58 protein-coding genes (1 of these 58 only partly in view) are annotated in these 57,671 nt (G+C 36.5%); 55 read left to right on the top strand and 3 right to left on the bottom strand.

The annotated features are described in order from the left end of the window. The first annotated feature begins 40 nt into the window (after nucleotides 1-40). From HMPREF3029_RS07815 to rplS, 11 genes are all read left to right on the top strand, one after another. Nucleotides 41-277 (top strand): acyl carrier protein, encoded by a 237-nt coding sequence (locus HMPREF3029_RS07815; RefSeq protein ID WP_040929198.1) that lies wholly within the window; start codon nucleotides 41-43, stop codon nucleotides 275-277. A 96-nt stretch (nucleotides 278-373) separates the two neighbouring features. Continuing rightward, nucleotides 374-1,135: a ribonuclease III gene (gene rnc, locus HMPREF3029_RS07820; RefSeq protein WP_083286891.1), complete on the top strand. Its 762-nt coding sequence runs from the start codon at nucleotides 374-376 to the stop codon at nucleotides 1,133-1,135. Between the two features lies 1 nt (nucleotide 1,136). Then, nucleotides 1,137-4,682, top strand: coding sequence for a chromosome segregation protein SMC (smc, locus tag HMPREF3029_RS07825; RefSeq protein WP_070710339.1), 3,546 nt, complete (start codon nucleotides 1,137-1,139; stop codon nucleotides 4,680-4,682). Further along, nucleotides 4,683-5,798: a signal recognition particle-docking protein FtsY gene (gene ftsY, locus HMPREF3029_RS07830; RefSeq protein WP_070710340.1), complete on the top strand. Its 1,116-nt coding sequence runs from the start codon at nucleotides 4,683-4,685 to the stop codon at nucleotides 5,796-5,798. Next, complete coding sequence (locus HMPREF3029_RS07835; RefSeq protein WP_144265443.1) at nucleotides 5,776-6,108, top strand: putative DNA-binding protein; 333 nt, start codon at nucleotides 5,776-5,778, stop codon at nucleotides 6,106-6,108. Before ftsY ends, HMPREF3029_RS07835 begins: the two co-directional genes overlap by 23 nt. 11 nt (nucleotides 6,109-6,119) lie before the next feature. After that, entirely contained in the window at nucleotides 6,120-7,466 is a 1,347-nt protein-coding gene (ffh, locus tag HMPREF3029_RS07840; RefSeq protein ID WP_070457661.1) for a signal recognition particle protein, read from the top strand. Nucleotides 7,467-7,550: 84 nt separating this feature from the next. Beyond that, entirely contained in the window at nucleotides 7,551-7,823 is a 273-nt protein-coding gene (gene rpsP, locus HMPREF3029_RS07845; protein ID WP_040929193.1) for a 30S ribosomal protein S16, read from the top strand. Nucleotides 7,824-7,825: 2 nt separating this feature from the next. Further along, nucleotides 7,826-8,053 (top strand): KH domain-containing protein, encoded by a 228-nt coding sequence (locus HMPREF3029_RS07850; RefSeq protein WP_070710341.1) that lies wholly within the window; start codon nucleotides 7,826-7,828, stop codon nucleotides 8,051-8,053. Between the two features lie 47 nt (nucleotides 8,054-8,100). After that, complete coding sequence (rimM, locus tag HMPREF3029_RS07855; protein WP_040929191.1) at nucleotides 8,101-8,589, top strand: ribosome maturation factor RimM; 489 nt, start codon at nucleotides 8,101-8,103, stop codon at nucleotides 8,587-8,589. Further along, nucleotides 8,586-9,257, top strand: a complete 672-nt coding sequence (gene trmD / locus HMPREF3029_RS07860) for a tRNA (guanosine(37)-N1)-methyltransferase TrmD (protein WP_070710342.1) — start codon at nucleotides 8,586-8,588, stop codon at nucleotides 9,255-9,257. The genes rimM and trmD overlap by 4 nt, the downstream gene beginning before the upstream one ends. 114 nt (nucleotides 9,258-9,371) lie before the next feature. Next, nucleotides 9,372-9,725: a 50S ribosomal protein L19 gene (rplS, locus tag HMPREF3029_RS07865; protein WP_040929189.1), complete on the top strand. Its 354-nt coding sequence runs from the start codon at nucleotides 9,372-9,374 to the stop codon at nucleotides 9,723-9,725. 165 nt (nucleotides 9,726-9,890) lie between these two features. Here the strand turns inward: rplS and HMPREF3029_RS09510 are convergent, their stop codons facing one another. Further along, a complete protein-coding gene (locus HMPREF3029_RS09510) occupies nucleotides 9,891-10,043 on the bottom strand; it encodes a hypothetical protein (protein ID WP_168165522.1) in 153 nt (50 codons plus the stop codon). 231 nt (nucleotides 10,044-10,274) lie between these two features. Between HMPREF3029_RS09510 and HMPREF3029_RS07870 the strand changes: the two genes are divergently transcribed. From HMPREF3029_RS07870 to HMPREF3029_RS07965, 20 genes are all read left to right on the top strand, one after another. Beyond that, nucleotides 10,275-10,739, top strand: a complete 465-nt coding sequence (locus HMPREF3029_RS07870) for a GNAT family N-acetyltransferase (RefSeq protein WP_070457674.1) — start codon at nucleotides 10,275-10,277, stop codon at nucleotides 10,737-10,739. Nucleotides 10,740-10,806: 67 nt separating this feature from the next. Further along, nucleotides 10,807-11,913 carry a glycerol dehydrogenase gene (locus tag HMPREF3029_RS07875; protein ID WP_070710343.1) on the top strand — a complete coding sequence of 369 codons (1,107 nt, stop codon included), beginning with the start codon at nucleotides 10,807-10,809 and terminating at the stop codon, nucleotides 11,911-11,913. Between the two features lie 113 nt (nucleotides 11,914-12,026). Further along, on the top strand, nucleotides 12,027-13,442 hold the full coding sequence (locus tag HMPREF3029_RS07880) for a YfcC family protein (RefSeq protein WP_070710344.1): 1,416 nt from the start codon (nucleotides 12,027-12,029) through the stop codon (nucleotides 13,440-13,442). A gap of 63 nt (nucleotides 13,443-13,505) precedes the next feature. Next, on the top strand, nucleotides 13,506-13,868 hold the full coding sequence (locus HMPREF3029_RS07885; protein ID WP_070710345.1) for a PH domain-containing protein: 363 nt from the start codon (nucleotides 13,506-13,508) through the stop codon (nucleotides 13,866-13,868). A gap of 38 nt (nucleotides 13,869-13,906) precedes the next feature. Further along, nucleotides 13,907-15,067, top strand: a complete 1,161-nt coding sequence (locus HMPREF3029_RS07890) for a M20 family metallopeptidase (RefSeq protein ID WP_070710346.1) — start codon at nucleotides 13,907-13,909, stop codon at nucleotides 15,065-15,067. Nucleotides 15,068-15,095: 28 nt separating this feature from the next. Next, on the top strand, nucleotides 15,096-18,308 hold the full coding sequence (locus tag HMPREF3029_RS07895; protein ID WP_168165523.1) for a DUF3427 domain-containing protein: 3,213 nt from the start codon (nucleotides 15,096-15,098) through the stop codon (nucleotides 18,306-18,308). A 127-nt stretch (nucleotides 18,309-18,435) separates the two neighbouring features. Next, complete coding sequence (locus tag HMPREF3029_RS07900; RefSeq protein ID WP_070710347.1) at nucleotides 18,436-19,284, top strand: DNA adenine methylase; 849 nt, start codon at nucleotides 18,436-18,438, stop codon at nucleotides 19,282-19,284. Between the two features lie 18 nt (nucleotides 19,285-19,302). Further along, nucleotides 19,303-20,625 carry a type II restriction enzyme gene (locus HMPREF3029_RS07905; RefSeq protein ID WP_070710348.1) on the top strand — a complete coding sequence of 441 codons (1,323 nt, stop codon included), beginning with the start codon at nucleotides 19,303-19,305 and terminating at the stop codon, nucleotides 20,623-20,625. A gap of 456 nt (nucleotides 20,626-21,081) precedes the next feature. After that, complete coding sequence (locus HMPREF3029_RS07910; protein WP_070710349.1) at nucleotides 21,082-21,276, top strand: DUF4177 domain-containing protein; 195 nt, start codon at nucleotides 21,082-21,084, stop codon at nucleotides 21,274-21,276. Beyond that, nucleotides 21,276-21,785 carry a DUF2165 family protein gene (locus HMPREF3029_RS07915; RefSeq protein ID WP_070710350.1) on the top strand — a complete coding sequence of 170 codons (510 nt, stop codon included), beginning with the start codon at nucleotides 21,276-21,278 and terminating at the stop codon, nucleotides 21,783-21,785. Before HMPREF3029_RS07910 ends, HMPREF3029_RS07915 begins: the two co-directional genes overlap by 1 nt. A 238-nt stretch (nucleotides 21,786-22,023) precedes the next feature. Further along, nucleotides 22,024-22,773 (top strand): DeoR/GlpR family DNA-binding transcription regulator, encoded by a 750-nt coding sequence (locus HMPREF3029_RS07920; protein WP_070710351.1) that lies wholly within the window; start codon nucleotides 22,024-22,026, stop codon nucleotides 22,771-22,773. A gap of 12 nt (nucleotides 22,774-22,785) precedes the next feature. Continuing rightward, nucleotides 22,786-24,066 (top strand): four-carbon acid sugar kinase family protein, encoded by a 1,281-nt coding sequence (locus HMPREF3029_RS07925; protein WP_070710352.1) that lies wholly within the window; start codon nucleotides 22,786-22,788, stop codon nucleotides 24,064-24,066. An 18-nt stretch (nucleotides 24,067-24,084) separates the two neighbouring features. Beyond that, nucleotides 24,085-25,086 (top strand): 4-hydroxythreonine-4-phosphate dehydrogenase PdxA, encoded by a 1,002-nt coding sequence (pdxA, locus tag HMPREF3029_RS07930; protein WP_070710353.1) that lies wholly within the window; start codon nucleotides 24,085-24,087, stop codon nucleotides 25,084-25,086. A gap of 43 nt (nucleotides 25,087-25,129) precedes the next feature. Next, nucleotides 25,130-26,521, top strand: coding sequence for a GntP family permease (locus HMPREF3029_RS07935; protein WP_068131075.1), 1,392 nt, complete (start codon nucleotides 25,130-25,132; stop codon nucleotides 26,519-26,521). A 793-nt stretch (nucleotides 26,522-27,314) separates the two neighbouring features. Continuing rightward, a complete protein-coding gene (locus tag HMPREF3029_RS07940; RefSeq protein ID WP_070622107.1) occupies nucleotides 27,315-27,557 on the top strand; it encodes a hypothetical protein in 243 nt (80 codons plus the stop codon). 373 nt (nucleotides 27,558-27,930) lie between these two features. Next, a complete protein-coding gene (locus HMPREF3029_RS07945) occupies nucleotides 27,931-29,445 on the top strand; it encodes an ABC transporter substrate-binding protein (RefSeq protein ID WP_210391785.1) in 1,515 nt (504 codons plus the stop codon). 19 nt (nucleotides 29,446-29,464) lie between these two features. Then, complete coding sequence (locus HMPREF3029_RS07950) at nucleotides 29,465-30,412, top strand: ABC transporter permease (protein ID WP_040929161.1); 948 nt, start codon at nucleotides 29,465-29,467, stop codon at nucleotides 30,410-30,412. Beyond that, the gene (locus HMPREF3029_RS07955) at nucleotides 30,409-31,221 is read left to right on the top strand and encodes an ABC transporter permease (protein ID WP_070710355.1); all 813 of its coding nucleotides are present in this window, start codon (nucleotides 30,409-30,411) and stop codon (nucleotides 31,219-31,221) included. The genes HMPREF3029_RS07950 and HMPREF3029_RS07955 overlap by 4 nt, the downstream gene beginning before the upstream one ends. Then, nucleotides 31,214-31,990 (top strand): ATP-binding cassette domain-containing protein, encoded by a 777-nt coding sequence (locus HMPREF3029_RS07960; RefSeq protein ID WP_070622105.1) that lies wholly within the window; start codon nucleotides 31,214-31,216, stop codon nucleotides 31,988-31,990. The genes HMPREF3029_RS07955 and HMPREF3029_RS07960 overlap by 8 nt, the downstream gene beginning before the upstream one ends. Next, nucleotides 31,987-32,733 carry an ABC transporter ATP-binding protein gene (locus tag HMPREF3029_RS07965; RefSeq protein WP_068130551.1) on the top strand — a complete coding sequence of 249 codons (747 nt, stop codon included), beginning with the start codon at nucleotides 31,987-31,989 and terminating at the stop codon, nucleotides 32,731-32,733. Before HMPREF3029_RS07960 ends, HMPREF3029_RS07965 begins: the two co-directional genes overlap by 4 nt. An 87-nt stretch (nucleotides 32,734-32,820) precedes the next feature. Here the strand turns inward: HMPREF3029_RS07965 and HMPREF3029_RS07970 are convergent, their stop codons facing one another. Then, nucleotides 32,821-34,161 carry an MATE family efflux transporter gene (locus HMPREF3029_RS07970; RefSeq protein WP_068130548.1) on the bottom strand — a complete coding sequence of 447 codons (1,341 nt, stop codon included), beginning with the start codon at nucleotides 34,159-34,161 and terminating at the stop codon, nucleotides 32,821-32,823. 123 nt (nucleotides 34,162-34,284) lie between these two features. Here HMPREF3029_RS07970 and HMPREF3029_RS07975 point away from each other — a divergent pair, with 123 nt between their 5' ends. The 5 genes from HMPREF3029_RS07975 (at nucleotide 34,285) to arsC (ending at nucleotide 37,939) form a co-directional block, all read left to right on the top strand. Then, complete coding sequence (locus tag HMPREF3029_RS07975) at nucleotides 34,285-35,088, top strand: MerR family transcriptional regulator (protein ID WP_083315018.1); 804 nt, start codon at nucleotides 34,285-34,287, stop codon at nucleotides 35,086-35,088. Between the two features lie 31 nt (nucleotides 35,089-35,119). Continuing rightward, complete coding sequence (locus HMPREF3029_RS07980) at nucleotides 35,120-35,821, top strand: VOC family protein (protein WP_070710357.1); 702 nt, start codon at nucleotides 35,120-35,122, stop codon at nucleotides 35,819-35,821. A 100-nt stretch (nucleotides 35,822-35,921) separates the two neighbouring features. After that, on the top strand, nucleotides 35,922-36,239 hold the full coding sequence (locus HMPREF3029_RS07985; protein WP_070710358.1) for an ArsR/SmtB family transcription factor: 318 nt from the start codon (nucleotides 35,922-35,924) through the stop codon (nucleotides 36,237-36,239). Further along, entirely contained in the window at nucleotides 36,236-37,525 is a 1,290-nt protein-coding gene (gene arsB, locus HMPREF3029_RS07990) for an arsenite efflux transporter membrane subunit ArsB (protein ID WP_070710359.1), read from the top strand. Before HMPREF3029_RS07985 ends, arsB begins: the two co-directional genes overlap by 4 nt. Before the next feature lie 15 nt (nucleotides 37,526-37,540). Next, a complete protein-coding gene (gene arsC, locus HMPREF3029_RS07995; RefSeq protein WP_070710360.1) occupies nucleotides 37,541-37,939 on the top strand; it encodes an arsenate reductase (thioredoxin) in 399 nt (132 codons plus the stop codon). Nucleotides 37,940-37,970: 31 nt separating this feature from the next. On the opposite strand, the gene HMPREF3029_RS08000 is transcribed toward arsC, so the two are convergent. Continuing rightward, nucleotides 37,971-39,218, bottom strand: coding sequence for a Glu/Leu/Phe/Val family dehydrogenase (locus tag HMPREF3029_RS08000; RefSeq protein ID WP_246830714.1), 1,248 nt, complete (start codon nucleotides 39,216-39,218; stop codon nucleotides 37,971-37,973). Nucleotides 39,219-39,439: 221 nt separating this feature from the next. Between HMPREF3029_RS08000 and ylqF the strand changes: the two genes are divergently transcribed. The 19 genes from ylqF to rseP all read left to right on the top strand — a co-directional run. Next, nucleotides 39,440-40,294 carry a ribosome biogenesis GTPase YlqF gene (ylqF, locus tag HMPREF3029_RS08005; RefSeq protein WP_070710361.1) on the top strand — a complete coding sequence of 285 codons (855 nt, stop codon included), beginning with the start codon at nucleotides 39,440-39,442 and terminating at the stop codon, nucleotides 40,292-40,294. Further along, nucleotides 40,284-41,036, top strand: a complete 753-nt coding sequence (locus tag HMPREF3029_RS08010) for a ribonuclease HII (protein ID WP_070710362.1) — start codon at nucleotides 40,284-40,286, stop codon at nucleotides 41,034-41,036. The genes ylqF and HMPREF3029_RS08010 overlap by 11 nt, the downstream gene beginning before the upstream one ends. Beyond that, nucleotides 41,033-42,208: a DUF418 domain-containing protein gene (locus HMPREF3029_RS08015; RefSeq protein ID WP_070710363.1), complete on the top strand. Its 1,176-nt coding sequence runs from the start codon at nucleotides 41,033-41,035 to the stop codon at nucleotides 42,206-42,208. The genes HMPREF3029_RS08010 and HMPREF3029_RS08015 overlap by 4 nt, the downstream gene beginning before the upstream one ends. Nucleotides 42,209-42,305: 97 nt before the next feature. Beyond that, a complete protein-coding gene (gene sucC / locus HMPREF3029_RS08020) occupies nucleotides 42,306-43,475 on the top strand; it encodes an ADP-forming succinate--CoA ligase subunit beta (protein ID WP_068130519.1) in 1,170 nt (389 codons plus the stop codon). An 18-nt stretch (nucleotides 43,476-43,493) separates the two neighbouring features. Next, the gene (gene sucD, locus HMPREF3029_RS08025; RefSeq protein WP_070457728.1) at nucleotides 43,494-44,399 is read left to right on the top strand and encodes a succinate--CoA ligase subunit alpha; all 906 of its coding nucleotides are present in this window, start codon (nucleotides 43,494-43,496) and stop codon (nucleotides 44,397-44,399) included. Nucleotides 44,400-44,488: 89 nt separating this feature from the next. Continuing rightward, a complete protein-coding gene (gene dprA, locus HMPREF3029_RS08030) occupies nucleotides 44,489-45,283 on the top strand; it encodes a DNA-processing protein DprA (protein ID WP_070710364.1) in 795 nt (264 codons plus the stop codon). Nucleotides 45,284-45,367: 84 nt separating this feature from the next. After that, nucleotides 45,368-47,434: a type I DNA topoisomerase gene (gene topA / locus HMPREF3029_RS08035; RefSeq protein WP_070710365.1), complete on the top strand. Its 2,067-nt coding sequence runs from the start codon at nucleotides 45,368-45,370 to the stop codon at nucleotides 47,432-47,434. A gap of 152 nt (nucleotides 47,435-47,586) precedes the next feature. Further along, nucleotides 47,587-48,468 carry a site-specific tyrosine recombinase/integron integrase gene (gene xerA / locus HMPREF3029_RS08040; protein ID WP_070710366.1) on the top strand — a complete coding sequence of 294 codons (882 nt, stop codon included), beginning with the start codon at nucleotides 47,587-47,589 and terminating at the stop codon, nucleotides 48,466-48,468. Between the two features lie 5 nt (nucleotides 48,469-48,473). Beyond that, nucleotides 48,474-49,019 (top strand): ATP-dependent protease subunit HslV, encoded by a 546-nt coding sequence (hslV, locus tag HMPREF3029_RS08045; protein WP_040929147.1) that lies wholly within the window; start codon nucleotides 48,474-48,476, stop codon nucleotides 49,017-49,019. Between the two features lie 8 nt (nucleotides 49,020-49,027). Next, nucleotides 49,028-50,392: an ATP-dependent protease ATPase subunit HslU gene (gene hslU, locus HMPREF3029_RS08050; RefSeq protein ID WP_070710367.1), complete on the top strand. Its 1,365-nt coding sequence runs from the start codon at nucleotides 49,028-49,030 to the stop codon at nucleotides 50,390-50,392. An 18-nt stretch (nucleotides 50,393-50,410) separates the two neighbouring features. Beyond that, the gene (gene codY, locus HMPREF3029_RS08055) at nucleotides 50,411-51,181 is read left to right on the top strand and encodes a GTP-sensing pleiotropic transcriptional regulator CodY (protein ID WP_070622094.1); all 771 of its coding nucleotides are present in this window, start codon (nucleotides 50,411-50,413) and stop codon (nucleotides 51,179-51,181) included. A gap of 140 nt (nucleotides 51,182-51,321) precedes the next feature. Then, nucleotides 51,322-52,089, top strand: coding sequence for a 30S ribosomal protein S2 (gene rpsB, locus HMPREF3029_RS08060; RefSeq protein ID WP_070710368.1), 768 nt, complete (start codon nucleotides 51,322-51,324; stop codon nucleotides 52,087-52,089). A gap of 82 nt (nucleotides 52,090-52,171) precedes the next feature. Then, entirely contained in the window at nucleotides 52,172-53,053 is an 882-nt protein-coding gene (gene tsf / locus HMPREF3029_RS08065) for a translation elongation factor Ts (RefSeq protein ID WP_068130499.1), read from the top strand. Nucleotides 53,054-53,116: 63 nt separating this feature from the next. Next, nucleotides 53,117-53,839, top strand: coding sequence for a UMP kinase (pyrH, locus tag HMPREF3029_RS08070; RefSeq protein ID WP_144265451.1), 723 nt, complete (start codon nucleotides 53,117-53,119; stop codon nucleotides 53,837-53,839). Nucleotides 53,840-53,852: 13 nt separating this feature from the next. Beyond that, nucleotides 53,853-54,410, top strand: coding sequence for a ribosome recycling factor (gene frr, locus HMPREF3029_RS08075; RefSeq protein ID WP_068130493.1), 558 nt, complete (start codon nucleotides 53,853-53,855; stop codon nucleotides 54,408-54,410). Nucleotides 54,411-54,519: 109 nt separating this feature from the next. Beyond that, entirely contained in the window at nucleotides 54,520-55,269 is a 750-nt protein-coding gene (locus HMPREF3029_RS08080) for an isoprenyl transferase (RefSeq protein WP_070457742.1), read from the top strand. After that, a complete protein-coding gene (locus HMPREF3029_RS08085; RefSeq protein ID WP_068130488.1) occupies nucleotides 55,259-56,044 on the top strand; it encodes a phosphatidate cytidylyltransferase in 786 nt (261 codons plus the stop codon). Before HMPREF3029_RS08080 ends, HMPREF3029_RS08085 begins: the two co-directional genes overlap by 11 nt. A gap of 11 nt (nucleotides 56,045-56,055) precedes the next feature. Further along, the gene (gene dxr / locus HMPREF3029_RS08090; RefSeq protein WP_070710370.1) at nucleotides 56,056-57,183 is read left to right on the top strand and encodes a 1-deoxy-D-xylulose-5-phosphate reductoisomerase; all 1,128 of its coding nucleotides are present in this window, start codon (nucleotides 56,056-56,058) and stop codon (nucleotides 57,181-57,183) included. Then, on the top strand, nucleotides 57,184-57,671 hold the start of the coding sequence (gene rseP / locus HMPREF3029_RS08095) for an RIP metalloprotease RseP (protein WP_070710371.1). It continues 817 nt past the right edge of the window; only the first 488 of its 1,305 coding nucleotides appear in the window; the start codon lies at nucleotides 57,184-57,186; its stop codon lies off the right edge, out of view. It begins immediately after the preceding gene.

Consider the following 57,671-nt stretch of genomic DNA (forward strand, 5'->3'; position numbering starts at 1 on the left):
AACTGAGATACGACCACTATTTTAAGGAGGTGAAGTAGGGATGGATAATTTTGATAAAATTAAAGACATTATTGTCGACAAATTAGGTATCGATGAGGATCAAGTGACGAAAGATGCGACTTTCAAAGATGACCTTGGTGCGGACTCTTTAGACATTGCGGAACTTGTAATGGAATTAGAAGATGAGTTCGATACTGAGATTCCAGATGAGGAAGCTGAGAAAATCGTTACTGTTGGTGATGCTTTAGATTTCATCGAGAAGCTTGAAAACCAATAATTTGATAGACAAAATCCACTTTCTATAAAGTGGATTTTTCTTTTATATCGCTACAACAAACCGCATAAGTTTAGTAAACTATATTAGGGTGAGATTATGGATAAATTACTACAATCAATCGAACAAGATGAAGACTCTAAAAGACACGTCGATTCTTTTTTTAAAAAGTTCGATTCTTTTATGAAGAAACATCAGATTCAATATGAAAATGACAAATTATTTTTACAAGCATTTATGCACAGTTCATTCGTGTATAACATTCATTTAGACCGAATTCATTCGAACGAGCGTCTAGAATTTTTAGGTGACGCGGTATTAGAACTGATGGTCTCAGAATATATATTTGACGCGTTTAAAGATTTCCCTGAGGGAGATTTAACAAAGTTGCGTGCAAATATCGTTTGTGAGCCTTCACTTGTAATATTTGCGAACGACTTAAAAATGGAAGAGTTACTATTACTCGGTCCAGGAGAAAAAAAGACAGGCGGTAAAAAGCGTCCGTCGATTATCTCGGATATGTTCGAGGCATTTTTAGGTGCGTTATATCTCGATCAAGGATACGACGCTGTGTGGAAGTTTTTAAGTGTGAATGTATTCCCGAAAATTGAACGCGATGATTACCTCGGAATTTCAGACTTTAAAACAGCACTTCAAGAGTTTGTTCATAAAGCGTATAAAGAGGAAGTGTATTACCACTTACTCGAAGAGACAGGTCCGTCACACGACAAAAACTTCGTTTCTAACGTGACGTTAAACGATAAAGAAATCGGGCGTGGCAGTGGTCGCTCTAAAAAAGAGTCTGAACAACTCGCAGCAAAAGTTGCGTTTTATCATTTAAAAGAAAAGGCCGAAAGATAATATGGTATTTTTAAAAAGTATAGAAGCTAAAGGATTTAAATCGTTTGCCGATAAAACGACGATCGAATTTAATGACGGCGTCACTGCGGTCGTTGGACCGAACGGTAGTGGTAAAAGTAACATTATCGACGCTGTCAGGTTCGTTCTCGGTGAAACGAGCGCTAAGCAATTTCGCGGGTCTAAAATGGAAGACGTTATATTTAACGGAACGACAGAACGAAGTAAGCAAAACAGTGCAGTCGTTCAACTGAATTTAGACAATAAAGACCGCGTGTTAGATTTTGACTACGACAACGTCACGATTCGTCGTGAGCTATTTAGAAGTGGTGAAAGTAACTACTATATCAATAAAGAACGCGCAAAATTAAAAGACGTGACAGAACTCTTTATGGACTCTGGTCTTGGTAAACACGCATACAACATTATTTCTCAAGGTGAAGTTGATCACGTTTTAAATCAAAAGCCCGAAACGCGCCGTGAAATTATCGAAGAAGTTGCCGGCGTCATGAAATATAAAACACGTAAAAAAGAAGCAGAACGTAAACTCGATGATACGTTACTCAACTTAAGTCGTATTCACGACATTACGAGTGAACTCGAGTCTCGCGTTAAAAAGCTCGAAAAAGAAAGTGCCATCGCGACTGAGTATTTAGCGCTTTTAAACGAGATGAAGCAAAGCGACATTGAAGTTACTGTGTTTGATATTAAAGAGCTGTCTTCAAAACTTCATCAGTTAAAAGAGACGTATTCAAACGATGAACGTACAATTGAAGACGCGAGAAATCACGTCAATTTACTCGACGTTGCGATCAATAACTTACGCGACAAGCGAGAAGTATTAACCGAAAAAGAGCGTAGCATTCACGACGCGTTCGTCAAAGCATCTAGAGAAAAAGAACAAACAATCGGTAAAATCGAGTTATTTAAAGAACGTAAAATGAGTCGTTCTGATCAACATGACAATTTAACTGAAGAAAAAAGCAATAAATTAAAAGAACAAGAATCGTTAGAACGTGATCTCGATGAATTACGTACATCTTTTAATGAAACAAAAGATGAACAGTTGAACGTAAAAGCAGAAATCGATACAATCAATGCTTCGTTACAATCGCTTGTTGACGGTAACGACGTCGATATTGACGCATTAAAAGAACAGTATTATGCGATCATGGTCGAAAAGACTTCTTTAGACAACCAGTTAAAAGACTATGAAAAACAAGAGGCAATCGATTCAAGCAAGCGCGAAGAGTTAGACCGTCGCATGAACGAATTAAAAGAGTCTCTCGACACGTTAAATGAAAAAAATAAAAGTTTAACAGATACACTCTCAACACTTGAATCATCATTAAAGGATAAGCGTGAAGCGTATAAAGAAACGAAATCAAAACGTGACCATGAACAGTCTCATACAAAGTCGTTAACAGAGCAATTCGACACAGCGAATCGTTACATCTCACAACTTACATCTAAACGTGATATGTATGAGTCGATGATGTCAAATTACGACGGATATTACCGCGGCGTAAAGTCTGTATTAAAACGTAAAGACAAACTCACAGGTGTATTAGGTGCCGTCATGGAACTTATCGAAATCGACAGTTCGTATATGACAGCACTTGACGCAGCACTCGGTAGTCAAACGCAAAGTGTCGTGACAAAAACTGAACAGGATGCTAAACGTGCAATCCATTATTTAAAAGATAAAAACCTCGGTTACGCGACGTTTTTACCACTCGACACAATACAAAGGAGATCTTTATCTCAAGAAGTTGTATTTAAACTCGAATCGACATCAGTAGAGCATCATATATTAAAAGATTTAGTCGACACGAAATATGACGCACTGATCGGTCACTTATTTAGTACGACGATTATCGTCGAAAATTATGACGACGGTGCCCGATTATCTAGAGAGTTAAATTTTAAAGCGCGTATCGTAACAAAAGACGGCGAAATCTTTAACCCGGGTGGTGCAGTCAGTGGGGGAAGCCGTCAAAACAACAACTCAGCACTTAAATTACGAAAAGAAAAAGATGCACTCGACGATAAAATCAAAGCGTACACGCTAGAAGTCGACAGGCTTACTAAAGAACTTTCAAAAGAAAAGGACAGTCTAAAAGAATTAGACACTCTTCTAAACACGCTAGAAACTGAAGGCATTCAGTTAAAAGAATCATACGATGAACAGAGTCAGTTACTAGAACAAACGAACCAAGACATTAAATTAACAAATGAACGCATTGCGTTATTAAAAGAAACGTTTGATTCTACAACTGAAACTATGGAAGCATCGACGTTAATAAAAGCGATAGAAGAGAAAACAAAAACACTCGATTCGCTTCAAAAAGATATTCAGTTACTCACGAAAGCTCAAGGGGATACTGAAGCGGCTGAAAAAGAATACGAAAGTAAAAAGCAAACGCTTCTTACAAAACAAGCGGAATTAGAATCGACACTTCGATATAAACGTTCTCAAGTAACGGATTACGAAGAAAGGCTTTTAAAAGTGAAACGTGAAATTGTAGATATCGATTCACGTATTGAAATGTTGACTTCAGATTACGAGTCGATCGATATCGAAGCGTTAGAGACGTTATCTTTAGAACTCGACGAACAGTTAGACGTGTTACAAGACTCTTCATCACAACTTAAAAAAGAGATACACGAAGTGAGTGAAGAAACAAAGCACGACGTGAATTTACGTCAGTCGCATTTAGATACGATAGAGAAACTTTCTGAATCGCTACGTAAAACGCACGGTAAAAAGGAACGCGTCGAATCAATGTTAAGTGTAAAAATCGATTACTTATCTGAAACGTATGAAATGACGTTTGAACGTGCAGAAAAAGAATATACGGACTTAACAGACATCGACATGAAGCGCGAAAGAATTCAGTTAAATAAAAAAAGTATCGACGAACTCGGTAACGTAAACTTAAACGCAATTGATGAGTTTGAAGTCGTGAACGAACGTTATACGTTTTTAAAACACGAAGAAGACGATTTGTTACAAGCACGTGAAACGTTACTCGACGTCATTAAAGAAATGGACTATGAAGTGTCTGAACGCTTTAAAGAGACGTATCACAACGTCAATGAACACTTTAAAAAAGTGTTTAAGACGATGTTCGGCGGTGGGGAAGCAGAACTCCGCTTAACAGAACCGGGTGATTATTTAAATGCTGGATTACTCATATACGCTCAACCTCCAGGTAAAAAGCTAACGAGCATGTCGCTACTTAGTGGGGGAGAGCGCGCGTTAACAGCGATTAGTTTATTATTCAGTATATTAGAAGTGAGAAGTAGTCCGTTTATAATATTAGATGAAGTAGAAGCGGCACTCGATGAGGCGAACGTGTTACGATTCTCAAATTACTTAAGACATTTAACACGTTACAGCCAGTGTATCGTAATCACTCACCGTAAAAAGACGATGGAGCAAAGCGACCGATTATTCGGTGTGACGATGCAAGAAAAAGGTGTCTCTGAGCTAATTAGTGTAGACTTAAAGACATACGAGGAACGAGAAGTTGAGGGGGAATACTAAGTGAGTTTATTTAATCGTTTAAAAAAGAAATTCTCAGGTAAAGCAGATAAAGAAGAGTTTGAACAAACGCCCGTCACTGATGAAATGAAAGATGCAGATTTAGACGGAGACGGTTTAATATCGATTGAAGAATTTGAAGAGTGGGAACAAGAACAAGTCGGTTATAAATTTAAACAAGGACTTGAAAAATCTCGTGAGAAATTCCAAGATCAAATCAACCAGTTAATGGCGACGTACCGTAAAGTAGATGAGGACTTTTTTGAAGCGCTCGAAGAAGTGCTCATTACTGCAGACGTCGGTTTTGAAACGGTGATGGAGTTAACAGATGAATTACGAGATTATGCGAAACTTAAAAATATTACTGAAACAAAAGAACTCCGTGAAGTAATCGTTGAAAAGATGATAGAGATATACGAACGTAACGGTGACTTAGACGAAAGCATGAACATGCAAGACGATTTAACGATTATTTTAGTCGTCGGAGTAAACGGTGTCGGTAAAACGACGTCAATCGGTAAACTTGCACATCGCTATAAGTCTGAAGGTAAAGACGTATTACTCGCAGCCGCAGATACATTCAGAGCTGGGGCTATTAATCAGCTTGAAGTATGGGGTGAAAGAGTCGGTGTAGACGTCATTAAACACCAAGAAGGATCAGACCCAGCAGCTGTAGTGTTCGACGCAGTAAACGCAGCAAAGCGCCGCGGCACGGACGTGTTAATTGTCGACACAGCAGGACGCCTACAAAATAAAGGGAACTTAATGAAAGAACTCGAAAAGATGAAACGCGTCATTCAAAGAGTCGACGAAAATGCTCCGCACGAAGTGCTACTCGTATTAGACGCTACAACTGGTCAAAATGCTATGCTTCAAGCGAAAGCATTTAACGAAGTAACAGAGTTAACAGGGCTTGTCTTAACAAAACTTGATGGTACCGCAAAAGGTGGTATCGTCCTTGCGATTAAAAACGAACTCGGTATTCCAGTAAAATTCGTCGGTCTCGGAGAAAAAATTGATGACCTAGAAATATTTAGTGCAGAAAACTATGTTTACGGACTATTTGCAGATATGATTGACAATGCAGAGGAAGTTGTTGAAGATGAACGAACTGAATAAGACGTTACGTATGAACTATTTATATGATTTTTATAACGGCTTATTAACAGATAAGCAAAAAGATTACGTAAAACTCTATTACTTAATGGACTTACAGTTTTCTGAAATCGCAGATGAGTTAAACGTGACGCGACAAGCGGTTTATGATAATTTAAAACGTACGACAGAAGTGCTCGAAGCATACGAAGAACACCTCGGTATGTACGCGCGTTATTTAAAACGTCAACAATTATACGATGCGTTAAAAACATCGCTCGACGATAAACAACAAGCACTGAGTATAATAGAAGAACTCGAATCACTCGATTAGGAGGAATTATTGTGGCATTTGAAGGATTAGGTTCAAGGCTTCAAAGTATCTTAGATGATATTAAAGGTAAAGGTAAAGTCACAGAACAAGATATAAAAACGATGATGCGTGAAGTACGCTTAGCACTTCTTGAAGCGGACGTTAACTTTAAAGTTGTCCGTCAGTTTATTAAAGATGTGTCCGCGCGTGCTGAAGGCGCAGATGTCATGAAATCATTAACGCCAGGCCAACAAGTCATTAAAATCGTACAAGAAGAACTTACAGCGTTAATGGGTGGAGAAAATGCGAAAATCAATTTAGCCAAAAAGCCACCGACAGTTATTATGATGGTCGGATTACAAGGGGCAGGTAAAACGACGACTGCGGGTAAGCTCGCGTTACTGTTACGTAAACAACATAACAAAAAACCATTACTCGTAGCTGGAGACATCTACCGTCCAGCTGCGATTGACCAGTTAGAAACGATCGGTCGTCAATTAGACATTCCAGTCTATTCAATGGGCGACAAAGAAAAAGTTGAAACAATCGTAGAAAACGCAATGCAGTACGCTAAAGAAGAACATTTAGATACAGTCATCATCGATACAGCCGGTCGTTTACACATCGACGAAGATTTAATGAACGAATTAAAAAACGTTAAAGAAATTTCGAATCCAGACGAAATTATGCTCGTCGTCGACTCGATGACAGGTCAAGACGCAGTAAACGTCGCTGAATCGTTTAACGATTTACTAGACATCACGGGAGTGACACTCACAAAGCTAGACGGGGACACTCGTGGTGGTGCGGCACTTTCAATTCGTAGTGTTACTGAAAAACCGATTAAATTTATCGGGGTATCAGAAAAACTAGACGGTTTAGAACCGTTCCATCCAGAACGTATGGCAAGCAGAATTCTCGGCATGGGAGATATTTTATCGATTATCGACCGCGCACAAGCAAACGTCGACATGGAAGAGCAAGAAAAGCTCGAGCAAAAGTTAAAAGAAAACTCGTTTACGTTAGATGACTTTTTAGATCAAATGGACCAAGTGAAAAACATGGGGCCACTTGATGAGCTGATCAAAATGCTTCCTGGTGCGAACAAAATTAAAGGGTTAGATAAAGTAAAAATGAGCGGTAAAGAAATCGACCACGTTCAAGCGATTATCCGTTCGATGACGATGGAAGAGCGCGAGAATCCAGAGAAATTAAACATCTCAAGAAAGCGTCGTATCGCTAAAGGGTCAGGTCGATCACTTCAAGAAGTGAACCGTTTATTAAAACAATTTAACGAAATGAAAAAGATGATGAAGCAATTTACAAACCAAAAAGGGAAGCGTAAAAATCCATTTGGCGGCATGGGATTACCTTTTTAAAATTGTAAAGGAAAACCTCTTTACAACGTTAAAATCATCTGTTATTATTATATAAGTAATTTTGAACATGAGAGGTGTATATAAATGGCAACAAAAATCAGATTAACTCGTATGGGTTCTAAAAGAAATCCTTTCTACAGAATCGTAGTTGCGGACTCAAGAGTAAAAAGAGATGGTCGTATTATCGAGCAACTTGGTTACTTTGACCCATTAAAAGAAGAAGACAACGTTAAATTAGATGATGAAAAAGCATTAGAGTGGATGTTAACAGGTGCAAAACCTTCAGACACTGTACGTTCTATTTTCAGTAAACGTGGTCTTATGGAAAAATTCCATAACGCGAAACAAGGTAAATAATTATGAATCAGCTACTCCAAACGATTTTACAACCTATCGTTCGTCATCCCGAAAGTCTTACGATTACTGAGACGACTGAAGATAGAAAAGTGGTCTATACTGTTAATGCACATGAAGAAGACATTGGCAGAATCATTGGTAAAGGTGGTCGTGCCATTAAAGCAGTGCGTACGATCATGACAGCAGCAAATGATGACCCGTCAGTAAGAGTGTTTGTTGACGTAGAGTAAAAACACATCCGACACGGGTGTGTTTTTTTATTCGGAAAGGAATCACGATGATTGATATTGGAACATTAGTAAATTTCCACGGTGTCCGTGGTGAAGTTAAAATTTTAAGTAGTAGTGATTTTACGAACGAACGATTTGCGGTCGGTCAAACAGTGACGATTAACGACGAAACATATACGATCACGCGTTATCGTAAACATAAAAACTTTCATATGTTAACGTTCGACGGAGTTACAAATTTAAACGACGTAGAACATTTAAAAGGTCACACAGTGTATCAAGCACTAGATGCGATTGATATTGAACTACCAGAAGGGCAATATCATTATGAAGATATTATCGGCTGTGAAGTAATAAACTTAGACAATAACGAAACTTTAGGAGAAGTGACGTCAATTATCCCAACTGGTAGTAAAGACGTCTTTGTCGTATCTGATAAGTATATGATTCCAAACGTAGACGACTTTATTAAACTCATTGATATCGAGCGTAAACGAATTGAAATAGAACCGATTGAAGGGCTGTTAGATTTATGAACATATTCTACTTAACATTATTTCCTGAAATGTATGAAGGTATTTTAAGTTCATCAATTTTAAAGCGTGCAAATGACAAAGGTATCGTGAGTTATAAAACGATTAACTTTAGAGATTACGCAAACAACAAACATAATCAAGTCGACGACTATCCGTACGGTGGTGGTGCTGGTATGGTCTTAAAACCAGAACCAGTATACGAAGCGTTTGAATCATTACATTTAGAAAACGCACGCGTATTACTCATGTGTCCGTCCGGAAGACCGTTCGATCAACAGTTTGCTGAAGAATTATCTACTGAAGAAAACATCGTTTTTATAAACGGACATTACGAAGGGTATGATGAGCGTATACGAAACCTCGCAACTGATGAAGTTTCAATCGGGGACTACGTATTAACGGGAGGAGAAATTGCGTCGATGGCAATGACAGACGCCATCGTTCGTCTCATCCCTGGAGTCATTCAACAAGAAAGTCACGAAAACGACAGCTTTTCAACAGGTATGCTCGAGCATCCACATTACACGAGACCGAGAGAATATCGAGGTATGAAAGTGCCAGACGTATTACTTAGCGGGGATCATAAAAAAATCGAAGAGTGGCGAGAAGAGGAATCGTTAAAACGCACAAAAGAAAGACGACCAGATTTATTAAATAATAAAAAATAAGTTGAATCAACTAATTAAATATGGTAATATGAATAAGTCTATGAGGACGAAAAATCACAACAATCCGCTGTATAGATGCTATATAAGATGGTTGGTAGGAAGAGGAGAATTTAAATGTCACAACAATTATTACAAGACATTACAAAGTCACAACTTAAAACTGACTTACCAGAGTTTAGAGCTGGGGACTCAGTAAAAGTACACGTACGTATCACTGAAGGTGAACGTGAAAGAATCCAGGTGTTCGAAGGTGTAGTCATTCGTCGCCGTGGTGGTGGAATTTCTGAAACATTCACAGTAAGAAAAATCTCTTACGGTGTTGGAGTAGAAAGAACATTCCCTGTTCACACACCAAAAATCGATAAAATCGAAGTGACTCGTAAAGGTAGCGTACGTCGTGCGAAATTATACTACTTACGTAGCTTACGTGGTAAAGCAGCACGTATCAAAGAAAAACGCGAAAACTAATTTTCGTTATAAAAGCACTGAAGATAATGTCTTCAGTGCTTTTTTATAACAAATAATTATTTATTAATTAAATTTAAAACATATTGTAAATATAAATCACGCTCTATATGTTCAGGCGTCCACGGAATATAAATATCTGGAATGATTGATATTTGACTTAGCGAGTTAATAAACCGCATTTACCGGAATATATACCATTGCAACTGCGATAATCGTATTTACAGGTGTCTTCATGAAAAGTAGAAATACAATGAGTACAGGTAAAAAATATAAGTAATTCTTTTGAATTTTAATATCTCTGATCATATAATTTAACATTTATTTCTCCCCCTTTAAGTGGTAGATGACATCATCGATTTTTACGGGTTGTATCACTATAGTGTCACCAAACACCGCTTCAACTTCTTTTGGTGATTGAGTTAAAGCTTCAAAGTTCACGTCACCTTTTTTAATCGATGTAAAATATGATTCTGTATCTCTTATTTCTAAAATTTTTGGTTTAAAAACATTGAGATACGTCTATAAGTTTAATAAGAAAGGAGTCGACAGATGATAATCAGACGACTTGAAGATAAAGATATTGAATCATTAATGCATTTAGTAAATATCACGATGCGAGAAGTAAACACAGAAACTTATCCCGATGAGTTAATCGAGCAGTGGGTAGATGAACAAAAAGAAGACTATTATAGAAAAGAAGCAAAAGACACACATGTTTACGTTATTGAAAAAGAAGGAAACCTAATAGCAAGTGGCGGTATTTCAAAACCGGTTGACGGTGTATCGACACTTAAACTCGTATACGTTCACCCAGATCACGGTGGTGAAGGGCTCGGTCGTAAAATTATGGAGACCGTGTTAGAAGATGAGTACGTAAAAGAAGCGGATAAAATTGTCGGTAGTGCGTTAATCAACGCAATTCGTTTTTATAAAAAGTTCGGTTTTAGAACGAAAGACGATGAGTATGTGTTTAACGAAGACGGCACGATTGAAATTGAAAAGGATGTTTCATAAAACACTGTACATTAAAAATTAATATATACATCAAGATATTTATAAAATTTGAAAGGAAGTTGTATGAATGGAAAAAGTATTTATTAGTCCAGCGAAATACGTTCAAGGAAAAGATGCCTTACTAAATAGTAAGACGCATTTAGAAGCACTTGGTGAAGCACCGTTACTATTATGTGATGACGTTGTTTATGACATTGTCGGTAAAAAGTTTCACGATTATTTAAATGAAAATGGATTTAACGTAACACGTGAGTTATTTAACGGTGAAGCATCGACGTCAGAAATCGAACGTATTTCTGAACGTGTGACGAAAGAAGAATGTGACTTTGTCATCGCTCTTGGTGGCGGTAAGACGATCGACACAGGTAAAGCAGTTGCAGATGAAGCGGCAGTAAGTGTTGCGGTATTACCAACAATCGCGTCTACAGACGCACCAACATCAGCGTTATCAGTCATTTACTCAGACGAAGGCACGTTTGAAAAGTACATCTTCTATGATAAAAACCCAGATTTAGTATTAGTCGATACAGCAGTCGTAGCAAACGCTCCAGAGCGTTTACTTGCTTCAGGAATTGCAGATGCACTCGCAACATACGTTGAAGCACGTGCAGTCATCGAAGCAAAAGGTAACACGATGGCAGGCGGAGTAACGTCACTTGCAGCAGAAGCAATCGCAGAAAAATGTGTCGACACACTATTTGAAAAATCAGAACTTGCGATTGCAGCAAACCGTGCGAAAGTTGTAACAGAATCATTAGAAGACGTCGTAGAAGCAAACACACTACTCAGTGGATTAGGATTTGAAAGTGGTGGACTTGCAGCTGCACACGCAATCCATAATGGCTTCACAGCACTAGATGGTAAAATTCACGAACTTACTCACGGTGAAAAAGTTGCTTACGGTACGTTAACACAACTTATTTTAGAAAATAGAGATATCGATGAAATCGACAACTATGTGTCACTCTATCAAACACTTGGATTACCAACGACACTCGAAGAATTACATTTAGGTGATGCGTCATATGAAGACTTATTAAAAGTTGGAGAACTCGCAACAGCAGAAGGCGAAACGATTCACGAGATGCGTGTAAAGTATACAAAAGAAGACGTGGCGAATGCTTTACTCGCAGCAGATGAGTATGTAAAATCGTTAAACGAATTATATGAATAAAATCAATATATTCCGCGCATCACGGATGCGCGTTTTTTTATTACAAACTAATGTGAATTTTATAAAAAATTATGTATAATTAACAAACATAACGTACGTAGGAGGCGAAAGTTATGGATAACGAAAGTATAAACAAGAAAAAATGGGAATTCCCAAACGTATTTGCGTTGTTATTTGGACTGATCATACTTGCAACAGCGGTCAGTTATATTATTCCGTCAGGTAGTTTTGAACGTGTAGAAAAGGAAGTAAATGGTAACGTTCAAACGTTAGTTGTTGAAGGTACATATCAAAGTGTAGAAGCAGAAAACGCAACGTTATTTGGAATATTTGAAGCAGTATTTAAAGGAATGGAAAACGCCGCTCCGATTATATTCTTTATATTTATCGTCGGAGGCGCGTTCGGAATTTTATCAAAAACTCAGGCAGTAGAAAACGGATTAGAGCGACTCGTTTATAAGATGGAAGACAAGAAGTTCTTACTCATTCCAATTATCATGGTACTCTTTGCACTCGGTGGTGCGACATTTGGAATGAGTGAAGAGACGATTCCGTTTCTATTTATATTAGTACCGCTCGCAATTCGTCTTGGGTATAACCCGATGATCGGTGCATCGATTGTAATATTAGGGTCAGTTGCCGGGTTTACTACAGCATTTTTAAACCCATTTACAGTTGGTATCGCACAAGGTATCGCAGAGTTACCGTTATTCTCTGGTAAAGGTTACCGTATGATTATGTGGGTTGTGATGGTCAGTGTCACAATCGCATGGGTGATGTATAAAGCGAAAAAAGTCGCAAAGCTAAGACAAGCCGGTAAACTAGACGAAGAAGAAATCGACTTATCGAACTTCCAAGAAGAAACGTACGCATTAAAGGATGTAGAGTTTACGTTACGCCAAAAAATCATTCTCGTCATATTTACACTAACGATTCTATTTTTAGCAATCGGTGTGACAAAATTTGGTTGGTACATTATGGAAATCGCATCACTCTTCCTATTATTTGGAGTCATTGCAGGAATCATTGGTAAAATGAACTACAACGAAATTGCAGATAGTTTTATCGATGGATGTAAAGATTTAGTACCTGGAGCATTAGTCGTAGGATTTGCATACGGGGTACTCGTCATCCTTCAAGAAAGTATGACAATCGATACGATTTTAAACGCTGTTGCGAACTCAATTAACGAATTGCCATCATTATTATCAGCACTTGGAATGTTACTAACTCAAAGTGGACTTAACTTCTTAGTACCGTCAGGAAGCGGTCAAGCAGCATTATCGATGCCAATTATGTCGTCTATATCTGATTTAACAGACGTATCGAGACAAACAGCAGTACTCGCATTCCAACTTGGTGACGGTATATCAAACGCAATTACACCGACAAGTGGTGTATTAATGGCGAGTTTAGCAATCGCAAAAATTGAATGGACAAAATGGGCGAAATTCGTACTGCCGATTATCCTTATTCAGTACTTACTCGCAGCAGTATTTGTCACAATCGCACATTTATTTGTGTTTTAAATACTAAGTTACTCTTTATGTTGTATAATTAATTAAATTTAACAAATGAAAAGAGGATGTATAATGCAAATCCCAGAGTTTACACTGTTTCAAAAATGTGATTTAGCGAAAGAAGTTCAAGAAATTATGCTACCGAATGAAAAGTTTATCGTGGCATATAAAACATTTAGAGATAGTGTTACATTTACATCAAAAAGAATTATTTTTAGAGATTCTCAAGGAATTACTGGTAAAAAAGTAGAGGTATATTCATTACCATATAATTCAATATACATGTGGTCTACAGAAAACGCAGGGAAACTAATGGATTTAAATGCGGAACTCGAGTTATGGACGCGTGTAGGTAAAATTAAAATAAAACTAGATAAGAAAATTAACATCCGTGAAATCGATCAACTGATTGCGCAAGTTGTACTTATCGAATAGTTATTTTACACTGATGGATTGTGTAAAGGAGTCATAGAATGATTGAGTTAAAAGATTACGAAACGATAAAAAAAGATTTAGAACATAATGCGATTGATATGTATAGAAATCCTGAACTTGGGGATGAGGAATATCGTGCGATGCGATTATTAACTGAAGAGTTAAAAAAGCACGATTTTGAAATAGAAACGAATATCGTCAATCGTCCGACTGCTTTTATCGGTACTTATGACAGTAAAAAAGAAGGTCCAACAATCTGTTATTTAGCAGAATACGACGCGTTAAAAGGATTAGGACATGCGTGTGGACATAACTTAATTGGTAACATGAGTGTCGGTGCAGGTATTCTATTAAGTAAACATGTAGATGAAACAGGAGGAAAAGTCGTTGTCGTCGGAACACCAGCAGAAGAAACGAACGGTGCAAAAGTACCGATGGCAGAAGAAGGTATATTTGACGATATGGACGTCGCACTAATGGTACATCCGTCAGACGTCTCATCAGAAAGTGGAGACATGCTCGCAATGGACGCGCTACAATTTGACTTCTACGGAAAAGCAGCACACGCAGCAGGCAATCCTGAAGAGGGCATTAACGCATTAGACGGCGTCCTTCAACTATTTAGTGGCATCAACGGTTTAAGAGAACACGTACAAGATGACGTGAGAATACACGGCATTATTAATAACGGTGGACACGCAGCAAATATCGTCCCAGAACACGCAACTGCTCAATTTTATATTCGTGCAAACGAAAGAGACTATTTAGATGCAGTCGTAGAAAAAATTAGAAACGTTGCAAAAGGTGCAGCATTAATGACAGGTACAGAAGTCGTTATATCAAACTACGAATTAAGCTACAACAACTTAATACCAAACGACACACTGTCAAACTTATTTACAAAACATCATAAGAAATTTACAGATCGACCAATCAATAAAAAAGAAAAATCAACAGGAAGTGCAGACATCGGAGACGTTTCACACCGAATCCCAGCACTCCATCCATATGTCGGCATGAACTGCCCAGGCGTAAAAGCACACACGCCAGAATTCAGAGAACAAACGATTACTGAAGACGGATTTAAAGCGATGGAAGAAGCGGTATTAGCACTCGCGAATACAGGACTCGAGTTGCTAGAGAATAGAGAAGTGCTTGAAGCGGTGAAGGAAGAACAAGCGAAAAGACTTAAGAAATAGTCGTGTGCGTATGCATGCGGCTTTTTTTATGTTGAGAAAAGAATTACTTAATGGTGTAATAGAACTAATAGAGAGTGGTGATATTATGTCATACGAGCGTTCTGATCTCGATTCAATTATCTATGAATCGATGAGTGAATATAAAACGACATCGAAGTTTTTATTAAACAAGAAACTATTGAGTGATAAAGCTTCTCTTCAGTATTTCCATAATAAGCATGAAGCGAAAACACAAGATGAAATCATTCAATTTAAAAATAATCCGAACTATTCGATTAGAGATTTAGTACTTTACATGAATGAAAGAGTATCAGGTGATTTAAACTCATTTCCGTTAGCATTATCTTTATATGGTAATCAAAATTTAGATGAGTATAAACATGAGTTAACAGATGAATTTCAGTTAATGGAAAGTAAACTAATTGTAAATGATCATTCTACAGGAGAGTTTTTACTGAATCACTTAAAGAATGAATTATTAACATGTTCTAGTTTCGATATTATCGTGAGCTTTATTAGAGGCTCAGGCCTTAACTTACTTATAAATACGCTAGATTTATTACAAAAATATAATATAAAAGGTCGTATTATTACGACGACTTATATGAACGTAACTGAATCTAAAGCACTAGAAGTATTAAAAGAGTATCCAAATATTGAGTTAAAAGTTTATGAAAGTCAAGATTTTAAAGATAGCTTTCATACGAAAGGATATATATTCCATAGAGAAAATAACTATGGATCTGTAATTATCGGATCTTCAAACATTTCAGCTGCTGCATTAAAAACAGGTGAGGAATGGAATATACGTACGTATGAACGTGCAAGCGACTCAATATACGATAATATGTCAGCACGTTTTGAACGTCTATGGAATCATGAAAATACAGTTGAAGTTACCAATGCTTATATTAAAAAATATAAGCACTTCCTAGAAACAAAAACTGTTTTAAAACCGCTAAAAACATCTTTTAACAGTAAAGTATTAACAGAAGGTAAATCATCGAAGATTTTACCGAACTCAATGCAAATGACAGCTATAAAAAATATGCTAGAGTCAGTAAATAAAGGTTACAAACGAGGACTAGCGATTGCTGCAACTGGAACAGGTAAGACATTTCTTTCCGCAATGTGTGCAAGAGAACTTGAACCTAAAAACGTATTATTTATAGCACATAGAATTGAATTACTAAATGGTGCTAAAGAAACATTCAAAAAGATTTATAACAATCATTTAGAAGAAGATTTTAAAATATACAAAGGTAGTAAACGAGAAATTGCGAAATTTACTTTTGCATCGATTCAAACGCTATATAACGATTATGAAAAGATAAATACAGATGAATTTGATCTAATCATCATTGACGAATTCCATCACGGCTCGTCACCAACTTATAAAGCAATTATCGACTATTTTAAACCAAACTTTTTACTCGGTTTAACCGCAACGCCAGATCGTACTGATGGTGGGGATATATATGAACTTGCGGAATACAATATTATCGTTGATGTTAGGTTACAGCATGCACTAGAGAGTGAATTACTCGTACCATTCCAGTATTACGGAATTAGTGATACGACAATTGATTTAGCTCAAAAGGATAATATTAAAGAAGATGATTTAGTTAAAATCTTAAATACGAATCGTCGAGTAGATTTTATAGTAAAAAAGATGGAACAATACATTTTAACTGATACGAGAAAATGTTTAGCTTTCTGTCAAAATATTGAACACGCTGAATATATGAATGCAGAGTTTTTAAAAAGAGGTTATCATTCAACGGTACTAACTGGAAAAGATAACGATGAAACGCGTTCAGAAACGATTAAACAACTCGAAGACGACAGTCATCCACTTGAAATAATATGTATCGTTGACCTATTTAATGAAGGTGTCGACATTCCTAAAGTCAATTTAATACTATTCTTAAGACCTACAGAATCCGCAATTATATTTACACAGCAACTCGGCCGTGGATTACGTAAAGCTAAAGACAAAGAGTATTTAACAGTGCTCGATTTTGTAACGAATAATAGAAATAACTATCTCATTCCGATCGCATTAAATGGTAACAAAGAGTTCATAGACAAACAAAAGCTTAAAAATAGCGTGAAAAATAACTTTGTGAACTTATCTAGTTCTATTCATATAGAACTAGACCACATATCAAAAGAGCGTATACTACAAAGTCTTGATAATACGGACTTTATGAGAGCAGAATTCATTAAAAAAGATGCGCGTCAATTTTTAGAAATTATACGTCTCGAAACTAAAAATGATGAGAAAAAACTATCAATCATGGACTTTTATAGTCACGAGCAAGCACCATCACTGTCACGATTATTTAAGGGCGCATATAAAAACTTATCGATACTCAATAAACGTATCGATGCAGAACGAGAAGTTGATAAGGAAATCAACGAATCACCATATTTAACATTTGTCATGGATCAGATAATGAAAAGTATTCCAGTAAAAATGTTATACGACCCGATTATCTTAATAATGACGATATTAAATAAAAATCTAGAAGAAAAACATGTCATTTCGTACATAGAAGATAAGCTAAAAGTTCAACTTAACACCCAAGCAAAAGATAAAATTCACTACGCTTTTAAAAGAATATCTGAAATTAAGTTTAAAAAGAAAGCGTTGTTTAAATACACCGATGGAGTATTACAATCAGACTATAATTTATCTGAACAAGTGAGAAAAGAGTTGAATGAGTTCTTAGAATTCATACAACTGAGCTATAAGCAAAACTATCCAGTGGACAACTTAAATAACAGTAACGAACTACTGCTTTATGAGCAATATTCAAGAAGTGAAACCCTTGCACTAGTAGGATACGATAAAAGTATCTATTCACTACGTGAAGGGGTCCTACAATATCGCGGAGACCACTACTTATTTGTAAACTTAGAGAAGAATGAAAAAACAGTAGAAGAGCATCTACTGTATGATGATTATTTTATATCACAACATCAGTTCCACTGGCAATCACAAAATCAAACCCATGAAGATACACCAACTGGTCAACAGTACATTCATCATAAAAAGAATGGTAAGAAAATACATCTCTTCGTACGACGAGAAAATAGTGAAGACAACTTAACGCTACCATTTTACTACCTTGGTGAAATAGAGTACGAATCCCATGAAGGTGGAAGTCCAATGTCGATTATTTGGAACTTTAAAGAAGCGGTTCCGAAAGACGTTATGGATGATTTAGAAAGTTAATGATGAGAAGTCTCTGAAAAGAGGCTTCTTTTTTGTTTAATGAAATTCACATTCAGAGGTTTAATTGAAATACATTTTCGAATACATTAAAATTAAGAGACTATATTTTACATAAGGAGTTTAATAAATGTATCAAAAAAACTTATTTCTTAAGCCCTTTATTAAATGGGTGGGCGGTAAACGTCAGCTCCTTGATGTCATTACGAGTAATTTACCAGAAGAGTTTAATCATTATTATGAACCGTTTATTGGTGGTGGTGCTGTATTTTTTGAATTACAACACACACCATCATTAATCAATGATTACAATACAGAATTGGTAAATGTTTATGAAACGATAAGAGATAATATCGATGAATTAGTAGAAGAGCTAAAAATTCATGATGCAAAGAACTCTAAAGACTATTATTTAGAAGTTAGAGCTTGGGACAGAACGGATAACTATTTAAATAGAACCAATGTTGAACGTGCTGCAAGATTTATATACATGAATAAAACGGGTTTCAATGGGTTATATCGAGTTAATAAAAAGAATCAATTCAATGTACCATATGGAAAATATGTGAATCCAAATATTGTCAATGAGGGTCTATTAAGAGAAGTATCAGAATTCCTTAATGAAGATGGTATAAGAATCACTGCTGGTGATTTTGAGGAAGCAGTTAAAGATGCGAAAGCTGGAGATTTTATATATTTCGATCCTCCTTATGCACCAATAGATGTAGATTTAAATAACTTTGTTGGTTATACAGATAACGGATTTGGATATGATGAACAATTAAGATTAAGGGATTTATTTGTTGAGTTAGATGAGAGAGGTTGTTATGTGATGCTTTCAAATTCAAGCTCAGAGATAATCCATGAATTATACAAAGATTATAAAGAGACAACATTAATTGTTGGAGCAACACGTGCAGTGAATTCAGTAGCTACAGGACGTGGCAAAGTTGATGAAGTTATAGTAAAAAGCTATTAGAGATAAGTAGGTGATTACGTGACTAAATCCTCAAAAAAAGTTAATAAAACAGATGATGCTTGGAATAAACTTTTTGAAAAATACAATATAAAAGATGAAGTTGAGAAGAATGGTTTCTTCAGAATTACTTCAACTCAAATTAATGAGTTTAGAGAAGCTAGACTCATGACTAAGTTTGACCACTCAGATCAGTTACCTACTTTGTTTTCTGAAAATAACTTTTCAATACTACCAGATACAAGAGGAACTTATATTATTGGTAGATTCAAGGCTTATGAAAAACTTAAAATGATTCCAACAAAGCCAAAGTTTGTTAAATTACCAGAGTATATTGAAACGATAGATATTCACAATATTACGAGTGAAGCGGTTGCTTTAAACGTGGCGCATGCTTCTGGTATGGTCGATGAAGTTATGAACAAAGTTCAAAATAAAGATACAAGTGAGAAAAGTGTTCTAACCCTAACAGGACGAATGAGTTCAGGTAAATTATTCTATAAGATCAACACTCGTAGTAAGTTGAATGATGAAGTTTATAATTTTGAAGTAATAAATAGCCAAGTTGAGATAGACGGAAGTTATGAAGATGATAGTTCCATTGCTTTAATTGAAGCTAAGGCAAAAGTTCCAAAAGATTTTATGATACGTCAACTTTACTATCCATTTAGAGTAATAAACTCAATAACAGATAACAAAAAGATACTTCCAATATTTTTTACATTCGCTGATGACGTGTTTTATTTTAGTGTTTATGAATTTACAGATGCTATGAATTACTCGAGTATCAAATGGAAAGGGCAATACAGCTTCATACTCAATGAGAACTTGAATCTGGATATTAGACGTATTCATAATTTTATAGAAAAAACACCTATGAAATATGAACCTAATGATGTTGTTTACCCACAAGCAGATAATGTGATGCGTTTATTAGATATGATTGACTATTTAGTTGAACCGAAGAGCAAAGAAGAATTAGCAAAAGAATATGAGTTTAATGTAAGGCAAAGTGATTATTATGCCAATGCACTCGTGTTTTTAGGGCTTGCACAAAAGCAAACGGACTTGAAGTTTTCATTATCAAAGCTTGGCCAAAAAATTCAAAAAATGTATAACAGTAATGAAAGAAATAAAATCATTATTGAGTGTATGCTACAATACAACACTCTCCGAAAGGCATTCTTATATTATGAAGAGCATGGACCAAATGGGTTTAATAAATATGTGTCAGGAATTTTATTAAACAATATACATTCAATCCAATCAGAGTCGACGGCAAAACGTCGTGCAGGGACAGTAAAAGGTTGGATAGAATGGATTTATAGTGTGACGAGTAAATAATAATGACTCACAAATTTCAGAGAGTTTAAACCATGAAAATTTTATTTCCTCTCTTGTAAAATTTCGTAATTATCACTCTCATTATTTTCAAAAAAACTAAGCTAAGTTTGAGATAGATGATATGACCATTATTTATTTGCTAAGAAGTATTGCTAAAGATTTTATACTAGAAAAGATGGGGTCAAAGAATCATTTACAACTACTTTTCAAGGATAATATGAATTTATGCCATTAGACATAAATTAATTTATTTAGGTTGATAATTAAGCAGTTTATAACTATATAAATTCTACTTAAAAGACTTTTGTTTTTGTACTCCTCTAAACTTTAGAATAGAGGAGTATTTTTAATTTCTATCATGTTTTAATAGATATTCAATTTTTCTACATAATTATGTTGATTTATAGTAACAAAAGTAATTTAAACTTATAATAAATATAGAAAGGAGGTTCTCCGATGTATATCTATGACATTGTCTCACTATCCGTATCTGAAAAGAGAGAGGGACTCAGTTTAAAAGACAATTACTCAAATATCATTCAACAAAAGGCTCAAGAGGGATGGCGTTTTGTTCAACTTGTCAACTTAACAAACTTATCAAGAGAACAACGAAGAATCGATCTAATTTTTGAGAAAAAGGAGAGAAAGTAATGTCAACTCTAAGTTTAAGATTTTTAAAGATTTTTGTATTATTCATCACTGGTTTATTTGGACTTTTTGTCTTTGCAGGAAATCTCATGGATTATAATTCAAATTACCAATTTGTCCATCATGTTCTATCTATGGATACAACCTTTGAAGGCAATGCACTCATGTGGAGAGCTATTGAAAGTACGACAATTCATACGATTGCATATTGGGGAATTATTATAGCAGAAGGTCTATTTTCTTTACTCGCATTTATTGGAGTATATCGTATGATAAAGGCTGTTAAAAAAGCTGGTAAAGACTTTAATAAAGCTAAAGATTTTGGTTTTTACGCTTATATGCTAGGTTTTGCGATTTGGTTTGTTGGATTTATCGTAGTTGGTAGCGAATGGTTCGCTATGTGGCAATCACAAATCTGGAATGGTAAAGAAACAGCTATGAGTATTTCAACTCTCTGGGCAGCTTTTGTAATTTTACTAGCTCTTAAGGATGAAGATTTAATAGATGGTTAATGAATATTTTATTAATAGTTCAAGTGAAAATTTTGCTCTACGCCTCTAAAGTTGATTTATGAAATTCAACTTTAGGGGTGTTTTTGTTTGAAAAAAGAGAATAACCTTGTGATATTTTTTATTCTGCTCAATGTTTATTGTTAAAAATTATCATAATAAAACATAAAGTTGTTATATATTATCAAAAACAGTTTACATTTTGTGAAATAATCAATACAATAAAAATTAGGTGATGCGATTGTCTAAGGAATCTAGAAAGTCTAAAATTATAGAGTTTTTAAGTGAACATGAAACTTTGACAATTACGTCTATTGCAAAGTTTCTTGAGGTATCTGAAATGACAGTAAGAAGATACTTGAAAGAGTTAGAGGATGACGAAATTGTTCTTGGTACTAATAATGGTTATATGCTCATGGATAATATAACAACAGAGTTACCTTTTTTTAAAAAACAGTTAGTCAAAGTAGACGAGAAAAAAGAGATAGCTATTAAGGCGCTTAGTTTTATTAAGCCGAATGATCATATATTTTTAGATGCTGGGACTACAACTTTTGAATTAGCTAAATTACTAAAGGATGTTAATTTTCCTTTAACAATTGCGACTAATGATATTAAATCTTCATCTATTTTAGTGGATAGTCATCACACTGTAATTTTAACCGGAGGCATTATTCAGAACAATGTTGGTTCTATGTACGGGGTACATACAATTAGGTATTTAGAAGAATCAAAGTTCGATGTCTCTTTTGTTGCAACAGAAGCGGTTTTTGACGGTTCAATTTATGCGCCGACAAGAGAAAAGGCTTTTATCAAAAAACTAATGATTGAGAGTGGGTATACTTCGTACTTATTAGTGGATGATAGTAAGTTTGACCGTTATTCTTATTCTAAAATTGCAAACTTAGACAAGTTTGATGGTATTGTCGTAAACAGTGAGTTAGATGATGTTACTAAGAACTGTATAGAGCAATTTACAAAAGTGATTTGAGGAGTTATCTAAGTGAAAATTGGAATTATAGCAGACGATTTAACAGGAGCGAATGCCACGGGTGTACGTATGAGTAAAAGTGGATTTCGTCCAGCAACTTACTTTTATAACAAGGATATTATAAGTAATGAAAATATCGATACTGTAATTATTGATACTGATAGTAGATATTTAAGCAAGGATATCTTAAAGACACGTATAAATCAATCGCTTGAGAGCCTGTTTAAGTGTGACATTGATTTTATTTGTAAGCGGATTGATTCGACGATGCGTGGTAATGTTGGCAACGAAATTGACTTACTACTTGATTATGTTGATGAAGATAATGTAGCCGTTGTTGTACCTTCATTTCCTGATTCAGGTCGAGTTACTATTGGTGGATACTTAGTTGTTAATAATATTCCATTACATAAAACGGATGTGGCCAATGATCCAATTATGCCAATTAACTCGTCTTGTATTTCAGAGATAATAGAAAGCCAGTCTAAATACGAAGTTGGTTTAATGACTATTAATGAATTATCAGGCAATTGTGATGAGTTTATCGAAAAGTTTAAAAGTATAACACAAACTGGTAAGAGAATTGTTGTGATTGATGCAGCGACCAATCAAGATATTGAATTTATTGCAGAGTCATTATCGAAGGTGAATTTACCTATTATACCTGTCGACTCAGGACCTTTTACAGCAGCATATTCAAAATTTAAAGTAAATCAAAAAGTAGATAACAGCAAAATTATTGTAACAGTCGGTAGTGCAACAAAAGTAACAGAGAAGCAGTTAACTTATCTAATAGATCGTATGGATATTAAGCCTGTTGTTCCAGACATATATAAGCTTGCCTCTTTTGATGATAATTTTGAAAATGAAATTAACCGTTGTGTAAGACAAGCAAAGCTAAAATTAAAAACAAGTGAAACAGTCATTATTACAACTAATGAAGAGAATCTTGTCATTATTGATATACAAAAGCTAGCGAAAGAAAATAATGTACAACCAGAAGAAGTTACTAAACGAATTACTGATGGTTTGGCAATAATTACTAAAAAAGTAATTGATGAGACTGATTATAGTATTAAAGGATGCTTTACAAGTGGTGGGGATGTGACAGCATCACTAACTACTATTATGAATGCCAACGGTATTACTTTGATAGATGAGGTTGCTCCATTAACAGCATATGGAACGCTCATTGATGGTGAATATGATGGTCTTCCAATCATTACTAAAGGCGGTATGATTGGTGATATTAGAACAATATATGAAGCAATAAAATATTTAAAAGCGACTTAAAATTAGGAGGAAATTTTTATGAATAAAAAAGCAATTATAGCAGTACCAATGGGAGATCCAGCTGGAATTGGTCCAGAAATCACAGTGAAATCATTTTTAAATAAAGAAGTATTAAATAGTGCAAACATTGTTGTAGTTGGTGACAAAGATGTCATAGAACGAGCATTAGAAATTACCGCAACAGACTTAAATGTTAACGTTATTGAATCGGTAAAAGATGCGAAATTTGCAACTGATACGATTGATTTAATTGACATGAACAATGTAGATATGGATACATTTAAATTTGGTGAAATTCAAGCACAGTGTGGTCAAGCAGCATTTGATTATATTGAAAAAGCAATTGACCTTGCGATGAAACACGAAGTAGATGCTCTCGCAACGACACCTATTAACAAAGAATCGTTATACGCAGCAAAAGTACCGTTTATCGGTCATACAGAAATGCTAGAAGAACTTACGAATTCACACGATCCGTTAACAATGTTCCAAGTGTTAAACTTAAGAATTTTCTTCTTAACACGTCACTTATCTCTAAAAGATGCAATTGATCAAATGACTAAAGAGCGTGTGCGTGATTATATTGAACGTTCTTATGATGCGTTAATTAAGTTAGGCGTAGAGTCACCAAAACTTGCCGTTGCTGGTTTAAATCCACATAGTGGGGAGAACGGATTATTTGGTATGGAAGAGGTAGAAGAAATCACTCCTGGTATTAAGTCAGCACAAGAAGACGGGTTTGATGTAACTGGTCCAGTTCCTGCAGATTCCGTATTTTTCCAAGCATTAAATGGTAAATATGACGCAGTAATTTCTTTATATCATGACCAAGGTCATATCGCTGCTAAAATGACGGACTTTCATAAGACAATTTCAATTACAAACGGATTACCATTCCTAAGAAGTTCTGTTGACCACGGTACAGCATTTGACATTGCTGGTAAAAATATCGCTTCAAGTGAATCGATGGAAGAAGCAATTAAATTAGCAGGAGAATATGCGCTTAGCTTTAGAAATTAATAGGCGCATATTCTAGCGCCTTTCATAAATAGGGGGAACTATTATGGAAGTATCTTCAGCACAAATGATCTTAGGTCTAATTGTGGCAATTGTTTTGTTAATTTTTCTCGTATTAAAAACGAGAGTTCACGTGTTTTTAGCATTAACAATTTCCGCAATTATTGCTGGTTTAATTGGTGGTATGGAACCGACTGACGTCGTCACAGCCGTCTCACAAGGATTTGGTTCGACACTAGGCTCGATAGGTATTATTATCGGTTTTGGTATCATGATTGGTAAAGTGATGGAGATTTCTGGTGCTGCCGAAAGATTAGCCTATCAAGTCGTTAAATTTGTCGGAAAGAAAAAAGAAGAATGGGCGATTGCATTAGCAGGATACATCATTTCAATTCCAATATTTGTAGACTCAGCATTCGTTATTTTACATCCTTTAGTTAAAGCGTTGTCTCGCCAAACAGGTAAATCTGTAATTACACTTGGTGTAGCACTCGGTATCGGTTTAGCTGCAACACACCATGCTGTACCACCAACACCTGGACCACTCGGGGTAGCAGGTATTTTTGGTGCAGATATCGGACTAATGGTATTACTTGGTTTAGTTATCTCAATACCAGTCGTAATTTCAGGTGTATTATACGCACAGTGGTTAGGAAAGAAGATTTATCAGTTGCCTGAAGCGGATGGTGAGGGGTATTATCGTCCGACAACTGAAGAAGTGTTTGAAGATTTTAAAAACCAGGCGAGTGAACGTGAAAAGGAATTACCAGGTTTTACGTTATCGCTGATGCCAATTTTAATTCCGTTATTACTGATCTTTTTAAACACAGGTATTAATGCACTCGTTGAAATCGATGTTATACATATAAATGAAACAGTGCATTCTTATATAACGTTTTTAGGTAGCCCAATTATTGCAGTAGCGATTGGATTACTATTTGCATTATTTACATTAGCAAAACGTTTTACTGTAGAAGAAACACTCGAAGAACTTGAAGTTGGTTTAAATAATGCTGGAATTATTTTACTTGTCACAGGAGCAGGTGGCGCATTTGGTGCAGTGTTAAGGGAGAGTGGTGCAGGTACAGTTATTGCAGAAGAAGTAGTAACTTGGAGTGTTCCAGCAGTACTTATTCCCTTCTTAATTGCCACATTTGTTCGACTTATCCAAGGATCAGGTACAGTTGCTATGATTACTGCAGCTTCAATTTCTGCACCAATACTTGGTAATTTAGATATTAATCCAGTACTTGCAGCTCAAGCAGCGGCATTTGGTGCGATGATTTTCTCTTATTTTAATGATTCTTTATTCTGGGTTGTTAATAGAATGATGGGAATCAAAAAAGTTAAAGAACAGGTACTTGTTTGGTCAGTTCCAACAACAATTGGTTGGGCTGTATCAGGAATTACATTAGTTATTTTAAGTTTATTCATATAATTATTTATAATATGAAAGCTCTCTTCATAGTATTATGAAGAGAGCTTTTTTTCTTTCATATATATATCATTTAATAATAAAAATATTTTAAAACTTTATAAAACATTTACATATTTTGCAAAATAATTATAATAAAAACTAGATGATACCGTTACCTTAAAACAGATTGCTAAGAGATATATTTAACAATTTAGTTTATATAGAGCGCTTACTGGGAAAGAGAACGGTATAAGAATATCTGTTCTATTTTGACCTAGATTGTTATTTCTGTTGAACTCTGTAAGTGACAATACTTATATAGGAGGCACAGCTAATTGAGAAATAAACATTCTATTCTTCTTACTTCTATATTGAAGGATTTCGGGATACATATGGGAAAAGAAGTTTTGTAAACAGATATAAAATCTTTTCATACTAAATATTGGAGTAATTCTAATGAAAAATACTTAATCTATTATTCGTAATGGGACTATCGTTCGTGCTAGTTGCGTGTGGTGATAGTTAGGATGACAATGAGAAAGATACAACGAAAGAAGAAAATGAAACAGAAGAAGTAAATAAAGAAGAATCATCAGAAAGAGATGATAAGACTGATGAAAAAGTAGTAGAAGTCGGAGAGGCTGTCGATGTAGAAAGGTTTGAGTGGGATGTTCCGTATCAGGTAACCGTAAATTCTGTTGATCTTGTTAGTGAATATAATGGTGAAGATATTACAGAATATGTTAGTAATGCTGATGAGAACATTAAATTTCTTGTAGCGAATACTATAATAAAGAATACTAGTGATGAACCTATGATTACAGGAGAGTACGTGATTCCTAGACTTGGTATTGATACAGGAGGCAGTGGTGAAAGTTTCATTTTTGAGTTGTCAGAAGAAGAGCTCTCAAAAGAAATTGCACCTGGTGAAGAAGTAGAATTGGATTTTGTATTTATACAAGATCTACTAACTGTTCGTGATCCAGAAGGGAATGTATATTTACATTTCGAAGGAATGAGAGATGATCAAAAAACATACAGAATACCTACAAAATAATCTATAATGTATCCATGTTTAACGGATGATTGATATCCGTTAAACATGGGTTTTCTTTTTATTTTTAGAAAATTTTTATTAGTAGTATTCTACTATGATGGACACGTCTTATCCTCAGTCAAATCCAACTGCTCTTCGTTCAGCACTCTTATTAGAAACATAACTGCTAATTTTAAAAATAAAACCAAAGTGACTTTTTAAAAATTTAAGTATGGAAGTAAAAATTATGATATATTCATGTGTGTTGATATATAGATAGAAGGTTTCATGTATCAAAAGTTAAAGATGCGCATCTTTTTTTCAATTGATAAAACAACCAAAATCATGGAAAATATAATCAATAGAATAAACTATTTATACTAAGGAGACCAAAATGAAAATAAAATTTGGTGTATTATTTGTAGCACTTATGCTTACGCTTTTGTTATCGGCTTGTGGAAAAAGTTCTGAGGAAGTCGAGGAAATATTAAAAGAAGATAAAGTTGAAGAAACGAAAGATGGACTTAAAATCGCAATATCTGTGGATCCAGATGGGTTAGATCCGCATCGAACAACTGCTAGTTCGACGTTTGTCATCACAAACAATATTTATGACACGTTAGTCAAAGTGACAGAAGACGGAGAAATCGTGCCAAGTTTGGCTGCATCTTATGAGCAGTCTGATGACGGAAAGACACTCACATTTCACTTGCGAGATGACGTTAAGTTCCATGATGGCGAAAAGTTCACAGCAAAAGACGTGGCTTATTCATTTGAACGCATCAGAGATGATTTAGGGCCAAGAAAAGATAACTATGAATACATAACAGAAGTCAGTGTAATTGACGATTATACGATAGAATTCAAAGCGGAAGCACCATCTGCAACATTTATAAGTGACTTTGCATACCCATGGGCAGCGATTGTTAAAGACGGTGCTGGAGATGACTTAAAGAAATCACCAGTAGGCACGGGACCATATAAGCTTGTGAACTGGACGCCTCAAGATAAGGTTGTTCTAGAAGGTGTCGAACACTATAACGAAGGTGCAATTAAACATATTGAGTTTAAGATGATGCCAGATTCAACTGCACAGGTAACAAGCTTCAAAAAGGGCGATATAGATTTAATCGAAACTACAGGGGATGTTGCAGAGACATTAGGTGATGCAAAAATCGTTGAAATCGACAATAACTCTGTACAGATCATGGCTATGAACTTAGAAAACGAGCATTTAAAAGATGAAAAACTGAGACAAGCAATCAATATGGCAGTTGACAAAGAAGAACTCATCAAAGCAGTGTGGTGGGGATATGGTAAAGAAATCGGCTCGCACTATCCCCCTGTTTTAAAAGGATATGTCGACACAACAGACACTTATCCGTATGATGTAGATAAAGCGAAACAACTCGTGAAAGAGTCAGGCAGAGAGGGCATCACATTGAATATGAAACTTCCAACAGACTATCCAAACTATGTGAATGCAGGACAGATTATTGCTGAAAAATTAGAGGCAATCGGAATTCATGTTAAAATAGAGACGATAGAATGGGGTACATGGTTAACAGATGTCTATGGTAACCGTGACTATGATCTTACAGTCGTTGGACACACAGGTCGTATCGAAGGTTATGATTTACTAGAGAAATATGGAAGCACGCGCTCGGATAACTACTTTAATTATAAAAATGCAGAAGTAGACGAACTTTTATCATCTATTAAAGTAGAATTAGATGATGATACACGTATGGACATGTATAACCGTGTCCAAACGATTCTAGCAGAAGAAGTTCCAGCATTGTATATTCAAGCGCCAACACGTATTTACGCGATCAGTGAAGACTTAGAAGGATTCACGTCATATCCAATCGATGTTTTTGAATTAAAAGATTTAAAATTTAAAGAGTAATCAATAGGTGATGGATGATATGAAAGAAATTATAAGACGCATTACGAGTAGCATAGTACTTATAATTGTCGTATCATTTATCACTTTTTTTATGTTGATGATGATACCTGGAGATGCGGTGGAAATTAGTCTCGGAACAGAAGCCACACCAGAACGTGTCAGAGAACTTCGAGCAGCTCTCGGGATGGATGCTGCTTGGTATACGCAATATTTTAACTGGTTGACCAGTGCGATAACTGGTGATTTTGGTGTGTCTTTTACATATGGTGAGACAGTGACAGCACTTCTATTAAGTAGGTTACCTGTTACGTTAACACTCATGGTGATGTCAATCGTAATTGCGGTGCCTTTAGCACTCACAATTGGTGTCTTTGCTGCATTAAAACAAAATAAGACGTTTGATATTATAGCGAGAACGCTCATGCAAATTGGTGACGCGATGCCACAGTTTTTTATTGCACTCATTTTTCTCGTTTACATCGCTGCACAGTTTGACGTGTTTCCGATATCTGGATTTAAACCATTTACGGAGAGTGTTTATGGTGGCTTTATGAGCTTACTACTGCCGGCACTTGTGCTCGCATTTGGTATGATTGCGACACAGATTAGGATCGTGAGAAGCTCGATGTTACATAGTTTAAAACAAGATTATATGCTCATGACCCGAGTGTCTGGAATGAATCCTGTTTTTGCAATCATTAAATATCCACTGCGTGATGCGTTGATTGCACCACTTACAGTTATTGGTATTCAAATTGCGGGGTTAATTTCAGGTGTGATTGTCGTAGAGAGTATTTTCAGTTTGCCTGGAGTTGGCCGACTGTTATTTAGTGCAGTCTTAAAACGAGATCTCTTCTTAATTTTAGGGCTCGTGAGCTTTATTGTGACTTCTGTCATAATCATTACGCTTATCACAGACATACTCTATATTCTCCTGAATAAGCGAATGAGGAGGAAAGAGTCATGAGAAAATATGTGTTTATATTGAGCGTAGTACTCTTACTCATTCCGTTATCGCTAGGAATAGTGTCATTTTTCTATACACCATATCCGATTACAGAGATGGATATTGATAATCGTTTTTCTTTGATGTCTAAAGAGCATCTACTCGGTACGGATCAGTTTGGTAGAGATATATTATCTAGGTTAATGGTTGCGTCACGCTATGCGTTACTTTTAGGAACGGTTTCAGTCACTTTAGGCTTATGTGCTGGGATTTTCATAGGTGTCATTTCTGCTTTATCAAATAAGTGGATCAGCATGATTTTCCTAAGGTTTATAGATGGGATGCTCGCATTCCCAGGTATCGTACTTGCTATGATGTTTGTGGTTGTATTTGGGGATGGACTTTACTCTACACTTATTGCAATCGCGATATTTATGATACCAATATTTGCTAGACTGACGTATTCACTCATTAAAGAACAACAACACGCACTCTATATAGTGGCGGCAAAAAGCATGGGACTATCGACAATGAGAATTGTGTGGAAACATTATCTCCCAGTCATTTTGCCTAGACTCGTAACACAATTCAGTGCAAGTATTGGATCTGCAATTTTAATAGAATCCGCGTTATCTTATTTAGGACTTGGTGTCGTTCCACCGAACGCGAGTTTTGGACTGATGTTAAAAGAAGCGCAGAGCTTTATGCTGAGCTATCCATATTTAATCTTGCCGTCAGGGATATTACTTGTGATTACTGTCCTTGGTCTGAACTTAATGGGAGATACGTTGAATGATCGACTCATGAAATTAGGTGATACTAATGATTGATATAAAGGCACTCGAAGTGCGCACAAATGAAGGAAAGAGACTCGTACAGCCATTTGATTTCTATCTTAAAAAGAGAGAAATTGTAGGGGTATTTGGGGAATCAGGTTCAGGGAAAACAATATCGACACAAGCGATGTTTAACTTGCTTCCGAGATCACTCGTGTCACATGCTACGCTAAAAATGGTAGAAGATAAAAACATAGATGACCTTAAGTCGAGCGATTACCGAAAACTCATCGGACTTGATGTTGGATATATTCCACAAAATACAACGGAATTTTTACATCCGTTAGTAAAAATTAAGCACCAGATGTTAGAGGGTTTCGTGACGCATCAGTGTGGCACTAAACGTGAAGGATTAGAACGTGCGACGGAATTGTTAGAACTTGTGGGGCTTAAAAATCCTAAAAAAATCTTGAACGGATACGTGTTCGAACTTTCTGGTGGAATGCGCCAACGCGTCAATATCGCACTCTCCCTAATGACGAAGCCACGTATAATTATTTTAGATGAGCCGACGACTGCTCTAGATAGCATCACGGAAAACGAGATAATGGAGTTTTTTAAAAAACTGAATCAAGAAGAAGGCGTGTCGCTCATTTTAATCACACATAACATGAAACTGATAGAGAAGTACACGGACCGTGCGTATGTTTTCTATAAGGGAGAAATGGTAGAGACGAATGATACAAAGACGCTATTTAAGCATCCAACGCATCCGCATACAAAAGCACTCGTCCAAGTATCGAGAGAGGAGGACGTGAGATGATTTTATCATGTGAAAATGTGTCTAAAAACTTCAAAGATACAATAGCTTTGAAAGATGTGAGTTTGGAACTTAAAGAAGCGGAATCTATCGGAATTGTTGGAGAATCTGGGTCCGGAAAGTCTACACTTGCGAATATCCTTGGCGGACTTGTAAGTCCAAACTCAGGAACTGTATATTTTGAAGGTGAAGATATCAAAAGTATGAAAAAACGTAACTACCTAAAATTTAGACAAAATGTGCAGTTTGTATTTCAAAGCCCTAAAGAAAGTCTACATCCATATTTGAAGGTAAGAACGTCACTCCGAGAACCATTTTTTGCGAAAGGACTTCCGCGAAAGACAAAAAAAGAGATGGATAGAGAGATACTTCGCGCATTAGAACGTGTGCAATTAAACGAAACGATTCTAGATAAATACCCGCACCAGTTAAGCGGTGGACAAGCACAGCGCATATCGATCGTCCAAGCGATGATCACTGATCCGAAAGTGGTAATATTTGACGAAGCGGTCTCCGCACTAGATATACTCGTGCAAAAAGAAGTCATCGAGATTTTGAAGAAGTTACGACATAACATTCGCACTTCATATCTATTCATCACGCACGACATATCCACAGTAAAAACACTGACAGATAGAATCATCGTTATGAAAGACGGACAGATTGTAGAAGTAGGTAAAACGGACGATATTTTGAACAATCCACAAAATCCCTATACCAAAAAACTTATTGCGAGTTCGATATGAAGTGTTTGATAAGCTAAATACTAACCATGAGTATTCTTTTTATTTTTAGAAAATTTTATTAGTAGTATTCTACTACGATACATTTCATCACGCTTTAGGAATTAATGGTATCCATTTAAATTTTAAAGATAAAAACATGATAACCATTGTAAGTCCCTCTGCTATTGGGAATACAAGCCAAATCGCGTTTGGTCCAAATAGAATTGGCATTATAAATAATAGAGGGATGAAGATAATAAAACTACGTAATAAGCTAATCATAATCGCGATACGAATTATACCGATTGATTGATAGAATTCCGTGAGCACCATGTTGATTCCTAAGAATAAGTATCCAATGAAGAATAGGGTGATTCCGATTTTTATATAACTAATTACTTCGGTACCTTCAATACCAAATAGCCATATGATGAGTCCTCTCCCTAAGACTCCAATTACAAAAATGAGGACACCGACTATGAATCCAGTGACTGTTGCGATACGGATAAATTGTTGTAATCGTTCAAAGAGTTTTGCACCGTAATGATAGCTCGAAATTGGTTGAAGTGCTGCACCCACTCCAATGAATAACATCAAGAACACAGTGTGCATGTAGTTTACAACCGCATAAGAGAAGATTCCTGTTTCACCGACATAATGACTAAATGTAACGTTCAGCCCAATCATCATTACTGCAGCTGAGGCTTCCAATATAAAACTTGGAAATCCAATTGAAATGATATTGCGAACAATAGATGGGTCGATCTTTATCTTTACGAGTGCCAGTTGACTTCGTTTAGTTAAAAAGTGCGTCACGAGGACTAAAATACCGATAACAGTCGCAAGGACTGTAGCATATGCGGCTCCTTTTACACCCCAGTTGAAGATGAAAATAAAGATGTAATTTAGGATAATATTTACAACCGATGTGACAACTAAGCCGACCATCGCGAGTGTTGGATTCCCGTCGTTACGTATAAAAATGCTCAGAATGTTTTCTAACACGAAGAAGATTCCGAATACTAAAATGACGTGTAGATAATCGAGCACATAACTAATGATTGCATCATTTGCGCCGAATAGGTACGCGAGTGGTTCTTCAAATACGAGACATACTCCAATGATGATACCAGTGACGACAACGGTAATAATAATCGCGTGTGTAAAAATCGATTTTGCACGATGCACATTATTTTGTCCTAGAGCAATGGAGTACAGGGTTGCTCCACCCATTCCAATCCATAGAGAAAATGCTAAGATGACTGAATAAATGGGCAAAGCGATGTTGACTCCAGCCAGTCCGTTATCTCCTACACCGTGGCTCACGAAGAGTCCATCGACTAAAATGTTGATGGCCATGAGCATCATTCCAAATAACGATGGAATTAAATATTTAAGAAAAAGTTTTCGTGGTTGCATCGTTTGCATTGTAGTGTGTACGCGTTCCATAAAAATACCTCATTATATATATATAAATCTGTTCCGTTTGTTCTTACTATATTATGATAATAAATTATACAGTAACCATATAGTCAAGGACGGGAGAGATAAAAACTGGAATTTTTAAAAAATTTGTTTACCACTGGAGAATTCGCAAATATTTGTAACGTGAAGAAACAAACACTTTTTCATTATGATGATATTGATTTGTTAAAACCTGAGTATGTAGCTCCGAATGGATATCGGTATTACTCATTTCAACAAGCAGAAGTGTTTACGGTCATTGAAATATTAAAAGAGATTGGTATGTCTTTATCTGATATAAAAGATTTTTTAAATGCCAACAATTTAAAAGAAACAGCTGAGATGTTAACTGAAAAAGCGGAAATGATGCAGCAGAAGATTGAGGCACTACAGCGCACGAAAGAGATTATTCAAAACAAGAAAGAGCAGATTGTAAATGCGATAGATCTCGATATCGATAATATTACAATTGAACATTTAGAGAGAGAATACTACGTGCTAAGCAAAAATATTTTAAATAGCACTGACAAAGAATTTACGGAAGTAATGATGTCATTTATCAAACATATAAAAGAAGAAGGGCTAGATATTGGATATCCAGTAGGTGGGGTGATTCCAAAAGCACAAATTGAAAAGAACGATTATTTAAATGTGTCTCATCTATTTATGAGAATTAAAGAAAAAGCTTTAAAGAATCCATTCATTAGAAAATCGTGCACTTATGCGGTAGGTTATCACAAAGGCTCGTACATAAAGACATACGAAACATATGAAAAAATGAAATCTTTTATAGATAGCAATGGATATCAAATTAGTGGAGATACGATTGAGGAGTACGTCATTGATGGACTCAGTGCAATAGGTGAAGAAGATTACATTACAAAAATTATGATACAAGTGGAAGGAAAATGAGCGGGATAATTATAGTAAAGGAGGCGTTCATATGACAGTATTATTCGACCACATCATCTATTTTTCTGAAGATCCTAGTGCAATGAAAGACGAATACGAACAAAAAGGGTTTTATACTGTGACCGGCGGTACACACGACATTTGGGGCACGTATAATACACTATTACACTGCGGGCTCTATTATATTGAATTTTTAGGGATAAAAAACAGGCAAACCTTCGAGAAGTACAACGAAGATAATGTAGATTACACGCTCATGTCTTCCATATATAAAGAAAATTACCGTGAGGGTATGCACAACTTTGCACTTCGAACGACTGACATCGAAGCTCTCAGTACGTCGCTCGAGAATTCAGGATTCGAAATCGATGGGCCTCGCACATTCAAGAGAGAAAAAGAAAATGGAGAAGTAGTCTCATGGAAGTTGTTATTTATAAAAGACAATAAGACGAACGTCCCTATGCCATTCATCATTGACTGGGGTATGAGTGACGAAGAGAGACTAGAAAACCTTGAAGCAGGAAGCATACTAGGAGATAACGGTAAACTATTAGAAATTAAGGTAGCAGTAGAAAATGTTGATAATGCGATTCACACATTCGCCGAAGCTTTTCACTTAAATAAACATGATGAGAACACTCTGGAATTAGGTAAAGTAAGACTAACATTTACGGAAGAGTTACAAGAAAATCAGGTAGTAGTCGAAACAGACGGAGAGACATTCGTAATTTAATGTAATTAACGTTTCGTAAGGGTTTGTAAAAAAATAACAAAAGCACATAGACAACAATCTATATAGATGTTAATCTATTTACCATCTAGGAGGTTTAGTCATGTCTTATAAAGAACTATCAAAAATATTAAAAGTCTTATCAGATCCAAGTCGATTGGAAATACTAGATTTACTATCTTGTGGGGAATTATGTGCTTGTGACTTGTTGGAATACTTTGATTTCTCACAACCTACACTCAGTCATCATATGAAGTTATTAGTAGATAATGAATTAGTTACAATAAGAAAAGACGGTAACAAGCATTGGTATCAACTGAATCATGATAATTTAGAAGATATTATCAAAAATTTAAATATTATTAATACATCGACCGAAAGATGTGTATGTAAAAATGTGAAATCAGGTGATTGCTGTTGATGGTTTTAGCAATTGTGATTTTTCTTTTAACTTTAATTTTTGTGATATGGCAACCGAAAGGTTTAGATATTGGTATTACAGCTCTGATTGGGGCAGTTGTGGCTATCGTTACAGGAGTTGTAAGTTTTTCTGATGTACTAGAAGTAACAGGTATTGTTTGGAATGCAACTCTAACTTTTGTAGCTGTTATTTTAATTTCATTAATATTAGATGAAATTGGCTTTTTTGAATGGTCTGCAATACATATGGTCAGAGCTTCAAATGGTAATGGGTTAAAAATGTTTGTTTTTATTATGTTACTTGGAGCAGTTGTAGCAGCATTTTTCGCAAATGATGGTGCCGCTTTAATATTAACGCCTATTGTATTAGCAATGGTAAGAAATTTAGGATTTAATAAAAAAGAGATTTTCCCTTTTATTATTGCTAGTGGCTTTATTGCGGATACGACATCACTACCTTTAATTGTAAGTAACTTAGTGAATATTGTTTCTGCAGATTACTTCGATATTGGATTTATTGAATATTTTAACCGTATGATTGTTCCTAATATATTCTCTTTAATTGCTAGTATTGTCGTTTTATGGTTATATTTCAGAAAATCTATACCTAAAACGTTTAATGCAGAAAATCTACCTGACCCTAAAAATGCAATTAAAGATCTTAAACTATTTAGGATTTCATGGATTGTTTTAGTAATACTACTTGTTGGTTATCTTGTTAGTGAGTTTGTTCAGATACCTGTATCTTTTGTTGCTGGTACGATTGCTATAATATTTGTGCTATTCGCTCGAAATTCTAAAGCAGTGAATACAAAACAAGTGATTACAGGTGCACCATGGAATATCGTTCTGTTTTCTATTGGTATGTATTTAGTTGTATTTGGATTAAAAAATGTAGGTATCACAACATTTTTAGCTGAAATATTAACTAATATTTCAAGTTATGGATTATTCATCAGTGTGATGGGGATGGGCTTCATATCAGCTTTCTTATCATCAATTATGAACAACATGCCAACTGTTTTAATAGATGCAATAGCGATTGGTCAATCTAGTGCTACAGGACTACTAAAAGAGGGTATGGTTTATGCGAATATTATAGGTTCTGATTTAGGACCTAAAATTACGCCGATTGGTTCTTTAGCAACATTATTATGGCTACATGTTTTAGCACAAAAAGGTGTAAAGATTTCATGGGGAACATACTTTAAAACGGGAATTGTCATTACTATTCCAGTCCTATTTGTAACACTCTTAGGATTGTATTTTACACTAATCATATTTTAAAAAGAGGCTTTAATTATGGATAAGAAAACAATTTATTTTATATGTACTGGCAACTCTTGCCGTAGCCAAATGGCTGAGGGTTGGGGGAAGAAATTATTAGGTGAAGACTGGAATGTCTATTCTGCTGGTATTGAAACACATGGTGTTAATCCTAAAGCAGTAGAAGCTATGAAAGAAGTAGGTATTGATATATCAGACCATACGTCAGACTTGATTGATAATGATATTTTAAAACAATCAGATTTAGTCGTAACGTTATGTAGTGATGCAGATGAGAATTGTCCGATTTTACCACCAAATGTTAAAAAAGAACATTGGGGTTTTGATGATCCTGCGGGTAAAGAGTGGTCAGAATTCGAGCGTGTTAGAGATGAAATTAAATTAGCGATAGAACAATTTAAATTGAGATACTAAAAAAGAGGCGAGTCATTTCGCCTCTTTTATATTAAGATAATTTACCTTGTAACTTCATAACGTCTGCTACTTTTTGAATTGAGTTTAAGTAAGCCGCTTCTCTGAATGTTACGTCGTGTTTTTCTTTTGTATCCCAGATTTCGTCAAATGCTTGGATCATTTTCTCTTCTTGACGCTCTAAGACTTCTTTTTCTGTCCAGTAGAATCCTTGTAGGTTTTGTACCCACTCATAGTAAGATACGATTACTCCACCTGAGTTTGTAAGGATGTCTGGTACTACTGTGATGCCTCTTTCTTTGAATACTGCATCTCCTTCAGTAGTGACTGGTCCGTTTGCACCTTCAAGTACGATGTTTGCTTTTACTAATTTCGCAACGCGCTCATCGATTGCGTTTGCAAGTGCTGCTGGTACCATAATGTCTACGTCTAATGACCAGAAGTCTTCTGGGTTTAAGATTTTAACGTTGTCCATTTCTTTGAATTTACCACGGTTTGCTTCTAGCTCTTCGTAAGTAAATCCTTCTTCACGGTAGATAGCAAATAATCCATCTGGGTGCCACTCCATAACTGCTTGTACTGTTGCACCGAGTTGTTCGAAGTATTTTACCGCGTGGCTTCCTACGTTACCGAATCCTTGTACTGCAAGTGTTGCTTCTTCGAAGTGGATATCGAATTTTTTAGCAACTTGACGTCCAATGACTGAAATACCGAATCCTGTTGATTCTGTACGTCCTAGTGATCCACCGTATTCTACTGGTTTACCAGTGAATGTACCGAGTGCTTGTGTACCAGCTAGTTGACAGTATTCGTCAACCATCCAGCTGATCATTTGTGCACTACAGCCTACGTCTGGTGCAGGTACGTCGATTTTTTCGCCTAAGTATTTGTAAAGACCACGAACGTATCCGCGCGCTAATTGCTCGAGTTCGTTTTCAGATAGTTTTGTTGGGTCAGCAACGATACCACCTTTACCACCACCGTATGGTGTACCTGTTACTGCACATTTAAATGTCATCCAAATAGATAACGCTTTTACGTCATCGTACGTTGTTGCAGGGTGAATACGAATTCCACCTTTTGCTGGTCCGAGTGACGTGTTGTGTGCTGCACGGTAACCTTTGAACGTTCTGATTGTACCGTCATCCATCTTAACTGGAATGCTAACTTCAATCATACGCTCAACGTCTTTTAAAATTTCAAAGACTGCTGGTTCCGTATTCAAAATTCTACATGCTGATTCAACTTGTTGTTGCGCATTGATAAATGAGTTGTTACTCAAAGGAAAGACCACCTTTTTTGATATTAAGTTCATATGTATATAATATCACGTTTATAAAATAATGAAAGATTGTTCTTTTGTTATTTTGGAACAAAAATTTAATGTTCGTATAGCTAATCTTTTTCATAATTTACATATTTTAAATCCTTGTGGTATATCGTATGATAAAAGGAATTTGCTATAATCGAATAGAAATTAAAACTTAATGAGGAAGTGAAGATATGTCTATTAACTGGTTTCCTGGACATATGGCTAAAGCAAGGCGCCAAATTGAAGAGAATTTAAGTAAAGTTGATGTAGTGATAGAAATTTTAGACGCGAGAATTCCAATGTCGAGTCAAAACCCAATGATGAACGAGATCGTTAAAAATAAACCACGTATTGTCATTTTAAATAAGTCTGATCTCGCAGATCAAAATATGACAAATCAGTGGATGAATTACTTTAAGTCAATTGGGACGTATCCGATTGCGCTAGATGCGCGTAGTAACAACGTTTTAAAACGTATTGAACCGGTTGCGATGGAAGCGACTGAAGAGATGTTTAAACGTATGGAAGCGCGTGGTATTAACCGTCGTCCGATTCGTGCGATGATCATTGGTATTCCAAACATTGGAAAGTCGACGTTAATTAATAGTTTAGCGCGTAAAAAAGCAGCTAGAACTGGAAATACTCCTGGTTTAACGAAATCTCAGCAGTGGATTAAAGCAGGTAATAATTTAGAACTGCTAGATACACCTGGGGTATTATGGCCGAAATTTGAAGGAGACGTCGGGTTAAAGTTAAGTTTAACTGGTGCGATTACGGATAGAGTCGTTCATTTAGATGAGGTTGCTATTTTTGGTATGAAGTTTTTAATTGAAAATGACAAAGAAAATTTCGATACGTTTTATAATATTAATAATTATGATGAAACGGACATTGTTTCAGTATTTGACGCAATTGGTAGAAGTAGAGGTATGTTAATGTCTGGTAACGAAGTCGATTATGAACAAGTGACTAACCGAGTCGTTTATGACATTCGTAACGGTAAGATTGGTAGATATACATTTGACGAGGTTAACGATGACAATTAAAGAAGTAAAAGAATTTTTACAGACGATTCATTCTATAGAAGATTTAGACAATACTGATTTACAAAGTGATACACGCGTCGGTGTACAAAATGCAATTAAAAGTCGCAGACGTCAACTTGAAAAAATCGAAGAGACGAAACGACGTTTTGAACGTATGATGGTCTATGAGCGTGAGTTAACAGGTGTAATTGCCGGAGTCGATGAAGCAGGGCGCGGACCACTCGCAGGAGAAGTCGTTGCTGGTGCTGTAATTTTAGGTGACGAGAAGTTATATGGGTTAGATGATTCTAAAAAATTAAGTGAATCTGAAAGAAATCGCTTATATGATTTAATTTTAGACACGTGCACAGTCGGTATAGGTATCGCTACTGTCGAAGAAATTGACACGTTAAATATATATGAAGCGACAAAACTTGCGATGATTCGTGCAGTGAAAAATTTAAATAGATACGTTGATCATTTATTAATTGATGCGATGGAATTAGATGTGGATATTCATCAACAAAGTATCATAAAAGGAGATGCAAATTCAAATTCGATTGCTGCCGCTTCGATTATCGCTAAAGTATATCGTGACCGTTTAATGAAAGCACATAGTAAAGAGTATCCGGAATATGATTTTGAAAAGAACTCAGGGTATGGAACGAAGACTCATTTAGATGCGTTAGGACAATACGGTGTAACGCCGATTCATAGAAAAAGTTTTTCACCCGTTAAGGAAATTCAGGAGATTTTTAGATGAACAGAATTAAAGTAGTAGATAGTTTAAGAGGATTTAGTTTACTTGGGATATTACTCGCGAACTTGCTCGTTTTTAACTACGGCATGTTTGGTAATAGTTATCCTGAAGTATATGACGTGTCTAATGTCGGCATCTTTTTAATGAATACGATTCGCGTATTATTTGAAGGTAGTACGATGCCGATATTTGCCTTTTTATTTGGATTTGGGATGTATATGATGGCGTCTAGTTTTAAACGTAAAGATCTCGGTGTTAAACGTGGACTCATTCGTCGCGGACTCGCGTTACTATTATTTGGTACACTGCACGCGATGTATTTATTTGAAGGAGATATTTTGTTCGTTTATGGACTGATGACGATTGTTTTATTTTGGCTACCAAATCGAAGTCTTAAAACGATGATTATTTGTTTTCTTCTATCATCAGCGCTCGTTGTATTAATGCATTTAGACTTTGGTAGTAGTGTAGAAGAAGTAGACGAAGAATTTGAGAGTTATACGACAGAGTTAACCGATGAAAAAATCGAATATTTACTCGAAGAAAAAGAAGCGTATCGTACGTTATCGAATGCTGAACGTCAGTCGTTTATATTCGATTCAGAGAACCCGTTTTTAGGCGGAGGAATGGTCGGATACATATTTACGTATATACTCATTATTTCCTTTTACGTGCCTGTCTTTATATCTGGAATGATTGCAGCAAAACTTAAAATGTTTGAAACAGGTGGCACGTGGAAAAAAGCACTCATTCTACTCGTACCGATCGGTATTATATTAAATATATTTGGGCTTAATAATGAGACACTCGATTATTATATGTTCTTTATCGACACAGCGTTAGCTTATGGATATATCGCACTATTTTATTATCTATATAAGGAAAACTTATTTATGGACAGTTTAGCAGCCGTCGGTAAATTATCGTTAACGAACTATATTTTACAATCCGTGTTCCACTCGTTTATATATTATGGTAGTGGGCTTGGACGATTCGGAGATGGTAACTTTACGTTGTCATTTGTAATAGCGATCATTTTCTTTATCGTACAAATTATATGTAGTTATTACTATATGAAGAAGTTTAAATACGGACCACTCGAATATATACTTAGAATTTGGACGTATTTCTCGTTTAAACCACATTTAAAACGTGGAAAAAACGCACATATTTAAAATTACACTTTTTAGAAGCGTGTTAAGTTTACAATAGTGCGATGAATTTATATAATAGTTTTGAAAGCTTATTATTATAACGCTTAGGAGGCAGACCATGAATATTCATGAGTATCAAGGAAAACAAATTTTCCGCTCTAAAGGGGTAAAAGTACCGAACGGTGACGTTGCGCGTACGCCTGAAGAAGCGGTAGAAGTAGCAAAAACATTAGACTCTGACGTCTACGTAGTGAAAGCACAAATTCACGCAGGTGGACGTGGGAAAGCTGGAGGCGTAAAGATTGCGAAATCTTTAGATGAAGTTAAAGAATACGCTGAAAGTTTACTCGGTTCTACATTAGTAACGGTACAAAACGGACCAGATGGTACTGTTGTTAACCGTTTATTAATTGAAGAAGGTTGCGACATTAAAGATGAATACTACATCAGCTTTGTTGTAGACCGTGCGACAAACCGTGTCGTGTTAATGGGTTCTGAAGAAGGTGGAACTGAAATCGAAGAGGTTGCAGCTAAAACACCTGAAAAGATCTTCACTGAAGTGATCGACCCAGCAGTTGGTTTATTACCATTCCAAGCAAGAAGACTTGCGTTTAACATCAACATTCCAACTGAGTTAATTAACAAAGCGGCAAAATTATTACTTGGACTCTATGATGTATTTGTAGAAAAAGATGCATCAATCGTCGAAATCAACCCACTTGTAACAACAGGTGACGGTGAAGTTATGGCGTTAGATGCGAAAATCAACTTTGACGATAACGCATTATACCGTCAAAAAGAAGTAATGGAAATGCGTGACTTCGACGAAGAAGATCCAAAAGAAGTTGAAGCGTCTAAATACGACTTATCTTATATTGCACTAGATGGTAACATCGGTTGTATGGTTAACGGTGCTGGACTTGCGATGGCAACGATGGACACAATTAACCACTTCGGTGGAAGCCCAGCGAACTTCTTAGACGTAGGTGGCGGTGCGACTGAAGAGAAAGTTACAAAAGCATTCGAACTCATCTTAAGTGATGAAAACGTAGAAGGAATCTTTGTAAACATCTTCGGTGGAATCATGTTATGTGACGTCATTGCTAAAGGTGTTGTACAAGCAGTTAAAAACGTCGGACTTGAAATTCCATTAGTCGTACGTTTAGAAGGTACAAACGTTAAAGAAGGTAAAGAGATTCTTAAAGACTCTGGTTTAGCAATTACACCAGCAAGCACAATGGCTGAAGGTGCACAAAAAATTATCGCACTCGTTGAAGAAAATAAATAAGATAAGGGGAAATTAATTGTGGCAGTATTTGTAGATAAAGATACAAAAGTAATCGTACAAGGTATTACTGGATCTACTGCATTATTCCATACGAAACAAATGTTAGACTACGGCACGAAAATTGTCGGTGGTGTAACACCAGGTAAAGGTGGACAAGTAGTAGAAGGTGTACCTGTATTCAATACAGTAGAAGAAGCGAAAAAAGAAACTGGCGCGACAGTATCAGTCGTATACGTTCCAGCTCCATTCGCAGCAGATTCAATCATGGAAGCAGCAGATGCAGGTGTAGAACTTGTTATCTGTATTACAGAGCATATTCCAGTATTAGACATGGTTAAAGTCGTTGACTACCTAGAAGATAAAGAAACACGTCTTGTTGGGCCAAACTGTCCTGGTATCATCACTGCTGATGAAACTAAAATTGGTATTATGCCAGGTTATATCCACAAAAAAGGTCACGTAGGAGTTGTATCACGTTCTGGTACGTTAACTTACGAAGCAGTTCACCAATTAACTGAAGCTGGAATCGGTCAAACGACAGCTGTTGGTATCGGTGGAGACCCAGTAAACGGTACAGACTTCATCGACGTATTAAAAGCATTTAACGAAGACGATGAAACACTCGCAGTTGTAATGATCGGTGAAATCGGTGGTACAGCTGAAGAAGAAGCAGCAGCTTGGGTGAAAGAAAATATGACAAAACCAGTTGTTGGATTCATCGGTGGTCAAACAGCGCCTCCAGGAAAACGTATGGGTCACGCTGGTGCGATCATTTCTGGTGGTCAAGGTACAGCAGAAGGTAAAATTAAAGCGATGAACGACGCAGGTATCGACACAGCAGATACACCGTCAGTAATCGGTGAGACATTAATCGAGCGTATTAAAAAAGAAGGCCTTTACGAGCAATGTCTAACAATTAAATAATAAATTTAAATTGTAACGCAGAGATAATATAATCTCTGCGTTTTTTTATTTTTATACCAATTTTAAAAACTATCGATTATAATACAGTTATGAAACTTCACATTTTACAATTAAGTTTTGCAAAAGTTACAAGAAAAGAGTTTCAGAAGATCCGAAATGGTGAAGTATTAAAAGAATCTACAATTAAGAAGTTACAGCATGCGAGAGAAATTTCGTTAGAAGACATCCACCATACATTGTGTGAGAACGGTGTGACGTTTATAACGGAGAGTTCAAAGTATTATCCAGCATCGTTAAAAGAAATTTACGACCCGCCGTACGTATTATATGTAAAGGGCTCTTTATCGGCTTTAAATAGTCGCAAAATCGGCATCGTTGGTAGTCGTAAAGCTGGAATGTATACGCGTCAAGCGTTACAAAGAATCATTCCAGCGTTAAATGAGTTTACAGTCGTGTCAGGTCTCGCATATGGTGCAGATGATATCGCGCACCATATTGCACTTGAAGAGAATATTCAAACAATCGGTGTACTCGCATTTGGTCACGATATCCATTATCCGAAGTCAACAATAAAAACGAGACATCGTATTGAAAAATATAGTTGTACGATTAGTGAGTATCCACCAGGCACACCGATAAATAAGCATCAATTCGTCGCACGAAATAGAATTATCGCTGGCTTAAGTGAAGGTGTATTAGTCACTGAAGCCGAAGAAAAAAGCGGAAGTTTAATTACGTTAGAGATGGCGATGGAAGAAAATCGACACGTCTTTTGTATACCAGGAAATATTACGTCACCGCTCAGTGCAGGGGTAAATGCGCGGTTAAAAGAAGGTGCGATATTCGTTACAAAAGCTGATGATATTTTATATGAATTACAATAAATGAATTTAGAACCGTTGACAAATTTAAAAGTTAGTGTGTAATATTGTTCATTGAATCATAAAACGTGAGGGAGGCAATTAAAAGTGGCAGATAATTTAGTCATTGTAGAGTCCCCAGCAAAAGCGAAGACGATTGGTAAATATCTTGGAAAACGATATAAAGTCGTCGCTTCGATGGGTCACCTTAGAGATTTGCCCCGTAGTCAAATTGGTATTGACGTCGAAAACAACTACCAACCAAAATATATAACGATTAGAGGTAAAGGACCTTTACTTCAAGAACTTAAAAAAGAAGCAAAAAAAGCAAAACGAATCTATTTAGCATCGGACCCGGACCGTGAAGGTGAAGCGATCGCGTGGCATTTAGCACACGCTCTCGGTGACGATAAAGAATATCACCGCGTCGTATTTAATGAAATTACAAAAGATGCAGTAAAAAATAGTTTTAAAGAACCGAGAGAAATGGACCAACAACTCGTCGACGCACAGCAAGCACGTCGTATATTAGACAGACTCGTTGGTTATAACATTTCACCAGTATTATGGAAGAAAGTTAAAAAAGGATTATCTGCAGGTCGTGTACAATCAGTTGCATTAAAACTGATTATCGACAGAGAAAATGAAATCCGTAACTTTAAACCAGAAGAATATTGGTCAATTGAAGGTCACTTTAAATATAAGCGCTCGAAATTTACAGGTAAGTTTTATAAGTTAGCGTCTGACGCTAAAAAGACAGAGTTACCAAATGAATCTGTCGTTAAAGACGTTTTAAAGCAAATTAAAGGAGACGACTTTAACGTCGACTCTGTCGAGAAAAAAGAAAAACTGAGATATCCTGCGTATCCATTTACGACTTCTACATTACAACAAGAAGCGGCGCGTAAATTAAATTTCCGTGCACGTAAAACGATGATGCTCGCTCAACAACTGTATGAAGGAATTGACGTAAAAGGACAAGGGACGATTGGTTTAATTACGTATATGAGAACAGACTCTACGCGCGTATCTAACGAAGCCAAGTCTGAAGCATACGGATATATTGAAAACATGTACGGTAAAGAGTTTTTAGGTAAACGTAAAGATAAAAAGTCTGAAGGACAAGATGCGCACGAAGCGGTGCGTCCAACATCTACATTACGTACACCACAAGAAATGAAAGCTTTCTTATCACGTGATCAGTACCGTTTGTACAAACTAATTTGGGACCGTTTCGTCGCTAGTTTAATGGCACCAGCAGTGCTCGATACTGTGCGCGTGGACTTAAACAATAACGGAGTCATCTTTAGAAGTAACGGTTCTACTATTAAATTTAAAGGATTCTTACAAGTATACGAAGAAGGTACAGACGAAAAAGTAGATGCGAAAGAAAATATTATCCCTGAAATTTCTGAAGGTGAAACGGTTACTGCTGAAAAGATCGATTCAAATCAGCACTTTACTCAACCACCACCACGTTACACTGAAGCACGTCTTGTAAAAACGTTAGAAGAGTCAGGTATCGGCCGACCATCTACGTACGCACCGACGATTGAGACGATTCAAAAACGTAACTACGTACGTCTCGACCAGCGTCGTTTTGTTCCAACTGAACTTGGAGAAATCGTTTCTGCACAAGTATCCGATTACTTCCCAGATATTATCGATGTTGATTTTACGAAAGATATGGAAAAACAACTCGACGAAATTGCAGACGGCAACAAAGAGTGGGTAAAAGTGATCGATGACTTTTATAAAGGGTTTAGACCACAAGTTGAAAAAGCTGAATCAGAAATGGAAGAAATCGAAATTAAAGACGAACCCGCAGGCATAGACTGTGAAAAATGTGGCTCGCCAATGGTTTACAAAATGGGACGTTACGGTAAATTTATGGCATGTTCAAACTTCCCAGATTGCCGTAACACAAAACCAATCGTTAAGAAGATCGGTGTAAAATGTCCGACTTGTAAAGAAGGCGAAATCGTTGAACGTAAGTCTAAAAAAGGTCGTATTTTCTACGGATGTGAACGATATCCAGACTGTGACTTCGTATCATGGGATAAGCCAGTCGGTAGAGATTGTCCGAAATGTAACCAGTACTTAGTCGAGCAACGTAAAGGTAAAACGGTCAAGGTAAAATGTTCGAACTGTGATTATGAAGAAGATGCAAACTAAAAATAATCTAGGCTACTAATCTAGCCTAGATTTTTTATGGTGTTTCATAAGAAAAAAGATATTTCAGAAAAATAGTAATTGTGTGCAATTGTCTGTCAAATATATTAAACTATTCAATGGGAATTTTTTTATAACAGTGAGGAGGACTGTGGATGGACTATGTACTCGACTTTTTAGATGTATTAAAGTATCAAAATCAGTATTCTCCAAAAACGATTGAAAGTTATCAACTCGATTTACGCGAGTTTGAATCATTTTTAAACGCGGAACATCTAACGGTAACGACGTTTGAGTCGAGAGATGCACGTAATTATTTAACGTTTATATACGATAAAGACTATAAAAAGACGACGATTAGCCGTAAAATTTCTGCGATTCGTAGTTTTTATAATTATTTAAACGAACGATATATCGTAGAAAACAATCCGGTGAGTCAAGTGTCTTTTCCAAAGCGAGACTCTATGTTACCGGATTTCTTGTATGAAAACCAAATCGATGCTTTGTTTCAGTCACTCGATAAAAACAAAAAGATGTACACGAGAGATCGTGCGTTACTCGAGTTATTATACGGCACAGGAATACGTAGTGCAGAACTATTAAACATCGAAGTTTCTGATATCGACTTTGATCACCGGTTGTTAAAAGTACTCGGTAAAGGGAACAAAGAACGTATCGTACCGTTTAATGAATCTGTAAAAGAAGCGTTACTTGAATATATCGAGACGTTTTCTAAACATATGGAAGAGACAGGTGCTTTTTGGTTAAATTATAATTTGACGAAATTAACTGACCGTGGATTACGCTATATCATCAATAAAGTGATGAAAGAAAGTGCAATAAAAGCATCGCTTCATCCGCATACGTTACGACATACGTTCGCAACGCATATGTTAAATAACGGTGCAGACATACGTGCAGTACAAGAACTACTTGGTCATGAGTCGTTATCGACGACTCAAAAGTATACGCACGTTTCTAAAGAGCAGTTGAGACAAGCGTATTTAAGCGCACATCCACAAAATAATAAGAGGTGACGAAAGTGGCAATTAAAGGAACGACGATATTTGCAGTCAAGCATAAAGGTAAAATGGCGATGGCTGGTGACGGACAAGTTACTTTAGGTAACCAAGTCGTCATGAAACATACCGCGAGAAAAGTGAGACGTTTATATGAAGGAAAAGTTGTCGCTGGATTTGCAGGTAGTGTCGCTGATGCATTTACTTTATATGAAAAATTTGAAGCAAGACTATATGAGTATAACGGTCAACTTGAACGTGCAGCCGTAGAACTTGCGAAAGAGTGGCGTACAGATAAAATGCTCCGCCAACTTGAAGCGATGTTAATCGTTATGAATAAAGATACGATGTTAATCGTTTCAGGTACAGGTGAAGTCATCGAGCCAGACGATGGTATTTTATCGATTGGGTCTGGTGGGAACTTCGCACTCGCTGCAGGACGCGCGATGAAATTACACGGAGACGATTTAGATGCTGAGACGATTGCGCGTGACGCGTTAAAAATCGCTGCAGATATTTGTGTCTTTACAAATGATAATATTATCGTTGAAACGATAGATGCTGAATAGGAGGATATATATTGGTTAGTTTATCTCCAAGAGAAATTGTGTCAAAACTCGACGAAAACATCGTCGGACAATATGAAGCAAAGCGTAAAGTTGCGATAGCGATGAGAAATAGATATCGCCGTATGAAATTAAGTGATGACTTAAAACCTGAAGTCATCCCGAAAAATATATTAATGATCGGACCAACAGGTGTCGGTAAAACAGAAGTCGCAAGACGCATGGCTAAAATTACCGGTGCACCGTTTACGAAAGTTGAAGCGACAAAGTATACAGAAGTCGGTTATGTCGGTCGTGACGTCGAGTCGATGGTGAGAGACTTAGTCGAGACGAGCGTAAAAATGGTGAAAGAAGAATTATTTAAAGGCGTTCGTGAAGAGGCGACGAAATTAGCGAACGAACGTTTAATAAAACTACTCGCACCAGGACGTTTTAAAGAACCGACGTTTAACAATCCGTTTGAAATGCTTTCAAATATGGGTAAAACAGAAGAACCAGTAGAAGAAGTTGATGACACTGTACGTGAAAAACGTCGTAACATCCGCCAGGATTTAGAAGACGGACGTTTAGAAGAGCGTGTCGTTGAAATCGAAGTCGAAGAGAAACAAATGTCGATGATGATGCCAGGTATGGACAATGGTATGGGCGATATGTTACAAAATATGATGCCGAAGAAAAAACGTAAAAAACGTCTGCCAGTAAAACATGCGCGTGAGCATTTAATTAGAGAAGAGTCTGAAGGGCTGATCGACACGGACCTCGTCTATGACCGAGCGATTGAACTCGCTGAAACGTTAGGGATTATCTTTATCGATGAGATGGATAAAATTGCGATGGGGTCAAATAGTCAAGCTGGAGTATCTCGTGAAGGGGTACAACGTGACATTTTACCAATCGTTGAAGGAAGCGTTGTTGAAACGAAATACGGACCGGTGAATACGGAACATATTTTATTTATCGGTGCTGGAGCGTTCCACGTTGCAAAACCGAGTGATTTAATACCAGAGTTACAAGGGCGTTTCCCGATTCGTGTAGAACTCGATAAGTTAAAAGCAGAAGACTTTAAACGTATTTTAACTGAACCAAAACATTCATTATCAAAGCAATATGAAGCACTGCTTGAAACTGAAGGTGTGACGGTCAGTTATACCGATGAAGCGATCGAAGCACTCGCAAATATTGCGTACGACGTAAACTCTACGACGGATGATATCGGTGCAAGACGACTTCATACGATTATGGAAACTCTGCTTGAAGAGTTACTGTTTGAAGCGGATAATATGCACGGTGCACACGTTGAAATTACAGAGAAATACGTAAATGATAAGCTAGACACAATTAAGAGTAGTAAAAACTTAAGTCAATTTATTTTATAAAACGGAGGGCTATTCTATATGCCAACATTATTAGAAAGAGCGAGAGAAATTAATAAGCTCATTCAAGAAAACGTAAAATACGAAGCGTTAGCAGAAAAACTTAGTAGAATATTAGACTGTAACACGTTCATCGTCGCGAGTGATGCGAAGTTACTCGGTTACGGTACGTATCACGAAAGTTTCGATGAAAACAGTCGTATGCACGAATTTTTAGAAAATCGTGAGTTCCCTGAGTATTATATGAACCGTATTATGCGACTACGTGAAACAGAAGAGAATATCGACTTTAGTAATAAGTTAACGATCTTCCCAGAAGAAGTTGCTGAATATAGTAACTCAGAGACGTGCGTCATTCCAATTTTCGGTGGTGGAGATCGCCTTGGAACGCTCGTCGTCGGTAAAAAAGAAGAAAAATTTACCGAAGAAGATCTCGTCTTATGTGAGTACGCAAGTACTGTTGTAGGTATGGAAATGATGAACGAGCGTCAAAAAGAAGTTGAAAAAGAAGCGCGTGACAAAGCGAGCATCGCGATGGCAATCCGTTCATTATCATACTCTGAACGTGAAGCGATCGAACACATTTTTGAAGAGCTCGATGCGTTAGAAGGTTTACTTGTCGCGTCAAAAGTTGCGGATAGAGTCGGGATTACACGTTCAGTTATCGTAAACGCGTTAAGAAAGTTAGAAAGTGCAGGCGTTATTGAATCTCGTTCACTCGGTATGAAAGGGACGTTTATTCGCATTAAAAAGCCAGGATTCTTAAAAGAACTAGAAAAAGATATGTTTTAGTTGAAGCCCTGACTAAACTGTGCTATTATAATAAACGGCTATAAAGCCAATTACACACGTTTTAGCAAGGAGCTAACTGGTGCCGTAACGGTTGTTAGCTAGCGCTAAAGCGGAGGTAAAAACCAAGGAGGAAAATATTCATGGCAGTAATTAGTATGAAACAATTACTTGAAGCTGGTGTTCATTTTGGACACCAAACACGCCGTTGGAACCCGAAGATGAAAAAATACATCTTCACGGAGCGTAACGGTATCTACATTATCGATTTACAACAAACAGTTAAGATGGTTGACGATGCGTACAACTTCATTAAAGAAGTTTCACGTGACGGTGGTAAAGTATTATTCGTCGGTACGAAAAAGCAAGCTCAAGATGCGATTAAAGAAGAAGCAGAGCGTGCAGGTCAACTTTACGTAAACCACAGATGGTTAGGTGGTATCTTAACAAACTTCGATACAATCAAAGGTCGTATCGATAGAATTTCTGAAATCGAAAAAATGGAAGAAGACGGATTATTCGAAGTACTTCCTAAAAAAGAAGTTGCGGAAATCAACAAAGAATATGATCGTTTAATCAAATTCTTAGGTGGAATTCGTGAAATGACAGATATGCCTAAAGTATTATTCGTCGTAGATCCACGTAAAGAATCTATCGCGATTAACGAAGCTAAAATCTTAGGTATCCCAGTCGTTGCAATGGTTGACACTAACTGTGACCCAGACGAAGTGGACTACGTTATCCCTTCTAACGACGATGCGATTCGTGCGGTACGCTTAATGACATCTAAAATGGCTGACGCTGTATTAGAAGGTCAACAAGGTGTATCTAACGAAGATGTTGCAGCTGAACAAAACATCGACTTAACAGAAGAAGAATCAGCTGAAGAAGCATCAGAAACTGAAGAATAATAAACAATTTGGTGATAAGTACTTGTTATTTATCACCTTTTTTAAAACATAAATTGATTTTAAAGAATATGGAGGAACAATAATGGCTAAAATTACAGCTCAATTAGTTAAAGAATTACGTGAAAAAACTGGCGCAGGTATGATGGATTGTAAAAAAGCGTTACAAGAAACTGATGGTAACATCGAAGAAGCAATCCAATACCTACGTGAAAAAGGTATTGCTTCTGCTGGTAAAAAAGCAGACCGTATCGCTACTGAAGGTTTAATTGAAATCGCAGTAGACGGTAACGATGCAGCAATCGTTGAAATTAACGCTGAAACTGACTTCGTTGCACGTAACGAACAGTTCCAAAACTTAGTTAAGAAAATTGCTGAGCATATCGTTAAAACAAAACCAGCTAATCTTGAAGAGTTAAACGCTTCTGAATTAGATGGTCAATCAGTTGAGGAAGTTATGAAATCAGCAATTGCTACAATTGGTGAAAACATGAACATCCGTCGTTTTGAAGTTTTAACTAAGCCAGAAAATGGTGCATTCGGTGAGTACATCCACATGGGTGGTACGATTGGTGTGTTATCTGTAATTGAAGGTTCAACAGACGAAGCAATCGCTAAAGATGTTTCAATGCACGCTGCTGCATTAAATCCTCAATATGCAAAACAAGACGAAGTACCACAAGAAGAGTTAGATAAAGAGCGTGAAGTATTACGTAACCAAGCGCTTGAAGAAGGTAAACCAGAAAACATCGTTGATAAAATGGTTGAAGGAAGAATGCGTAAATTCTTAGAAGAAATCGTCATCGGTTCACAACCATTCGTTAAAGATAGTGACAAAACTGTCGATCAATTCTTAAAAGAAAACAACGCTGAACTCGTTACTTTCGTTCGTTTCGGACTAGGTGAAGGTTTAGAAAAACGTAATGAAGACTTTGCTGCAGAAGTTAAAGGCCAAATGGGTCAGTAATTAAAAAGACACTTCGGTGTCTTTTTTCTATATCAATATATATAACAGTTAAAAGGAATGAAAATCATGAGTTCTTCTAAATATGAACGCATCGTATTAAAACTTTCTGGTGAGGCACTTGCTGGTGGAGAAGGTGTCGGAATTAAACCGGATATCATTAAAAATATCGCAAAGCAAATTAAAGAAGCGAGAGAACTAGATGTAGAAATCGCTGTAATCGTCGGCGGTGGAAACATTTGGCGTGGTAAAACTGGAAGTGACTTAGGTATGGAACGTGGGAACGCAGACTATATCGGTATGCTCGCTACAGTAATGAACTCACTCGCGTTACAAGACAGTTTAGAACAATTAGGTGTTGATACACGCGTATTAACATCGATTGAAATGAAACAAATTGCAGAGCCGTATATTCGACGTCGTGCGATTCGTCACTTAGAAAAAAGACGCGTCGTTATATTTGCAGCAGGAATTGGTAACCCGTACTTCTCAACAGATACAACAGCAGCATTACGTGCAGCTGAAATCAATGCTGACGTTATCTTAATGGGTAAAAATAACGTAGACGGCGTATATTCAGCAGATCCAAAGCACGACGACACAGCGACAAAGTTCGAATCGCTTTCTTATATCGACATGTTACAGAAGAACTTACAAGTGATGGACGCGACAGCAACATCGTTTTGTATGGACAACTCTATCCCACTTGTGGTATTTTCAATTACAGAAGAGGGCAATATCAAACGCGCAGTACTCGGCGAAGATATTGGTACAACGATAACAGATTAAAAGGGAGAAAATAATGGCTAACGACGTATTGAAACAAGCAGAAAAGAAAATGAATGACGCAATTGATGCGTTAAATCGTGAACTTGCAGGAATTCGTACAGCAACAGCAAACGCAAGTCTATTAGACCGCGTATACGTAAACTATTACGGTGCAGACACTCCGCTTCAACAACTTGCGAACATTCAAGTTCCAGAAGCGAGAATGTTAACAGTGACACCGTACGACAAAAGCTCAGTAGACGACGTATTAAAAGCGATTCAATTAGCTGACTTAGGTGTGAACCCAACGTCAGATGGTACGATGATTCGTATTACAATTCCGCAACTAACAGAAGACAGACGTAAAGAATTAACAAAAGACGTTAAAAGCGTTGGTGAAAACTCTAAAGTCGTTATTCGTAACATCCGCCGTGATGCAAACGATACACTAAAGAAACAAGAGAAAGACTCTGAAATTAGTGAAGACGAATTACGTTCATTAGAAGAAGATGTTCAAGATTTAACAAATAAATTTGTGAACATCATCGACGAACGCGTAAAGGAAAAAGAAGCAGACATTATGGAAGTTTAAAAGTTTACAGGTAAGCATTCGCTTACCTGTATTTTTTAATGTTTCTTATGTTAAAATAGATTAATATGTACAGTCTGTACGTTTTTTAATTTTAACTCGGAGGCTACTTATGTTTAATGAGAAAAACTCGACCGATATAAATGGTCCAAACCATGTAGCGATTATCATGGATGGAAACGGCAGATACGCTAAAAGCCTTGGATTACCTCGAGTAAAAGGGCACGAACAAGGTATGGAGGCTGTTCGTCGAATAGTCGTAGCTGCGAATCAATTAAATATAAAGTATTTAACGCTATATGCATTTTCTACAGAGAACTGGTCACGCCCACAAAGTGAAGTATCATTTTTGATGAAGCTTCCTGGAATTTTTATGAACAAATTCTTACCAGAATTGATGAGAGAAAATGTAAAAGTAGAGACGATCGGTGAATTTGATGAATTACCTTTACATACTAAAAAAGCCGTCTCTTATGCCGTCAATAAAACAAAAAACAATACGGGTTTAACGTTAATTTTTGCGCTGAATTACGGTGGTAGAAATGAAATTGTACGCGCTGTAAAAAATATCGCAAAAGACGTAGAAAGAGGGACTATAGAGTCATCAAATATTACTGACGAAACGTTTAGCACGTATTTATATACAAAAGACTATCCGGATCCGGAATTACTCATTCGTACGAGTGGGGAATATCGAATAAGTAACTTTTTATTATGGCAAATTTCGTATAGTGAATTATATTTTACAGATACGTATTGGCCGGAATTATCTGTTGAAGAGTTCAATTCGATTATAGAAAGTTATTGTAAAAGAGACCGAAGATTTGGTGGGTTAAAGGAGGAACGTCACGATGAAAACTAGAGTTATTACAGCAGTTGTCGCGTTACTCATATTTTTACCTCTTGTAATCTACGGCGGTATTCCATTTTTAGCGCTCGTTTACTTAATGTCTTTTGTCGCTTTATACGAAATCTTAAAAATGAATCGAATTCATATTTTCAGTGTGCCGGGTATTATGTCAATTCTCGCGTTGTTTTTAATCCTCGGACCAAATTCGACATTTTTACCAACAGTTGAAGCGTACCGTTTAAATTTACTCATCGGTATTGCGCTCGTTATGTTGTCGTTTACTGTTATATCTAATAACCGATTCTCGTTTGTCGACATGGGATTTTGTGTCATGAGTGTCGCTTATATCGGTATTGGATTTATGTATGCATATGAAACGAGAAATGCTGGTTTGATTTATTTAATGTACGGACTTTTAATCGTATGGACGACAGATACAGGTGCGTATTTATTTGGACGCGCCATTGGTAAGCGAAAATTATGGCCGCGTATCTCACCAAATAAAACGATAGAAGGTGCGCTCGGTGGGCTATTTAGTGCTGCAGTTCTTGCAGTAATATTTTCACTGACGGGTCTTTTAGATAACAATATGTTTTCACTCATCGTTTTAACGGTGATTTTAAGTGCATTTGGTCAAATGGGAGATCTCGTTGAATCTGCATTAAAGAGACATTTTGACGTCAAAGATTCAGGGACAATTTTACCTGGCCACGGTGGTATTCTAGACAGATTCGATAGTTTTATATTCGTTCTACCGTTAATGAATATACTACCGATAATTATTTAGAAGGTGACTTTATGAAAAAAATATCGATATTAGGTGTGACGGGGTCAATTGGAACTCAAACACTAGACGTCATAAGGTATAATAGTGATAAGTTTTCTGTAGAAGCAATTTCTGCAGGTCGAAATATCGAGATGTTAAGGCAAATTATTACAGAGTTTAAACCGAAACTCGTATCAGTCATGGACGAACGAGATGCGACATCTTTAAAAGGTGAGTTTACAGATGTGACATTTACGTACGGAAATGATGGTCTAGTAGACGTTGCGACATATGACGCGGATATATTAGTGACTGCGATATTAGGAAGTGTCGGACTCGTTCCGACGTTACGCGCAATTGAAAAGGGGCGTAAAATCGCTTTAGCTAACAAGGAAACACTCGTCGCAGCAGGTGACATCGTCATGAAGCATGCAAAAGAGTACGGTGCAGAAATTATTCCTGTCGATAGTGAACATTCTGCGATTTTTCAATGTTTAAACGGTGAAGATGTTTCTCAAATTCATCAATTGATTATTACTGCTTCAGGCGGAAGTTTTAGAGATTTAACACGTGAAGAGTTAAAACACGTCACGAAAAAAGATGCGTTAAACCATCCGAACTGGTCGATGGGGCAAAAGATTACGATCGACAGCGCAACGATGATGAATAAAGGTTTAGAAGTCATCGAAGCACATCACTTATTTAATATACCAATCGATAAAATTAAAACGCTAATTCATCGTGAAAGCATTATACACTCGATGGTTGAGTTTACGGATAATAGTATAATCGCTCAACTTGGAAATAGTGATATGCGTACAGCGATTCAATACGCGATGACGTATCCAGACCGTATTTATAAAGACAATCCACTGGATATCAATACGTTATCGACATTAAATTTTGAACCGATGGACTTTAAGCGATTTAAAATGATTCAACTTGCGTATGATGCGTTAAAAGTTGGTGGAACGATGCCAGCGGTTATGAACGCAGCGAATGAGTATGCGGTGAACAGGTTTTTAAACGATGAAATTACATTTTTAGAAATAGAAGATATCGTTGAATCGAGAATGGCACACCATGAGGTTGTACAAAATCCAGACCTCGAAACGATTTTACATTATGATAAGTTATATAAGTCGGACTGGAGGGTTTAACTGTTGGTAGGTATTTTATCTTTTATAGTCGTATTTGGAGTACTCGTTACAGTACATGAACTCGGTCACTTATACTTTGCAAAACGTGCAGGTATCTATTGTCCGGAGTTTGCGATTGGAATGGGACCAAAATTATTTTCATACAGCCATAACGACACGTTATATACAATTCGTTTATTACCAGTCGGAGGATACGTTCGTATGGCAAGTGCGGATATGGAAGTGAACCCTTTAAACAAAGGGATGAGCATCGCACTAAAATTAAACGATTCAAACGAAATTACACACGTATTATTAGATGATAAACATAATTTTAACGACATCGAAGCGGTGGAAGTTATTGACAACGATTTTGTTGAGAAAATGACAGTGACAGCGAATCGCTATAGCGACAATAATATCGTCACGTACACGCTCGCAAAAACAGCGTATTTAGTAGAGAACGGACAATTAGAACGTATCGCAAGCTACGATGAGCGTTTTGAGTC

This window comes from Nosocomiicoccus sp. HMSC059G07 (assembly GCF_001815515.1).
Taxonomy (GTDB): Bacteria; Bacillota; Bacilli; order Staphylococcales; family Salinicoccaceae; genus Nosocomiicoccus; species Nosocomiicoccus ampullae_A.

Excerpts from the sequence above, each read along its gene's own strand:
- HMPREF3029_RS07815 (WP_040929198.1), top strand. The coding sequence starts at position 41 with ATGGATAATTTTGATAAAATTAAAGACATTATTGTCGACAAATTAGGT.
- rnc (WP_083286891.1), top strand. The coding sequence starts at position 374 with ATGGATAAATTACTACAATCAATCGAACAAGATGAAGACTCTAAAAGA.
- smc (WP_070710339.1), top strand. The coding sequence starts at position 1,137 with ATGGTATTTTTAAAAAGTATAGAAGCTAAAGGATTTAAATCGTTTGCC.
- rpsP (WP_040929193.1), top strand. The coding sequence starts at position 7,551 with ATGGCAACAAAAATCAGATTAACTCGTATGGGTTCTAAAAGAAATCCT.
- HMPREF3029_RS07850 (WP_070710341.1), top strand. The coding sequence starts at position 7,826 with ATGAATCAGCTACTCCAAACGATTTTACAACCTATCGTTCGTCATCCC.
- rimM (WP_040929191.1), top strand. The coding sequence starts at position 8,101 with ATGATTGATATTGGAACATTAGTAAATTTCCACGGTGTCCGTGGTGAA.
- trmD (WP_070710342.1), top strand. The coding sequence starts at position 8,586 with ATGAACATATTCTACTTAACATTATTTCCTGAAATGTATGAAGGTATT.
- rplS (WP_040929189.1), top strand. The coding sequence starts at position 9,372 with ATGTCACAACAATTATTACAAGACATTACAAAGTCACAACTTAAAACT.
- HMPREF3029_RS09510 (WP_168165522.1), bottom strand. The coding sequence starts at position 10,043 with ATGTTAAATTATATGATCAGAGATATTAAAATTCAAAAGAATTACTTA.
- HMPREF3029_RS07870 (WP_070457674.1), top strand. The coding sequence starts at position 10,275 with ATGATAATCAGACGACTTGAAGATAAAGATATTGAATCATTAATGCAT.
- HMPREF3029_RS07875 (WP_070710343.1), top strand. The coding sequence starts at position 10,807 with ATGGAAAAAGTATTTATTAGTCCAGCGAAATACGTTCAAGGAAAAGAT.
- HMPREF3029_RS07880 (WP_070710344.1), top strand. The coding sequence starts at position 12,027 with ATGGATAACGAAAGTATAAACAAGAAAAAATGGGAATTCCCAAACGTA.
- HMPREF3029_RS07885 (WP_070710345.1), top strand. The coding sequence starts at position 13,506 with ATGCAAATCCCAGAGTTTACACTGTTTCAAAAATGTGATTTAGCGAAA.
- HMPREF3029_RS07890 (WP_070710346.1), top strand. The coding sequence starts at position 13,907 with ATGATTGAGTTAAAAGATTACGAAACGATAAAAAAAGATTTAGAACAT.
- HMPREF3029_RS07895 (WP_168165523.1), top strand. The coding sequence starts at position 15,096 with ATGTTGAGAAAAGAATTACTTAATGGTGTAATAGAACTAATAGAGAGT.
- HMPREF3029_RS07900 (WP_070710347.1), top strand. The coding sequence starts at position 18,436 with ATGTATCAAAAAAACTTATTTCTTAAGCCCTTTATTAAATGGGTGGGC.
- HMPREF3029_RS07910 (WP_070710349.1), top strand. The coding sequence starts at position 21,082 with ATGTATATCTATGACATTGTCTCACTATCCGTATCTGAAAAGAGAGAG.
- HMPREF3029_RS07915 (WP_070710350.1), top strand. The coding sequence starts at position 21,276 with ATGTCAACTCTAAGTTTAAGATTTTTAAAGATTTTTGTATTATTCATC.
- pdxA (WP_070710353.1), top strand. The coding sequence starts at position 24,085 with ATGAATAAAAAAGCAATTATAGCAGTACCAATGGGAGATCCAGCTGGA.
- HMPREF3029_RS07935 (WP_068131075.1), top strand. The coding sequence starts at position 25,130 with ATGGAAGTATCTTCAGCACAAATGATCTTAGGTCTAATTGTGGCAATT.
- HMPREF3029_RS07940 (WP_070622107.1), top strand. The coding sequence starts at position 27,315 with ATGATTACAGGAGAGTACGTGATTCCTAGACTTGGTATTGATACAGGA.
- HMPREF3029_RS07945 (WP_210391785.1), top strand. The coding sequence starts at position 27,931 with ATGAAAATAAAATTTGGTGTATTATTTGTAGCACTTATGCTTACGCTT.
- HMPREF3029_RS07950 (WP_040929161.1), top strand. The coding sequence starts at position 29,465 with ATGAAAGAAATTATAAGACGCATTACGAGTAGCATAGTACTTATAATT.
- HMPREF3029_RS07955 (WP_070710355.1), top strand. The coding sequence starts at position 30,409 with ATGAGAAAATATGTGTTTATATTGAGCGTAGTACTCTTACTCATTCCG.
- HMPREF3029_RS07960 (WP_070622105.1), top strand. The coding sequence starts at position 31,214 with ATGATTGATATAAAGGCACTCGAAGTGCGCACAAATGAAGGAAAGAGA.
- HMPREF3029_RS07965 (WP_068130551.1), top strand. The coding sequence starts at position 31,987 with ATGATTTTATCATGTGAAAATGTGTCTAAAAACTTCAAAGATACAATA.
- HMPREF3029_RS07970 (WP_068130548.1), bottom strand. The coding sequence starts at position 34,161 with ATGGAACGCGTACACACTACAATGCAAACGATGCAACCACGAAAACTT.
- HMPREF3029_RS07980 (WP_070710357.1), top strand. The coding sequence starts at position 35,120 with ATGACAGTATTATTCGACCACATCATCTATTTTTCTGAAGATCCTAGT.
- HMPREF3029_RS07985 (WP_070710358.1), top strand. The coding sequence starts at position 35,922 with ATGTCTTATAAAGAACTATCAAAAATATTAAAAGTCTTATCAGATCCA.
- arsC (WP_070710360.1), top strand. The coding sequence starts at position 37,541 with ATGGATAAGAAAACAATTTATTTTATATGTACTGGCAACTCTTGCCGT.
- ylqF (WP_070710361.1), top strand. The coding sequence starts at position 39,440 with ATGTCTATTAACTGGTTTCCTGGACATATGGCTAAAGCAAGGCGCCAA.
- HMPREF3029_RS08010 (WP_070710362.1), top strand. The coding sequence starts at position 40,284 with ATGACAATTAAAGAAGTAAAAGAATTTTTACAGACGATTCATTCTATA.
- HMPREF3029_RS08015 (WP_070710363.1), top strand. The coding sequence starts at position 41,033 with ATGAACAGAATTAAAGTAGTAGATAGTTTAAGAGGATTTAGTTTACTT.
- sucC (WP_068130519.1), top strand. The coding sequence starts at position 42,306 with ATGAATATTCATGAGTATCAAGGAAAACAAATTTTCCGCTCTAAAGGG.
- dprA (WP_070710364.1), top strand. The coding sequence starts at position 44,489 with ATGAAACTTCACATTTTACAATTAAGTTTTGCAAAAGTTACAAGAAAA.
- xerA (WP_070710366.1), top strand. The coding sequence starts at position 47,587 with ATGGACTATGTACTCGACTTTTTAGATGTATTAAAGTATCAAAATCAG.
- codY (WP_070622094.1), top strand. The coding sequence starts at position 50,411 with ATGCCAACATTATTAGAAAGAGCGAGAGAAATTAATAAGCTCATTCAA.
- rpsB (WP_070710368.1), top strand. The coding sequence starts at position 51,322 with ATGGCAGTAATTAGTATGAAACAATTACTTGAAGCTGGTGTTCATTTT.
- tsf (WP_068130499.1), top strand. The coding sequence starts at position 52,172 with ATGGCTAAAATTACAGCTCAATTAGTTAAAGAATTACGTGAAAAAACT.
- frr (WP_068130493.1), top strand. The coding sequence starts at position 53,853 with ATGGCTAACGACGTATTGAAACAAGCAGAAAAGAAAATGAATGACGCA.
- HMPREF3029_RS08080 (WP_070457742.1), top strand. The coding sequence starts at position 54,520 with ATGTTTAATGAGAAAAACTCGACCGATATAAATGGTCCAAACCATGTA.
- HMPREF3029_RS08085 (WP_068130488.1), top strand. The coding sequence starts at position 55,259 with ATGAAAACTAGAGTTATTACAGCAGTTGTCGCGTTACTCATATTTTTA.
- dxr (WP_070710370.1), top strand. The coding sequence starts at position 56,056 with ATGAAAAAAATATCGATATTAGGTGTGACGGGGTCAATTGGAACTCAA.